58 protein-coding genes, 4 tRNA genes and 3 rRNA genes (2 of these 65 only partly in view) are annotated in these 57,371 nt (G+C 44.9%); 61 read left to right on the forward strand and 4 right to left on the reverse strand.

What is annotated here, in order from left to right; genetic code table 11:
• The 5 genes from ABXS85_RS12420 to serA form a co-directional block, all read left to right on the forward strand.
• Positions 1-2,340: the 3' portion of a hypothetical protein gene (locus ABXS85_RS12420; RefSeq protein WP_353666851.1), read on the forward strand. It extends 306 nt beyond the left edge of the window; only the last 2,340 of its 2,646 coding nucleotides appear in the window; the start codon falls outside the window, past its left edge; the stop codon is at positions 2,338-2,340.
• Positions 2,267-2,959, forward strand: a complete 693-nt coding sequence (gene mtnN / locus ABXS85_RS12425; protein WP_353666852.1) for a 5'-methylthioadenosine/S-adenosylhomocysteine nucleosidase — start codon at positions 2,267-2,269, stop codon at positions 2,957-2,959. The genes ABXS85_RS12420 and mtnN overlap by 74 nt, the downstream gene beginning before the upstream one ends.
• Before the next feature lie 4 nt (positions 2,960-2,963).
• Complete coding sequence (locus ABXS85_RS12430; protein WP_353666853.1) at positions 2,964-3,998, forward strand: hypothetical protein; 1,035 nt, start codon at positions 2,964-2,966, stop codon at positions 3,996-3,998.
• Between the two features lie 97 nt (positions 3,999-4,095).
• Entirely contained in the window at positions 4,096-5,199 is a 1,104-nt protein-coding gene (gene trmA / locus ABXS85_RS12435; RefSeq protein ID WP_353666854.1) for a tRNA (uridine(54)-C5)-methyltransferase TrmA, read from the forward strand.
• A 185-nt stretch (positions 5,200-5,384) separates the two neighbouring features.
• Positions 5,385-6,614: a phosphoglycerate dehydrogenase gene (serA, locus tag ABXS85_RS12440; protein ID WP_353666855.1), complete on the forward strand. Its 1,230-nt coding sequence runs from the start codon at positions 5,385-5,387 to the stop codon at positions 6,612-6,614.
• 88 nt (positions 6,615-6,702) lie between these two features.
• Here the strand turns inward: serA and ABXS85_RS12445 are convergent, their stop codons facing one another.
• Positions 6,703-8,670, reverse strand: coding sequence for a methyl-accepting chemotaxis protein (locus ABXS85_RS12445; protein WP_353666856.1), 1,968 nt, complete (start codon positions 8,668-8,670; stop codon positions 6,703-6,705).
• A 340-nt stretch (positions 8,671-9,010) separates the two neighbouring features.
• On the opposite strand from ABXS85_RS12445, the gene ABXS85_RS12450 reads away from it, so the two are divergent.
• The 7 genes from ABXS85_RS12450 to rrf all read left to right on the forward strand — a co-directional run bounded on the left by ABXS85_RS12450 (position 9,011) and on the right by rrf (position 18,653).
• Positions 9,011-10,123: an extracellular solute-binding protein gene (locus ABXS85_RS12450; protein WP_353666857.1), complete on the forward strand. Its 1,113-nt coding sequence runs from the start codon at positions 9,011-9,013 to the stop codon at positions 10,121-10,123.
• A gap of 80 nt (positions 10,124-10,203) precedes the next feature.
• On the forward strand, positions 10,204-11,289 hold the full coding sequence (locus ABXS85_RS12455; RefSeq protein ID WP_353666858.1) for an ABC transporter ATP-binding protein: 1,086 nt from the start codon (positions 10,204-10,206) through the stop codon (positions 11,287-11,289).
• A complete protein-coding gene (locus tag ABXS85_RS12460; protein WP_353666859.1) occupies positions 11,282-12,169 on the forward strand; it encodes an ABC transporter permease in 888 nt (295 codons plus the stop codon). Before ABXS85_RS12455 ends, ABXS85_RS12460 begins: the two co-directional genes overlap by 8 nt.
• On the forward strand, positions 12,166-12,969 hold the full coding sequence (locus ABXS85_RS12465; protein ID WP_353666860.1) for an ABC transporter permease: 804 nt from the start codon (positions 12,166-12,168) through the stop codon (positions 12,967-12,969). Before ABXS85_RS12460 ends, ABXS85_RS12465 begins: the two co-directional genes overlap by 4 nt.
• A 381-nt stretch (positions 12,970-13,350) precedes the next feature.
• A 16S ribosomal RNA gene (locus tag ABXS85_RS12470) occupies positions 13,351-14,891 on the forward strand.
• Between the two features lie 363 nt (positions 14,892-15,254).
• Positions 15,255-18,333: ribosomal RNA gene (locus tag ABXS85_RS12475) — 23S ribosomal RNA — on the forward strand.
• 205 nt (positions 18,334-18,538) lie between these two features.
• A 5S ribosomal RNA gene (gene rrf, locus ABXS85_RS12480) occupies positions 18,539-18,653 on the forward strand.
• Together the 16S, 23S and 5S rRNA genes form the textbook arrangement of a ribosomal RNA operon.
• A 401-nt stretch (positions 18,654-19,054) precedes the next feature.
• Here the strand turns inward: rrf and ABXS85_RS12485 are convergent.
• Positions 19,055-20,395 carry a GH1 family beta-glucosidase gene (locus tag ABXS85_RS12485; protein ID WP_353666861.1) on the reverse strand — a complete coding sequence of 447 codons (1,341 nt, stop codon included), beginning with the start codon at positions 20,393-20,395 and terminating at the stop codon, positions 19,055-19,057.
• Positions 20,396-20,519: 124 nt separating this feature from the next.
• The gene (locus ABXS85_RS12490; RefSeq protein WP_353666862.1) at positions 20,520-20,954 is read right to left on the reverse strand and encodes a GNAT family N-acetyltransferase; all 435 of its coding nucleotides are present in this window, start codon (positions 20,952-20,954) and stop codon (positions 20,520-20,522) included.
• Positions 20,955-21,044: 90 nt separating this feature from the next.
• On the opposite strand from ABXS85_RS12490, the gene ABXS85_RS12495 reads away from it, so the two are divergent.
• The 49 genes from ABXS85_RS12495 (at position 21,045) to rplQ (ending at position 56,329) form a co-directional block, all read left to right on the forward strand.
• Positions 21,045-22,220, forward strand: coding sequence for an alpha/beta fold hydrolase (locus tag ABXS85_RS12495; protein WP_353666863.1), 1,176 nt, complete (start codon positions 21,045-21,047; stop codon positions 22,218-22,220).
• A 62-nt stretch (positions 22,221-22,282) separates the two neighbouring features.
• A complete protein-coding gene (locus ABXS85_RS12500; protein WP_353666864.1) occupies positions 22,283-23,161 on the forward strand; it encodes a phytanoyl-CoA dioxygenase family protein in 879 nt (292 codons plus the stop codon).
• 29 nt (positions 23,162-23,190) lie between these two features.
• Positions 23,191-24,144: a biotin--[acetyl-CoA-carboxylase] ligase gene (locus tag ABXS85_RS12505; protein ID WP_353666865.1), complete on the forward strand. Its 954-nt coding sequence runs from the start codon at positions 23,191-23,193 to the stop codon at positions 24,142-24,144.
• The gene (locus tag ABXS85_RS12510) at positions 24,128-24,856 is read left to right on the forward strand and encodes a type III pantothenate kinase (RefSeq protein ID WP_353666866.1); all 729 of its coding nucleotides are present in this window, start codon (positions 24,128-24,130) and stop codon (positions 24,854-24,856) included. The genes ABXS85_RS12505 and ABXS85_RS12510 overlap by 17 nt, the downstream gene beginning before the upstream one ends.
• Positions 24,857-25,564 (forward strand): SPOR domain-containing protein, encoded by a 708-nt coding sequence (locus ABXS85_RS12515; protein WP_353666867.1) that lies wholly within the window; start codon positions 24,857-24,859, stop codon positions 25,562-25,564.
• Between the two features lie 75 nt (positions 25,565-25,639).
• A tRNA-Tyr gene (locus tag ABXS85_RS12520) sits at positions 25,640-25,723 on the forward strand.
• A 3-nt stretch (positions 25,724-25,726) separates the two neighbouring features.
• Positions 25,727-25,801, forward strand: a tRNA-Gly gene (locus tag ABXS85_RS12525).
• A 1-nt stretch (position 25,802) separates the two neighbouring features.
• Positions 25,803-25,878, forward strand: a tRNA-Thr gene (locus ABXS85_RS12530).
• 115 nt (positions 25,879-25,993) lie between these two features.
• Positions 25,994-26,069: transfer RNA gene (locus tag ABXS85_RS12535), tRNA-Trp, on the forward strand.
• A gap of 40 nt (positions 26,070-26,109) precedes the next feature.
• Positions 26,110-26,478 (forward strand): preprotein translocase subunit SecE, encoded by a 369-nt coding sequence (gene secE, locus ABXS85_RS12540; RefSeq protein ID WP_353666868.1) that lies wholly within the window; start codon positions 26,110-26,112, stop codon positions 26,476-26,478.
• A 9-nt stretch (positions 26,479-26,487) separates the two neighbouring features.
• Entirely contained in the window at positions 26,488-27,021 is a 534-nt protein-coding gene (gene nusG, locus ABXS85_RS12545; protein WP_353666869.1) for a transcription termination/antitermination protein NusG, read from the forward strand.
• Between the two features lie 48 nt (positions 27,022-27,069).
• The gene (rplK, locus tag ABXS85_RS12550) at positions 27,070-27,504 is read left to right on the forward strand and encodes a 50S ribosomal protein L11 (RefSeq protein WP_353666870.1); all 435 of its coding nucleotides are present in this window, start codon (positions 27,070-27,072) and stop codon (positions 27,502-27,504) included.
• Positions 27,504-28,199, forward strand: a complete 696-nt coding sequence (rplA, locus tag ABXS85_RS12555; protein ID WP_353666871.1) for a 50S ribosomal protein L1 — start codon at positions 27,504-27,506, stop codon at positions 28,197-28,199. The genes rplK and rplA overlap by 1 nt, the downstream gene beginning before the upstream one ends.
• Positions 28,200-28,423: 224 nt before the next feature.
• Positions 28,424-28,924: a 50S ribosomal protein L10 gene (gene rplJ / locus ABXS85_RS12560; protein ID WP_353666872.1), complete on the forward strand. Its 501-nt coding sequence runs from the start codon at positions 28,424-28,426 to the stop codon at positions 28,922-28,924.
• A gap of 82 nt (positions 28,925-29,006) precedes the next feature.
• Positions 29,007-29,378 (forward strand): 50S ribosomal protein L7/L12, encoded by a 372-nt coding sequence (gene rplL / locus ABXS85_RS12565; protein WP_353666873.1) that lies wholly within the window; start codon positions 29,007-29,009, stop codon positions 29,376-29,378.
• A gap of 195 nt (positions 29,379-29,573) precedes the next feature.
• Entirely contained in the window at positions 29,574-33,674 is a 4,101-nt protein-coding gene (gene rpoB, locus ABXS85_RS12570; RefSeq protein WP_353666874.1) for a DNA-directed RNA polymerase subunit beta, read from the forward strand.
• Between the two features lie 65 nt (positions 33,675-33,739).
• Positions 33,740-37,942 carry a DNA-directed RNA polymerase subunit beta' gene (gene rpoC / locus ABXS85_RS12575; RefSeq protein ID WP_353666875.1) on the forward strand — a complete coding sequence of 1,401 codons (4,203 nt, stop codon included), beginning with the start codon at positions 33,740-33,742 and terminating at the stop codon, positions 37,940-37,942.
• A 136-nt stretch (positions 37,943-38,078) separates the two neighbouring features.
• Positions 38,079-38,450, forward strand: a complete 372-nt coding sequence (gene rpsL, locus ABXS85_RS12580) for a 30S ribosomal protein S12 (RefSeq protein ID WP_013659444.1) — start codon at positions 38,079-38,081, stop codon at positions 38,448-38,450.
• 93 nt (positions 38,451-38,543) lie between these two features.
• Positions 38,544-39,017: a 30S ribosomal protein S7 gene (gene rpsG, locus ABXS85_RS12585; protein ID WP_353666876.1), complete on the forward strand. Its 474-nt coding sequence runs from the start codon at positions 38,544-38,546 to the stop codon at positions 39,015-39,017.
• 21 nt (positions 39,018-39,038) lie between these two features.
• Entirely contained in the window at positions 39,039-41,132 is a 2,094-nt protein-coding gene (fusA, locus tag ABXS85_RS12590) for an elongation factor G (protein WP_353666877.1), read from the forward strand.
• 35 nt (positions 41,133-41,167) lie between these two features.
• Complete coding sequence (tuf, locus tag ABXS85_RS12595; RefSeq protein WP_353666878.1) at positions 41,168-42,391, forward strand: elongation factor Tu; 1,224 nt, start codon at positions 41,168-41,170, stop codon at positions 42,389-42,391.
• A 208-nt stretch (positions 42,392-42,599) separates the two neighbouring features.
• A complete protein-coding gene (gene rpsJ, locus ABXS85_RS12600; protein WP_012071937.1) occupies positions 42,600-42,911 on the forward strand; it encodes a 30S ribosomal protein S10 in 312 nt (103 codons plus the stop codon).
• A 127-nt stretch (positions 42,912-43,038) separates the two neighbouring features.
• On the forward strand, positions 43,039-43,677 hold the full coding sequence (rplC, locus tag ABXS85_RS12605) for a 50S ribosomal protein L3 (protein WP_353666879.1): 639 nt from the start codon (positions 43,039-43,041) through the stop codon (positions 43,675-43,677).
• 12 nt (positions 43,678-43,689) lie between these two features.
• Positions 43,690-44,295, forward strand: coding sequence for a 50S ribosomal protein L4 (gene rplD / locus ABXS85_RS12610; protein ID WP_353666880.1), 606 nt, complete (start codon positions 43,690-43,692; stop codon positions 44,293-44,295).
• Positions 44,292-44,588, forward strand: coding sequence for a 50S ribosomal protein L23 (gene rplW / locus ABXS85_RS12615; protein WP_353666881.1), 297 nt, complete (start codon positions 44,292-44,294; stop codon positions 44,586-44,588). Before rplD ends, rplW begins: the two co-directional genes overlap by 4 nt.
• Positions 44,589-44,602: 14 nt before the next feature.
• Positions 44,603-45,427: a 50S ribosomal protein L2 gene (gene rplB, locus ABXS85_RS12620; RefSeq protein WP_353666882.1), complete on the forward strand. Its 825-nt coding sequence runs from the start codon at positions 44,603-44,605 to the stop codon at positions 45,425-45,427.
• 15 nt (positions 45,428-45,442) lie between these two features.
• Positions 45,443-45,718 carry a 30S ribosomal protein S19 gene (rpsS, locus tag ABXS85_RS12625; RefSeq protein ID WP_012071932.1) on the forward strand — a complete coding sequence of 92 codons (276 nt, stop codon included), beginning with the start codon at positions 45,443-45,445 and terminating at the stop codon, positions 45,716-45,718.
• Positions 45,719-45,732: 14 nt separating this feature from the next.
• The gene (gene rplV / locus ABXS85_RS12630; protein ID WP_353666883.1) at positions 45,733-46,065 is read left to right on the forward strand and encodes a 50S ribosomal protein L22; all 333 of its coding nucleotides are present in this window, start codon (positions 45,733-45,735) and stop codon (positions 46,063-46,065) included.
• A 14-nt stretch (positions 46,066-46,079) separates the two neighbouring features.
• Positions 46,080-46,760, forward strand: a complete 681-nt coding sequence (rpsC, locus tag ABXS85_RS12635; protein WP_353666884.1) for a 30S ribosomal protein S3 — start codon at positions 46,080-46,082, stop codon at positions 46,758-46,760.
• Positions 46,761-46,770: 10 nt separating this feature from the next.
• On the forward strand, positions 46,771-47,184 hold the full coding sequence (gene rplP, locus ABXS85_RS12640) for a 50S ribosomal protein L16 (protein WP_013797835.1): 414 nt from the start codon (positions 46,771-46,773) through the stop codon (positions 47,182-47,184).
• A complete protein-coding gene (rpmC, locus tag ABXS85_RS12645) occupies positions 47,185-47,376 on the forward strand; it encodes a 50S ribosomal protein L29 (protein ID WP_110577370.1) in 192 nt (63 codons plus the stop codon).
• Position 47,377: 1 nt separating this feature from the next.
• Positions 47,378-47,638 carry a 30S ribosomal protein S17 gene (gene rpsQ, locus ABXS85_RS12650; RefSeq protein ID WP_013797833.1) on the forward strand — a complete coding sequence of 87 codons (261 nt, stop codon included), beginning with the start codon at positions 47,378-47,380 and terminating at the stop codon, positions 47,636-47,638.
• A 51-nt stretch (positions 47,639-47,689) separates the two neighbouring features.
• Positions 47,690-48,058, forward strand: coding sequence for a 50S ribosomal protein L14 (gene rplN / locus ABXS85_RS12655; protein WP_113875592.1), 369 nt, complete (start codon positions 47,690-47,692; stop codon positions 48,056-48,058).
• A gap of 16 nt (positions 48,059-48,074) precedes the next feature.
• A complete protein-coding gene (rplX, locus tag ABXS85_RS12660) occupies positions 48,075-48,392 on the forward strand; it encodes a 50S ribosomal protein L24 (RefSeq protein ID WP_353666885.1) in 318 nt (105 codons plus the stop codon).
• Positions 48,393-48,409: 17 nt separating this feature from the next.
• Entirely contained in the window at positions 48,410-48,949 is a 540-nt protein-coding gene (gene rplE, locus ABXS85_RS12665; protein WP_353666886.1) for a 50S ribosomal protein L5, read from the forward strand.
• A gap of 12 nt (positions 48,950-48,961) precedes the next feature.
• Entirely contained in the window at positions 48,962-49,267 is a 306-nt protein-coding gene (gene rpsN, locus ABXS85_RS12670; protein ID WP_353666887.1) for a 30S ribosomal protein S14, read from the forward strand.
• Positions 49,268-49,397: 130 nt separating this feature from the next.
• Entirely contained in the window at positions 49,398-49,790 is a 393-nt protein-coding gene (gene rpsH, locus ABXS85_RS12675) for a 30S ribosomal protein S8 (protein ID WP_353666888.1), read from the forward strand.
• Between the two features lie 8 nt (positions 49,791-49,798).
• Entirely contained in the window at positions 49,799-50,332 is a 534-nt protein-coding gene (gene rplF, locus ABXS85_RS12680; protein ID WP_353666889.1) for a 50S ribosomal protein L6, read from the forward strand.
• Between the two features lie 10 nt (positions 50,333-50,342).
• The gene (gene rplR, locus ABXS85_RS12685; protein WP_353666890.1) at positions 50,343-50,693 is read left to right on the forward strand and encodes a 50S ribosomal protein L18; all 351 of its coding nucleotides are present in this window, start codon (positions 50,343-50,345) and stop codon (positions 50,691-50,693) included.
• 10 nt (positions 50,694-50,703) lie between these two features.
• Positions 50,704-51,204: a 30S ribosomal protein S5 gene (gene rpsE / locus ABXS85_RS12690; protein WP_353666891.1), complete on the forward strand. Its 501-nt coding sequence runs from the start codon at positions 50,704-50,706 to the stop codon at positions 51,202-51,204.
• A gap of 6 nt (positions 51,205-51,210) precedes the next feature.
• Positions 51,211-51,396 (forward strand): 50S ribosomal protein L30, encoded by a 186-nt coding sequence (gene rpmD, locus ABXS85_RS12695; RefSeq protein ID WP_067020101.1) that lies wholly within the window; start codon positions 51,211-51,213, stop codon positions 51,394-51,396.
• Position 51,397: 1 nt separating this feature from the next.
• Positions 51,398-51,832 (forward strand): 50S ribosomal protein L15, encoded by a 435-nt coding sequence (rplO, locus tag ABXS85_RS12700; RefSeq protein ID WP_353666892.1) that lies wholly within the window; start codon positions 51,398-51,400, stop codon positions 51,830-51,832.
• Complete coding sequence (gene secY, locus ABXS85_RS12705; RefSeq protein ID WP_353666893.1) at positions 51,833-53,164, forward strand: preprotein translocase subunit SecY; 1,332 nt, start codon at positions 51,833-51,835, stop codon at positions 53,162-53,164.
• Positions 53,165-53,183: 19 nt separating this feature from the next.
• Complete coding sequence (rpmJ, locus tag ABXS85_RS12710; RefSeq protein ID WP_012071915.1) at positions 53,184-53,297, forward strand: 50S ribosomal protein L36; 114 nt, start codon at positions 53,184-53,186, stop codon at positions 53,295-53,297.
• A gap of 121 nt (positions 53,298-53,418) precedes the next feature.
• Complete coding sequence (gene rpsM / locus ABXS85_RS12715; protein ID WP_353666894.1) at positions 53,419-53,775, forward strand: 30S ribosomal protein S13; 357 nt, start codon at positions 53,419-53,421, stop codon at positions 53,773-53,775.
• A gap of 66 nt (positions 53,776-53,841) precedes the next feature.
• The gene (rpsK, locus tag ABXS85_RS12720) at positions 53,842-54,234 is read left to right on the forward strand and encodes a 30S ribosomal protein S11 (RefSeq protein ID WP_009836290.1); all 393 of its coding nucleotides are present in this window, start codon (positions 53,842-53,844) and stop codon (positions 54,232-54,234) included.
• Positions 54,235-54,250: 16 nt separating this feature from the next.
• Positions 54,251-54,871, forward strand: a complete 621-nt coding sequence (gene rpsD, locus ABXS85_RS12725) for a 30S ribosomal protein S4 (protein WP_353666895.1) — start codon at positions 54,251-54,253, stop codon at positions 54,869-54,871.
• Positions 54,872-54,904: 33 nt separating this feature from the next.
• Complete coding sequence (rpoA, locus tag ABXS85_RS12730; RefSeq protein ID WP_353666896.1) at positions 54,905-55,909, forward strand: DNA-directed RNA polymerase subunit alpha; 1,005 nt, start codon at positions 54,905-54,907, stop codon at positions 55,907-55,909.
• A gap of 42 nt (positions 55,910-55,951) precedes the next feature.
• The gene (gene rplQ / locus ABXS85_RS12735) at positions 55,952-56,329 is read left to right on the forward strand and encodes a 50S ribosomal protein L17 (RefSeq protein WP_353666897.1); all 378 of its coding nucleotides are present in this window, start codon (positions 55,952-55,954) and stop codon (positions 56,327-56,329) included.
• A gap of 636 nt (positions 56,330-56,965) precedes the next feature.
• Here the strand turns inward: rplQ and ABXS85_RS12740 are convergent.
• On the reverse strand, positions 56,966-57,371 hold the 3' portion of the coding sequence (locus tag ABXS85_RS12740) for a DUF2145 domain-containing protein (RefSeq protein ID WP_353666898.1). Its footprint extends 401 nt past the window's final position; only the last 406 of its 807 coding nucleotides appear in the window; the start codon falls outside the window, past its right edge; it ends in the stop codon at positions 56,966-56,968.

A 57,371-nucleotide genomic window follows, 5' to 3' on the forward strand; every position in this document is an offset into this window, starting at 1 on the left:
GTTTGGAAAGATAATCGTATTGCGATGGATCCAAGAGCTCGTCTTTTTACACAAGTTAGCTTTACTCCGTTATTAGAAAAGGCATTGTTAAATCGTTGGACGGCAGTGTTTACTGAAGATGATGAGGTACTACTGCAGTATAAAAAGAAAATTGTCTCCGCTACTGGAGAGAGTCTGGGTTTTTTATACGGTTATATTTCGCTAAATGATAATCTCACCCTCGGCAATGAATTACTGACCAGTGTCGAAGTGACCGGGGTTCGTTTGTACGATGTTACTGATTGGCGTGTTTTACTTGATGAAAAAACGTCGAATGATGGAGAGCAAGTCTTTGCGACTTTGACCTACAGTTTTCCGTTGGCGACCGCTGTGCAAGGCGATTTTCTTTTAGAGGTGGAGCAAAGAGAAGCATCCGGTAGAAAAATATTTGTTTTAGTTTGGCCGCTCTTGGGCTTCATTATAGTGTGTTTGGTCGCATTTAACTGGTTAGTTAACTTTTATATAAATAAGTTGATATTCGTTTCTTTGGAACAAACCGTATATCGTAAGAAAGAGGCAAAGACACATTTTAAAGAGTTACAACCCATTGAAGAGCAAAGTAAACAATATCGCGCAGCAATCAAAGCCAAAGGTGATCAGTTTGATTTGCTCGCAGAATCCGTACATAGCGCCATTATCTTTTGTAATGAAGTGGCCGAGCTGCAAGTGCTTAACAAAGAAGCAAAAGAAATTTTCCCTGAGGCAGAGCGTGCTCGTACCTTGTTTGATTTTCTTCCCATTGCTTACCACCAGAGCATCCAAGAGGCGCTGAAAGGTGCAGTGGGGCGCAGCTTTGAAATGACGATAGACAGGTTGGGGCGTATCTATCAGTGGCGTGCTTTTTCTTATCATAATGAATATGGCTACCGTGGTATTTTGCTGGTGGGTAGGAACATCACCAAAGAAACCAGTTTGATGTGGCAGCTGGATCAATTACAGCCTTTATCCAGTGCGGTTGAAAAGCAGGTGGATACTCAGACTTTACAGGGTGAATTGGCGTATTTGACGCAATTACCAACCTATATTAAGACGGCACAATTTCAGGGCTGGCTGAGTTTGACTTTGTCCGTGTTGGACGATATTCGCACATTAGATGACGAAGTAGAATACTGCATATTTGGAGATTTATTGACGCAAGAAAGTGCTTCAGTAATGAAAGCCATGAGCGTGGAAGGTAATCGGGCTTTGTTGGAAGTGCCGTTAAGTGTTGCCAGCGGCACATTGCCTGTTGATAGAAACATTCGAGCTTTGGTGCGTTTAATCTTTATGATGGTTTTGTCTAATGATTTGGCAGAACGACGTTTGACCATGCAGGCTAAGGCAAATGAGTTGGAAATTGTTGCTATGCACGACATGGCTAACCGCAGCTTGTTTATGTGGATGGTAAAGGCTCTGGCGAGTAATTTAGGTGCGCAATATAAGATACTGCGCAATAACGCTTTGCAGTTTAATTTGCCTGTGGCTTGGTACGAGCAGAGTGATGTTTCGGTTGCGCAAGAGACTCTTTCACAAGAGCGCATTACACAAGATAAGCTGGTGGCTTGGGTGGCCAATGATTATCAAAATCCAGAGTTGATCAGTGATGCGTTACAAAGATTGGGGTGTAAAGTGAAGAAATTTGTATCGGCCGATAGTTTCTTTACAGAATCCAGTACCATAGTGAAGTACGATGCGATTTTCATTGGGTGTGATCAGGATACATCGGGCCAGAAGAAAATGACCCAGACTCTGCAAGTAAAACATGATAGGCAGGCCTTGCCTATTGTTTGGGTAAATAGTGTGTTCAGTGAGGTCAAACCATCGGAAGTCTTCCAGTTACAAGGTTGTCCATTCGATTATAGTTTGTATCAAATTTTATTACGGGCTTTAGAGCGTGATGGTGTGATGCCGCTTTACCAACCAAATACAGAGAGTTCTTGGCTCATGGTGGGCGGTAGTCGAGTGACGAAAGCTATTTGGTATAATGAATTAGAGCGACAACATATCGCTACTCAGTGGTTGACAGATCTTAGTAGTTACGACCTAGTGTTGCCATACCACCCAGAGGCTGTCATTGTGCTGTTAACTCCTCAGTCTAACGATTTATTGACTGAGCTGATTACCGCATTTCCAAAGGTAAGTATTTTTACCATTCAAGATTGGCAACACAGACCAGACAATGTGGCTTTGGTTAGATTACAATCTCCCCATTCAGACGAACAGATAAATCATTTTATTAGGAGTATTCATGAGCGTAATCGGGCTAATTGGCGCAATGGACGAGGAAGTGGCAGTCATCAAGCAGTGGATGGCGAATCTTAAAGAGCAAAATATTGCCGGTTGTGATTTTTACACAGGCCAATTTGAAGGTAAGCAAGTGGTATTGCTTAAGTCTGGTATTGGTAAGGTTAATGCAGCGCTTTCTACCACCTTACTTTTGTCTCAGTTTAAACCCGATTATGTAATTAACATTGGTTCTGCTGGTGGCTATGATGCTGAGCAAAAGGTAGGGGATGTGGTTATTTCTGACCGTGTTATTCATCATGATGTGGATGTTACCGCATTTGGTTATGTTATGGGGCAAGTGCCCAGTATGCCAGAAGCTTATTTGGCGGATGTGGCCTTGGTAGAAAAAGCCAAACGAGCCCTTGAAAAAGCGACGACAGCGGGCGCTAAAGTGGGTTTGATTGGTACAGGTGATAGTTTCATGAGCGATCCTGTTCGTGTTGCATTAGTGCGTGAAACTTTTCCTGACCTGGTGGCGGTTGAAATGGAAGCGGCTGCGGTTGCACAGGTTTGTTATAAATTCGGAACCCCTTTTGTTGTGGTGCGTGCTTTGTCTGACATTGCAGGCAAAGAGTCCCCCCAAAGCTTTGAAGAATACTTAAAAGTCGCTGCTGAAAACTCGTCCTTGATGATTCAGCAAATGTTGCGAGACTGATAGTTTGACATTACGTCTAGCGAAGCATTTTTGTATCGTTACTATGACTGGTTTAGTAAGTGTGTCGGATGCATATTCTCAACAGCAGCCAGCCGAATTAGTGAATCAAGAGGCGGATGTTAGTCAAGAAGCTATGCTTAACTCACACCCAGCGGTGACCGCTGCTACAGATGAGGAAGAGCGTCCTTGGTGGCAAACCACTCATACCAGTTTTTCGAGAACGATAGGGCGTTGGTCTAACAGTACGGACGCCTTCTTGTCGGGATACGACAGTGATGGTCAGTCTGATAGCTTTGTGCATATGCGCTTTGGTCCTGTTTTTAAGGAAGGTGATAGTACCGGTTTCTTTGATTTCAAAGCGCGTATGAAACTACCTAACACCGAGAAGCGTTTGCGGGTAGAGCTCAGTTCTAATGCCGATTCATTGGCACCAGAAAGTGAGCGCGGAGAGGCCTCTGAACAAGACTCGGTATTAACGTCGGCATTGCAAACCAGCTTTTCTGCTGCCATACAATTTGTTCGTGATGATTTAGGTTCTGATTTTGATATGGGGGTACTGGTGGATTTTCCGTTAGACCCCTTTATGCGTTTGCGTTTCAATCAAGGATACAGTCATGAAGGCTGGAGTTGGTATCAAAAGCAAGAAGCCTTTGCTTATTACTCTAAAGGGGTGGGGGCTCGTTACGGTATAGGGGCAACGATTTATCCCAGTGAGCAATATCATTATGGTGCGGACTTCAGTGTGGTGTGGCTGGATCAAGAAGGTGAATTCTTTGGTCGGGAAAACCTGTTTGCCTACCAAGTGTTGGACGACAAAAACAACCTGAGTTATCAGCTTAGTTTCCTACAATCTGGTGAGCACAGTTTGGAATCTGACAGTGTGCTATATTTTGTGCAATACGAAAGACGATTTTACCGAGATTGGCTTAGTGCTCAGATAAAACCCCAAGTGACCCATGAAGCTGAGGAAGATTATAAAGGTGCTTGGTCATTGACCTTGTCTATGGTTATTTTACTGGGACCTCAATATTTGAACTGAGGCTTATTAGATTTGTCAGTAATAAGTTCGTATAATGCCGCGCCATTATTGCTGATGTGATTTGCCAGCTACGTATTGCTATCTTAGAGAGCCTGTCATGAGACCTGATCAAATTCAACCTGAACACTATTCTATACAGCTTGCTAATAAACGAGAGAGCTTAAGCGAATTGATGGCAGGGTTGCCATTGCCGCCTTTAGAGGTCTTTGAAAGTGCGCCGAGTCATTATCGTATGCGTGCGGAATTTCGTATTTGGCACGATGGCGATGATTTATTTTATGCCATGTTTGACTCAGCGGATCCAAGAACGCCGATTCGAACAGACCAATTTCTTGCAGCATCGTCCCTGATCAATAAGTTGATGCCTGAATTGTTGGATGCGATTCGTGATATCACCGTACTGCGTCACAAACTCTTTCAGGTGGATTTTTTAACCACGACGACAGGTGAAGCTTTAATCAGCCTCTTATACCACAAGCCAATTGACGATGAATGGAATACTGCTGCTCGTGAGTTAAACAAAGCCTTTCCAAATTGTCATTTTATCGGTAGAAGTCGTAAACGTAAGCAAGTGCTTACTCGTGATTTTGTTATGGAAACCTTGACTGTAAATGGTCAGAAGTTTCATTACCAACAAGTGGAAAACAGCTTTACTCAACCTAACGCAGGCATCAATGAAAAAATGCTTGAGTGGGCAATGGATGTGACGCACAGTACGAGTGGCGATTTGTTAGAAATGTATTGTGGTAATGGTAATTTCTCGATACCACTAGCGCGTCAATTTGAGCGTGTGGTAGCGACGGAAATTTCAAAGGTGTCTGTCAATTCAGCACAACTCAACATCGCCATCAATGGTATGCAAAACGTGCAAGTGGTCAAAATGGCCAGTGAAGATGTGTCAGCCGCGTTGAATGGTGATGCTGACTTGCCTAAAAGCTTGCTGCAAGCTGGTATGAATACCTTGTCGCCAGAAGTCGTGCTAGTAGATCCACCAAGAGCGGGACTGGATGATGCGACCATTGAATTGATTCGTAAAGTGGATTCTATTCTTTACATTTCCTGTAATCCAGAGACATTGAAAACTAACTTGGAGTCTTTGCTTACCACCCATGAAGTGGTGCGATACGCCATGTTTGATCAATTTCCTTATACACATCATGTGGAAACGGGTGTTTATTTAAAACGCAAAGCCTCTGTCTAACAAGTGAGTAGACTTGATGGTATCTTCTTGAAGTGTCAGGTGAGTATCTGGTACCTACTATTCATGAGTTTTGTTCTTATCATAATGAATCACATTCTAGTATTCTGAATACGACAAAGAATGTTCTGTGTTACCATATGGCCTTAATTTTTCCCCCACCCTAAAACAGAGAAATTGAACGAGCCATGAGCAACACTTCATTAGACAAAGCGAAGATTAAAATTTTGTTACTAGAAGGTGTCCATCAGTCTGCATTGGATGCACTAAACGATGCGGGTTACACCAATATTGAATACCACAAAACAGCCTTAGCTGAAGAAGAATTGATCGAGAAAATCTCGGAAGCACACTTCATTGGCATTCGCTCTCGTACACAATTGACTGAGAAAGTATTGAGTCATGCTAACAAATTGGCAGCGATTGGTTGCTTCTGCATCGGTACTAATCAAGTTGATCTAGAAGCGGCCAGTGCGAAAGGTGTCGTGGTTTTTAATGCGCCTTATTCTAATACGCGAAGTGTGGCTGAGCTGGTACTTGGTCAACTGATTTTATTATTGCGAGGTATTCCTGCGAAGAACGCAGCGTGTCATCGTGGTGGTTGGATTAAATCGGCTGTAGGTTCATATGAAACTCGTGGTAAGCGTTTGGGTATCATAGGTTACGGTAGTATAGGTACACAACTAAGCGTACTGGCTGAATCTTTGGGTATGGAAGTGTGTTTCTATGACATTGTTACCAAATTGCCTTTGGGTAATGCCCGCCAAATCAAAAGTTTGAAAGAGTTGTTGGCCACCAGCGACATTATTAGTTTGCATGTACCAGAAACCGCTTCGACTAAGATGATGATTGGTGCACAAGAGGTATCTTATATGAAGAAGGGTTCTATCTTCATTAATGCCTCTCGTGGCACAGTTGCGGATTTGGATGCTTTGGCAGAAGCGATCAAAGCTGGAGATCTTGCGGGTGCAGCAGTGGATGTGTTTCCTGTTGAGCCGAAAGGTAACGACGAAGAATTCAAGTCGCCATTGCGTGGTCTAGATAATGTGATTCTAACGCCGCATATTGGTGGTAGTACGATGGAAGCGCAAGAGAATATCGGTGTGGAAGTGGCAGAGAAACTGATTAAATTCTCTGATGTGGGCACCACAATTGCAGCCGTCAACTTCCCTGAGGTTGCTTTGCCTGCACAAGCTGATGATCATCGTATTCTGCATATTCATGAAAACCGTCCTGGCGTGTTATCTAAGATCAACGCTATCTTTTCTGAAAACGGTATCAATATTACAGGTCAGTATCTACGAACTACTGAGAAGTTAGGTTACATGGTTATGGATGTGGATTCTGAAACAGGTGAATTGGCATTGGAAAAAGTGAAGCAGGTTGAAGGCACCATCAAAGCGCGCGTATTGTTCTAAGCTTTTGTTTCTCTTGTTGATATAAAAAAATCCAGCTGCGGCTGGATTTTTTATATTTAATACTTTTTTATGGATGTTTCAGCAAACATCAGTGAATACCCAATGTGGTGGTAATATCCTGAATCTTCTGTTTGATATTGTCCGTCACGCGAGACATAAAGGCTTCTGATTCATTGGCTTGCTCGCGAATGTTGCTAACGGCGTTATTTAAATTGCTCATGCCTGCTTTTTGCTCTGCTGCATAACCTGTGGCTTTGTTGGCTAAATGAGTCGATTGCTGAGATTTTTCCAAGACATCTTGTGCGGACTGTCCTAAAGCTTGTGTCAGGCTGATTTGCTCGGTGGAAGACTTTTCGATTAATTGTAGATTGCTTTTTAGCTTGCCTGTCGCCTTGGTAAGTGAGGCAAAAATTTGTGTTATTTCTTCTAGAGACTGTTGAGTTCGATTCGATAAGCTTCTTACTTCTGATGCCACAACGGCGAACCCTCTTCCATGTTCCCCCGCTCTAGCCGCCTCTATTGCTGCATTCAGTGCCAATAAATTGGTTTGTTCCGATATGTCCTTGATTCCACCAACAATGGTTGAAGCATTTAAAACCGAGTTTTCAAGATTCTTCAGAGCATGCTGACTACTATTAAGGCGGTCGACGGTGATTTCATTGGCTTTGGCAAGAGAGGCAGCTTGGTCGACACTGTGTGTCATAGCTGTGTTGGTTTCTTGTGCATAATTTGCCACTTCTTGTGCACGAACTTCGGCTTTGTTGGCCAAGACTTCTACTTGGTTTGACATACCCAGTGTATTGTCCAATTCTTGTTTGGAATTGACGCTGATTTCGTGTACTTGCGCAAAAGCATTGAGCATTTCATTTAGCGAGATAGAAATATTGCTTAGCTCTGTATCCCGTTGTTGTTTCTGTACGCTGACTTGTTCTAAATAGCGATTGAGATAATGTGCCACATCCGACAATTCGTTTTTGGCTTTACCGACTTTAAGGGTCTGAACATTTTGATGTTCAACCAATTCTTTTACAGCTTTGTAAAGATCTTTGGCACTGTTTACCACGACTTTATTGGTGAATAAATGTACCGAAATGGTGGTAATGATCATAAGTAAGACAAAAAGAGAAAAGGCAATTAGGGTTTGTAGCTGAGTATTTTGGGCACTTTGTTGAATGCTGCTAGTGCCTGCTTTTAATGTGCTTTCAAGTTGCTCAATTAGGCCGCGGATTTTTGTTTGTGCCGCGGTCGCTTGTTGTATGCCAGCCAAACTAGAACGAACATCTTTTAAATAACGGTTTGACCATGTGTTGAGTTCACTTTTGACCTCTTCTAATGGATCTGTCGCCTCATCACTTTCTTCGGATGCCCAGCCCATCAAAGCCGATAAATCGTCTTCGTCATCCGTTGTTTGACTGTTTTTTAAATCCAAAATAGGTAAAGCATTAAATTCAGCAATGTGATCTTTAAAACGCTCAAGGGCTTGTTGCAAACGCTGTAAATTGTCTTCTGTGGTATTAGCAAGGTATTCGTCTTTGGCGCGTCTGACATGAGCTAAATCGGCATATAAATAAGCCTGGCTGGATAAGTAGGGCGCCGCTTGAGTTAAGTCATTAGTTTCAAGATACTCAGCAATTTTATCCGCCAATGCATCCAATGATAGTAAGGTTTGCAGCTCATTATTTTCGATTAAAGCAAAAGGGCTGCCTGCTAATTTGCCCGCAGCTCTTACGTCTGATTCCAAGCTGTTCAAAATTTCAGCCAATGGTGCCTGAATAGGTTCTTTGATTTGGGCAGGTAGGGTGTTCAAGGTTGGGGTAATTTGCGTTTGAATAAATTCTTGAGCAGATTGCAATTTTGATGCTTCACCTGAAGACAGGTAACTTTCAATTTGTTGTTTTAAATCAATAGCAGAATATTCCCATACTTGTGCGTATGAATTGCTTTCTGAAAATGCACTGCGAAACTTCATTAAGCTCCATAGTAATAAGGCAATCAGCATGACAGCAATAATTAGGTAACTTATTGTCGTGGTACGCGTGACGTTAGATATTTTCAATTAGTAGCCCATTTTACAAAATATTAGGTAGGACGGTCAGACTAAATTTATTTTGTTACCGTTTTGTGACTACAAGGAAGGTGATTCGCATGAGATGTTTTCTGGGGGACCTGAAATCAATAAATTGACAGCGACACAAAAATGATTGTATACGACAAAAAGCATATCAATATTGCTATTTTTTATTGCTATTTTTCACAATAACTTACATGGTCACTGAATCGTCACGATAACAAGTTAGGTTATCAGTATTATTAAACACTCGTTTAATAAGTATTGAACTTTTGTGTTATTTCCGTTTTGATAATATGACAACAACTAATGAAAAAGGAGCTCGAGCATGACCCTTTCACGTCGTCAGTTTGTAAAAGGTGCCTCTATTGCAGGTGCTGTTGCGGCTACGCCATTCTCAATCAATCGCGCTATTGCAGCCAATAAAGAACTACGTATCTATGCGTGGGCTGGCTATATTACGGATGAAATGTTAGCGGACTTCAAAGCCAAAACAGGCATTAATGCTACCTTTACACCATACGGTACTAATGATGAATTAATGAATTCATTGCGAGCGACAGATGGCACTGGTTTTGACATCATTATGCCGACTGTTGACCGTGTACCAGGGTATGTTGATTATAACCTAATCCAGCCTCTAGATGTGAAACGTGTCAATTGGAGCGGCTGTCTTGACAGTGCTCTAGAAGGCTCTGACGTAGGTGGTATTGTGAATGGTAAACGTTACTTTGCACCATCGGACTGGGGCACAGAAGCCATTACCTATAACACACAATATGCAGATGTTGACCCAAACAACCTAAGTTACGGTGACCTATGGAAGCCTGAAAATGCTGGTGGTGTGACGGTACGTGGCCATTCTGCTTTAGTTGGTATTGGCTTGTGGTTAGAAAAAGCTGGTAAGTTACCTTACCCACTTCTAGAGTCCTACAAAAACGAAAAAGCCATGCGTGCTAACTTCGATGTCATTCTAAAAGTGGCGGTTGAAAATAAAGCGTCGATTGCTCAGTTCTGGTCTACAGAAAACGAAGCGCAAGGTGCTTTCCGTGCCAATGGTGCGGTGATTGGTCAAACTTGGGATAGTACCGCTTTCAAACTCAAGTCTGAAGGTGAACCAGTGGCTTACGGTGCGCCAAAAGAAGGTGCGTTGGCTTGGATGGAAGGCTTCGTTATTCCTAAAAATGCTAACAATGTGGATTCGGTTTACGAATTCATCAACTGGTATTACACACCAGAAGCGGGTGCTATGTTTGTGAAAGCAACAGGCTATAATTCGACTTCAAAAGGTGCGGCAGACTTGCTGCCTGAAGCAACTAAGCAGTTCTTCAAAGATTCTTACACCCAGCAAGATCTTGCTAACCTATGGTGGTGGCCTATCCAAGAGCCTTGGTATGTGGCCCTGCGTAACGAATATCAAGACCGTTACCTATCTGCCTAAGTGATTTGCTAAAGCCCCTCGGGAGAGATTTGTCTTCCGAGGGGCTTTTTTACATTAATGATTAATATTTGAGAGAACCAATGGATAGTAGTGTTCATTTAGACAATGTCGTAATGCAATTTGGTGATTTTACAGCCATTCAAAAGTCTGATTTAAAGATTGAGTCAGGGGAGTTCTTTAGTTTTTTAGGCCCTTCTGGTTGTGGTAAGACCACTATTTTGAACATGATTAGCGGCTTTCTAGACCCTACACAAGGCTGTGTCAAGATTGGTGGGCAAGATATGGCTGGTGTACCTGCAAACAAGCGCCCAACCTCGATGATTTTTCAAAACCTCGCGCTCTTTCCATTGATGACGGTGGCTGAAAACATAGAGTTTGGGCTGGAGGTCCGCGGTGTTTCGAAAAGTGAGCGTAAGAAAACCTCTGATCGTTTGTTGGAATTGGTTGCGTTGGAAGGTAGTGGCCACAAAAAAGTTTCTGAATTGTCAGGGGGGCAGAAGCAGCGTATTGCGATCGCACGTGCTCTGGCTGTTGAGCCACAGGTCTTATTATTAGATGAACCGCTTTCCGCTCTTGATCTTAAACTGCGTCAGCACATGCGCACAGAGCTAAAAGAGATCCAGCGTAAAACGGGCATTACCTTCATTTACATTACCCATGACCAAGGTGAAGCGCTGACTATGTCAGACCGTGTTGCCGTTATGTCGGCGGGCCGTATTCAGCAGGTGGCTGATCCTATTACCCTGTACCGTGACCCGAAAACCGCTTTTGTTGCTTCCTTTGTCGGTGAAAATAATGCGATTAAGGGTGAAGTTGAGCAAATTAATAATGGTGTTGCTGACATTCGCTGTGATGAATTGGGTGTTTTAAAAGGTCGTGTTCAGTCTTCTGTGTCAGTTGGTGATGAAGCTACTTTATTCATCCGACCTGAGCATTTTCGTTTACAAGCAGAAGGCGGTATGCAGAGTATTGAGGTTGAAATTGAAGAAGTTAACTTTGAAGGGGCTTATTTAACGTTAAGTACCTTGTCTAAAACCTCTCAACAGCAAAGTCTGAATATTCAATTAGGGGCGCATCAATATGATGATTCCTTAACCAAAGGTGCGGCATTGACCTTGTCTTATCAGATTGAGGATGCATTGGTGATTGGGGGTGGCGATGTTTAATCAACTCACCGCGCGTTTCGGTAGTGGGCTAGCGGTTGGTATCATTGGAATGATTGCCATTTGGTTGATTGCGCTTGTGATACTGCCGCAATTGTTGATGGTGGATTATTCGTTCCGTCCTAATTTGCTACCAGCAGAAGTGGGTGGGCCGAAAGATGTTTACTCATTGGTAAACTATGAGACCTTGTTTAGTAATCAAATCCACTTGAAAATCTTTTTTAAGACAATTTGGTCTAGTGTTTTAGTGACAGTACTAACTTTAATGGTTAGTTACCCTATTGCCTATTACCTAGCAAAAGTGGCGACACCACAAAAAGCTGCTTTGTGCCTTTTATTACTGGTGATTCCATTTTGGATCAACGAAATTCTAAGAACCTTCTCTTGGTACATTATTTTGGCTTATCGTGGGCCATTAAATGCATTGTTGCTTGGTTTAGGGTTGATTGATCGTCCTATTCGCTTCTTATCGGGTGATGGTGGTGTATTGATTGGTATGGTGTACGCCTACATTCTTTTCATGATCTTTCCTATCTACAACGCTATTGAGAGTTTAGACACCAATCAAATTAAAGCGGCGCGAAATTTGGGAGCAGGTTGGATTCGTACTCATTGGCGAGTCATTATTCCCCATGCCAAGCCAGGGATTGCGACGGGTTGTATCATGACTTTCATGCTGGCGGCTGGAAGTTACGCGGTACCTGCATTACTAGGTTCACCTGGTAGTCGTTGGTTTACACAGATTATTTACAACTGGTTCTTTGAAGGTGGTAACTGGAATCAAGGTGCTGCTTATGCCTTCTTATTGTTGATTATCTGTATTGGCTTTATTGCCTTGGTAATGCGTGTGTTTAAAGTGGGCCTAGGAGACATTGCACGATGAGTTCAGAAAGCATTATGCGATTTGGTGTTCGCTTTTATATCGGAGTATTTTTCTTATACCTATTTACACCACTTATTATCATGGGGTTGGCTACTTTTAATGACAGCCGTTTTCCAACGGTTTCACCATGGCGTGGAGCAACACTTAAGTGGTTTGAGGCCTTGGCGCAAGACGGTGCCATGTGGCAGGCATTGTGGACCAGTATCATAGTGGCTGCAGGCGTCTTGGTAGTGGCCGTGCCAATTGGGATTTGCTGTGCCTTGTTCTTATCGACCGTGCAAGGTAAAGGAAAAACCTTTCTTTATTCACTGATGATGTCACCACTTTTAACACCTGGTGTTATTGTGGGTATTTCTACGCTGATCTTCTGGAAAGGGTTATCCGTGAGTGGCGGTGTCTTTTTGACCGTGATTGCACAAACTACCTTTATTGCAGCGTACGTCATGTTGATGGTGTTAGCGCGACTACAGCGTTTTGATCGCACGCTGGAAAATGCTGCGTTGAGTTTAGGGGCAACACAATGGCAAGCGTTTCGTCGCATTCTTTTGCCTTACCTTAAGCCTGCGATCTTTTCGGCTGCTGCCATTGCCTTCTTGCAATCCTTCGAAAACTATAACACGACCTTGTTTGTGAAAGGTTATGACACAACCTTGACCGTTTATATTGCATCTAAAGTGCGTACTGGTCTAACCCCTGCGGTGAACGCTTTAGGTTTAGTGATGATTACCATCACCATTTTGCTGGCGGTGGTTTACGAATGGAAACGTCGTAAAGAAGCGGCTAACGTTAGTGAGTCCTGATCACTAGGAAATTGGTGTTAAGCCGTTAAAAAGACCTGTTATTGACGGATAACAGGTCTTTTTGTTTATTCTTTGTACAGAACGAAAAAACGTAACCAAAACCTCGAAAAAAACGAAAAAATGGCTTGCTAAAAATCTGTATATCCTTAATATACGCCTCCGCTGACACGGGGTGCTCTTCAGAACAACGAAACATCCAATATTAAGTCAGACGCTCTTTAAAATAGATAATCAGATAATTTGTGTGGGCGCTCGCTGGGGCTTCGAAAACTTGAAGTCTTACGAGAGTCAAACACGTCAATTCGCTTTATTAAGTAATTGTTAGTGTTTCGATGTTTGAGTAAGCAAACTTTTGCTTTCGAGCAATTAGTTAAAAGATTTTAACTGAAGAGTTTGATCATGGCTCAGATTGAACGCTGGCGGCAGGCTTAACACATGCAAGTCGAGCGGTAACGGGAGAAGCTTGCTTCTTGCCGACGAGCGGCGGACGGGTGAGTAACGCGTAGGAATCTGCCTAGTAGAGGGGGACAACATGTGGAAACGCATGCTAATACCGCATACGCCCTTAGGGGGAAAGGAGGGGACTCTTTTGAGCCTTCCGCTATTAGATGAGCCTGCGTGAGATTAGCTAGTTGGTGGGGTAAAGGCCTACCAAGGCGACGATCTCTAACTGGTCTGAGAGGATGACCAGTCACACTGGGACTGAGACACGGCCCAGACTCCTACGGGAGGCAGCAGTGGGGAATATTGGACAATGGGCGCAAGCCTGATCCAGCCATGCCGCGTGTGTGAAGAAGGCCTTAGGGTTGTAAAGCACTTTCAGGAGTGAGGAAGGGTGCTTGGTTAATACCCAAGTATTTTGACGTTAGCTCCAGAAGAAGCACCGGCTAACTCTGTGCCAGCAGCCGCGGTAATACAGAGGGTGCGAGCGTTAATCGGAATTACTGGGCGTAAAGCGCGCGTAGGTGGTTTGTTAAGTCTGATGTGAAATCCCAGGGCTCAACCTTGGAATGGCACCGGATACTGGCAGGCTAGAGTACGGTAGAGGGGTGTGGAATTTCCTGTGTAGCGGTGAAATGCGTAGATATAGGAAGGAACATCAGTGGCGAAGGCGACACCCTGGACTGATACTGACACTGAGGTGCGAAAGCGTGGGGAGCAAACAGGATTAGATACCCTGGTAGTCCACGCCGTAAACGATGTCTACTAGCCGTTGGGTTGTAATGACTTAGTGGCGCAGCTAACGCAATAAGTAGACCGCCTGGGGAGTACGGCCGCAAGGTTAAAACTCAAATGAATTGACGGGGGCCCGCACAAGCGGTGGAGCATGTGGTTTAATTCGAAGCAACGCGAAGAACCTTACCTACTCTTGACATCCAGAGAACTTAGCAGAGATGCTTTGGTGCCTTCGGGAGCTCTGAGACAGGTGCTGCATGGCTGTCGTCAGCTCGTGTTGTGAAATGTTGGGTTAAGTCCCGTAACGAGCGCAACCCTTATCCTTACTTGCTAGCGGGTGATGCCGAGAACTTTAAGGAGACTGCCGGTGACAAACCGGAGGAAGGTGGGGACGACGTCAAGTCATCATGGCCCTTACGAGTAGGGCTACACACGTGCTACAATGGCGTATACAAAGGGTTGCGAACTAGCGATAGTAAGCGAATCCCATAAAGTGCGTCGTAGTCCGGATTGGAGTCTGCAACTCGACTCCATGAAGTCGGAATCGCTAGTAATCGTGGATCAGAATGCCACGGTGAATACGTTCCCGGGCCTTGTACACACCGCCCGTCACACCATGGGAGTTGATTGCTCCAGAAGTAGCTAGCTTAACCTTAGGGATGGCGGTTACCACGGAGTGGTCAATGACTGGGGTGAAGTCGTAACAAGGTAGCCCTAGGGGAACCTGGGGCTGGATCACCTCCTTAAACGATGAAAGTTCTGGTGAGCGTTCACACAAATTATCTGATGGCCATGAGTTCTCATGGTTACTTATCTTAAAGCGAATTAGACAGAGTTCTAAGCAAGAGGTTTGATGGAATCATCAAGCATCTGACTTAGTGCTTTGCACTAAACTTGCTCTTTAACAATTTAATTTTTGAAATAGACGATAATCAAGCGTCAAACCGGTGGATTGCGTTGTGCTTAATCTTACTTCCTTCTGATTAAGAATGACGACAATCTAAGATCGTAAATCCAATGCTGAGACAAAAGCGGCGTTGGTATGTAGTTCAGAGTAGTGACGGACTAAGTATCACTTAGAATGTTAAAAAAACTATTTTGGGTTATATGGTCAAGTGACTAAGCGTGCACGGTGGATGCCTTGGCAGTCAGAGGCGATGAAGGACGTGGTAATCTGCGAAAAGGTTCGGGGAGTGGATAAACACGCTGTGATCCGAACATGTCCGAATGGGGAAACCCACCCGCTTGCGGGTATCGTATGGTGAATCCATAGCCATACGAGGCGAACCCGGGGAACTGAAACATCTAAGTACCCGGAGGAAAAGAAATCAACCGAGATTCCCTGAGTAGCGGCGAGCGAAAGGGGATTAGCCCTTAAGTTTAATTGGTGTTAGTAGAAGGCTCTGGAAAGAGCGGCCGTAGAGAGTGATAGCCTCGTATACGAAAACGCCTTTTGAATGAAAACGAGTAGGACGGGACACGTGTTATCCTGTCTGAACATGGGGGGACCATCCTCCAAGGCTAAATACTCCTGACTGACCGATAGTGAACCAGTACCGTGAGGGAAAGGCGAAAAGAACCCCAGTGAGGGGAGTGAAATAGACCCTGAAACCGTGTACGTACAAGCAGTGGGAGCGGTGTCAACTCAAGCTTCTTGATGGTTGCCTTAGCGAAGCAAGGCCAACCGCAAAAAATCAAGCAGGGAGTTTGAGTGACACCGTGACTGCGTACCTTTTGTATAATGGGTCAACGACTTATTTTCAGTAGCAAGGTTAAGCATGTAGTGGAGCCGTAGGGAAACCGAGTCTTAATAGGGCGTATAGTTGCTGGGAATAGACCCGAAACCGGGCGATCTATCCATGAGCAGGTTGAAGGTTGGGTAACACTAACTGGAGGACCGAACCCACGTACGTTGAAAAGTCCGGGGATGACTTGTGGATAGGAGTGAAAGGCTAATCAAGCTCGGAGATAGCTGGTTCTCCTCGAAAGCTATTTAGGTAGCGCCTCGTGTATTGCCATTGGGGGTAGAGCACTGTTTGGGCTAGGGGGTCATCCCGACTTACCAACCCCATGCAAACTCCGAATACCAATGAGTATGAGCACGGGAGACACACGGCGGGTGCTAACGTCCGTCGTGGAAAGGGAAACAACCCAGACCGTCAGCTAAGGTCCCCAAGTTACAGTTAAGTGGGAAACGATGTGGGAAGGCTTAGACAGCTAGGAGGTTGGCTTAGAAGCAGCCACCCTTTAAAGAAAGCGTAATAGCTCACTAGTCGAGTCGGCCTGCGCGGAAGATATAACGGGGCTCAAACTGTACACCGAAGCTACGGATGAAAACGCATCACTTAATGCTATTTAGCGAGACGCTTGCGAACGTGCGAAGCACGAGAGCAAAGCGGTTCCTCTCATTAGAGGGAGGGTAAGCGAGACAGAAGAAGTGGTATTAAGGATGCGTTTTCATGGTAGAGGAGCGTTCTGTAGGCCGTTGAAGGGGAAGCTGTAAGGCACCCTGGAGGTATCAGAAGTGCGAATGTTGACATGAGTAACGATAAAGGGAGTGAAAACCTCCCTCGCCGGAAGACCAAGGTTTCCTGTCCCATGTTAATCAGGGCAGGGTGAGTCGGCCCCTAAGGCGAGGCTGAAAAGCGTAGTCGATGGGAAACAGGTTAATATTCCTGTACTTATGCATATTGCGATGGAGAGACGGAGAAGGCTAGGCCAGCGCGGCGATGGTTGTCCGCGTTTAAGGTTGTAGGCTGGTGACTTAGGAAAATCCGGGTCGCCCTCTTTTAGAGAAGGCTGAGAATTGATGACGAGTCCTCTTTTGGACGAAGTGGTTGATGCCCTGCTTCCAGGAAAAACTTCTAAGCGTCAGATATGTGTGAACCGTACCCCAAACCGACACAGGTGGTCAGGTAGAGAATACCAAGGCGCTTGAGAGAACTCGGGTGAAGGAACTAGGCAAAATGGTACCGTAACTTCGGGAGAAGGTACGCCGACCGGTGTGAAGGACTTGCTCCGTAAGCACTGGTCGGTCGAAGATACCAGGTGGCTGCGACTGTTTATTAAAAACACAGCACTCTGCAAACACGAAAGTGGACGTATAGGGTGTGACGCCTGCCCGGTGCTTGAAGGTTAATTGATGGGGTTAGCTTAGGCGAAGCTCTTGATCGAAGCCCAAGTAAACGGCGGCCGTAACTATAACGGTCCTAAGGTAGCGAAATTCCTTGTCGGGTAAGTTCCGACCTGCACGAATGGCGTAACGATGGCCACACTGTCTCCACCCGAGACTCAGTGAAATTGAAATCGCAGTGAAGATGCTGTGTATCCGCGGCTAGACGGAAAGACCCCGTGAACCTTTACTATAGCTTCACAGTGAACTTTGAACCTACTTGTGTAGGATAGGTGGGAGGCTTTGAAACTAAGACGCCAGTTTTAGTGGAGCCGATCTTGAAATACCACCCTGGTATGTTTGAGGTTCTAACTCAGGTCCCTTATCGGGATCGAGGACACTGTGTGGTGGGTAGTTTGACTGGGGCGGTCTCCTCCCAAAGAGTAACGGAGGAGCACGAAGGTGTGCTCAGCATGGTCGGAAATCATGCATAGAGTGTAAAGGCAAAAGCACGCTTAACTGCGAGACAGACACGTCGAGCAGGTACGAAAGTAGGTCTTAGTGATCCGGTGGTTCTGTATGGAAGGGCCATCGCTCAACGGATAAAAGGTACTCCGGGGATAACAGGCTGATACCGCCCAAGAGTTCACATCGACGGCGGTGTTTGGCACCTCGATGTCGGCTCATCACATCCTGGGGCTGAAGCCGGTCCCAAGGGTATGGCTGTTCGCCATTTAAAGTGGTACGCGAGCTGGGTTTAGAACGTCGTGAGACAGTTCGGTCCCTATCTGCCGTGGACGTTTGAGATTTGAGAGGAGCTGCTCCTAGTACGAGAGGACCGGAGTGGACGAACCTCTGGTGTTCCGGTTGTCACGCCAGTGGCATTGCCGGGTAGCTACGTTCGGACGGGATAACCGCTGAAAGCATCTAAGCGGGAAGCCTCCCTCAAGATAAGATCTCACTGGGACTTGAGTCCCCTAAAGAGCCGTTCGAGACTAGGACGTTGATAGGTTGGGTGTGTAAGCGTTGTGAGGCGTTGAGCTAACCAATACTAATTGCTCGTGAGGCTTGACCATATAACACCAAAGTGGTTTTACAGAACTCTGAAGAAAACAGAGTGAACTAGAAAGAATTTACGATAGTACTGAAATGGTTCCAGACAATTTTCAGTATTTCCTCCATCCTTGGAGGTTCCGGTTTGATACTTGATTATCGCTGTTTCAAAAGTTGATTGTTAAAGATAGCAAGTAAACGAATTTGTGCTGAGCACATCCGAGTTTTCTTGATAATCATAGAGGCGTTGAACCACCTGATCCCATCCCGAACTCAGAAGTGAAAAGCGCCATCGCCGATGGTAGTGTGGGAGATCCCATGTGAGAGTAGGTCGTTATCAAGATCTTAATTAAGAAGCCCTGATCGGAAACGGTCGGGGCTTTTTTACGTCTGTAAGATTTTTTATGTCTATAAGAAAGTTAAACCTTCCTTGTTCACATAATCCGATCCAAGCGCGACGCCTTGCGTCACTGACGTCGTCAGCGACTCATGCTGTATTGGATCTGAACGAAGGGTATTGTTGAACCACCTAATCCCATCCCGAACTCAGAAGTGGCTCTTTATACGCCGTAGGCGCTCCCCATGCCGATGGTAGTCCTACAAGGGGATAAGCATGTGAGACTAGGTTGTCATAAGTATTCGGTTTAATTAAAAGAGTCAGAGTCCCTCAATCTGTTTATTAAGTTGGACGCTCTTCTGCTTTGACTAAAAAGAACATTGCTAAGTTTAGATACCTTTCAAAAACTATTTACGACTTTCTAATAAGGCTTTGTAGGCGTGCCCACTCCGCTTAATAGTGCGCTTCTGGGTTTTGTAGTCGACGTAGCAAAGACCGAAGCGTTTGCTATAGCCCTCTGCCCATTCAAAGTTATCCATTAGGCTCCAGGCAAAATAGCCTCGAATGTCCACACCAGCTTCAATGGCGTCATTGACGGCGTTAATGTGACCATCGAGATAGCGAACTCGTTGGTCATCATTTACTTCACCATTGATTAGTTCATCTGCGCAAGCAGCACCATTCTCGGTTATAAACATAGGTGGTAAATTATATTGCTTGTTTAGGTTGATCAGTAACTCACTAAAGGCATGAGGCGCAATTTCCCAGCCGATGTCTGTGTATTCCACTTGCTGTTGATTTTTAACATCTTTGAATAAGGTCTTTTCATCGTATTCATTGTGATTACAGGTGTAGAAATTCATTCCTATAAAATCAATGGGTTGCGAAATAATCTCCATATCGCCAGGCAGTACGGTAGGCAGATATTCTGGCAAGAGTTTTTCTAAAAGTTTGGGGTATTGTCCATTGAGTAATGGCTCAATAAAAAATTGGTTATCTAATGTTTCTCGTACTAGTGCTGCAAACTGATCTTCACTTTTGGCGGATGCTGCGTAGGTACGATTCATATTCAATACGATGCCGACCTGACTCTGAGGGCTGTTTTGTTGGATAACAGGTAGAGCTAACCCGTGTGCTAATAGTATGTGATGAGCTGCTTGTCGGCCATATTTTGGAGAAGCCAAGCCAGGGGCGTGAATACCATATTCATAACCAAGAATGGCAGAACAGAATGGCTCATTAAAAGTGCTCCAAGCATCCACCCATTTGCCAAGTTCTAGAGTGGCAAGGTTCACATAATCGACAAAACGATAAGCAGTATCACGATTGACCCAGCCACCATTGTCTTCAAGGTGTTGAGGTAAATCCCAGTGGTAAAGTGTTACGAAGGTTTTGATGCCTTTGATTTTCAGCGATTTGAGTAGTTCACGATAAAAATGAATGCCTTTTTCGTTAGGGCGACCTTGTTTGTCCATTATTCTTGGCCAAGCAATAGATAAACGATAAGCATCAACCCCAAGGTTGCTGATGAGTTCGATGTCTTCTTTCCATAAATAGTAGTGGTCACAAGCTAATGAACCGTCATCACCATTAAGTACTTTACCTGGAGTGGCGCAAAAAGTATCCCAGATGGAGGGTAGACGACCATCAGTAGTATTTGCCCCTTCAATTTGAAAAGCGGCAGTAGCAACACCAAAGGTAAAATCTTTAGTCAGCATTTTAGATTGTTTAGGTAAGCTAATGGTCATGTATACCTCAAGTTCTTATCTTATGATCGAGTCGTTTTAGTGTGCGACAAAGGTAATAGAGGGTATGGAAACAGGTCAATATTGGTTAATGGTATTTAGAGATTTAAGATTATTTAAGCATATTTTAAGGGGCAATATAATGCATAGATATGATTTTTCGCCCTTGTGATTGATAGCTTCTGAATCGTTTTTCTAATTCGTAGGGAAGTTGCTCTGGAAGGATTGGCTGAAAGTGGTTTGATATATAAAAATCAGTTAAATGATTGAGGGCGAAGCAGTAACAGGCTTTTTGGTTTAAGATAGCTTGTAGATTATTAATAAGGTGATGTCCTAGACCTTGGTTGCGGTAGTTCGGGTGAGTCACCATAGCGGTTAAAAGCTGGCAATCATTAAATTGCTTCAGACGTACGGCAGCTAGGATTATGTCTTTTTGCTTAATTGCCCAAATTGGATCGGCTTTGTTGGGTCTTCCGCTTGGGTAATAAGCTTGATAAAACTTTTTTACCAATGGAAACCAGAGTGCTGGCACTAATTCGGCGTTGGGAAAAGGACAAGTCATATTAAATGCTGTCTGTTTTTGGAGGATATGAGGATAGCAGTATAACATACTGTATTTTGGTTTCATGAAGATAAACTTGAGGGATAGAAAATGTGGCGAAAATGGCTTGTGTTTGGATTGCTTGCTTGGCTTTGGCCAATCTCAGTAAATGCCGCACATTCATTATTAGAGTATGGCCATGGAGAATCATTTGATGATTTTGTGGCACGCAGTAAGGTGTATTTAAAGCAACATAAGGTATGGGTAAACGAACAGCAGCAAGCGCGAGAATTATCAGCTGTGCTGCCGTTTGAATTGAAACCAGATTCAAGGCAATGTGAGGGACAGCCAAAAATTGGTTTGTTGCTATCGCATGGATTATCCGATTCGCCATTTTCAATGCGTGATCCTGCGCTTGCATTGCAGCAAGCCTGTTATCAAGTACGCGTTATTTTGTTGCCGGGTCATGGCACGCAATCTGCTGATTTATTGGAAACACCTAGGCAGGCATGGCGTGACAGCTTTCGTCATGCAGCTGAGGTTTTTGAACAAGAGGTAGATGTAATGTACGTCGGTGGCTTCTCCACCGGTGGTGCGTTGGCGCTAGAGTACGCTTGGACACATCCAGATAAGATTTCTGGTGTAGTTTTATTTTCGCCTTTACTAAAAGTAAATAGTGCCATTGATTGGTTGTCACCTTTATTAGCCACTGTTAAAGATTGGCTAGATAATTATCCTAGTGATGACTTTGCTAAGTACGCTTCAATTCCTCTTCCTGCTATTGCTGAAGCATATAAGTTGGCAAAGGAAGTACGTAACAAGGTGATGAAAAAACCACGAGATATTCCCGTCTTTATTGCGATGTCTGAACAAGACCAAACGGTTGATTCTAAAGTGACACTGGAAGTCTTTAATAAAGCCATGATCAGCTCTAAAAGTCAGATGGTGATGTACAGTATTGATAAAGTCAGTGGTACTTCGGATCGTCTAAAAATTTACAATAGTCGTTGGCCTGAGCAGCGTATTTTAGGTATGTCACATATGGCAGTTCATGGTAATCCACAAAACCCTTATTATGGTTCGGAGGGTGAATATCGAATTTGTGGTTGGTATTTTGATGATCCGGAGGTATACGAACAATGCCGTTCTGATAAGGCAAACTGGTTTGGTGAAAAGTCGGATGAACTGAGTGGCAAAAGTGCTCATGCAGCTCGATTATCATGGAATCCAGATTTTGCTTCTTTAATGAAAGAAGTGTCGTTTTTTATGCAAGCGAATGCTAATTAGTACTATGGTGTATGTTGGTTTGGTTGTTTGTTGGTTGTTTGTTGGTTGTCGAGGTGGAAAATATGTTAGTCAAATTGCCTTCAGTGGTATTAACGGAGCAACAGGTTGCGCAGTATCACAAGGATGGGTATTTGATAATAGAGTCATTGGTTCCTGAACAAGTATGTGACGCCCTCAAAGAAAGAATGACGACCTTGATGTCAGGGTTTGATGCGAGAGCGTATCGCTCTATTTTTACTACTAATGAACAATCACGCCACACGGATCAATATTTTATAGATTCAGCGAGTAACATCTCATTTTTTTTTGAGGAAGAGGCGTTCGATGAGCAGGGTGATTTAAAGCAAACTCTGGAACTCTCTATTAATAAGGTAGGTCATAGTTTACATACTCAGGATGCTCTATTCCGTGCTTTTTCTTTATCTAATGTCTGGGGCTCTATGCTGAAACAATTGGGCATGCAAGAACCACGAGCCGCGCAATCCATGTATATTTTTAAGCAACCAGGCATTGGTGGTGAAGTGAATTGTCACCAGGATAGTACTTTCTTATATACAGATCCAATGAGTGTGATTGGATTGTGGTTCGCGATAGAAGACGCGACTTTGGACAATGGTTGCCTCTGGGGAGTGCCAAAAGGTCATAATGTTGGCTTACTTAAACGCTTTGAGCGTATAGCGCCTCAAGCCATTAAAACCAAAATGGTGGTAATGAAAGAGTATCAATGGCAAGACAGTGAATTGGTGGCGTTGCCTGTTCCTAAGGGGTCGCTGGTTTTATTAAATGGTGAGTTTCCGCATTTAAGTTATGCGAATCGTTCTGAGCAATCTCGCCATGCTTATGCAGTGCATGCTGTTGATCAAAAATGTGATTATCCTGAAGTAAATTGGTTGCAGCCGAATGTTGGAAATGTCTTTCCAGCTTTTCAGGCAAATACCTAAATATAATAATGATGGTAGAGGCATGATGAATGCGAGCAGTACTGGCTTTACTGAGTGACAATCAGTTTCACTCAGGAGAGGAGTTGGGAGAAGCGCTAGGCGTTACTCGCGCTGCGGTCTGGAAAAAGTTAAAAAAACTTGAAGCGATTGGCGTTCGGGTGCATTCGGTGAAGGGGCGTGGCTATCGTTTACCGACGCCGTTGGAGCTGTTGTCAGAATCTTCTCTTAGAGAATTTGGCGTGCCTGATGAGATGGCCATTAAATTGGATTTTGAGACTGAATCTACTAATGGCGATGCTAAGCACTATATTGCACAAGGTGGTCAATTGCCTGCGTTATTTTCTGTAGAGAGACAAACCAATGGTCGTGGTCGTCGTGGTCGCCAATGGGTGTCTGGGGTAGCAAAGAATTTAACTTTCTCCTTCGTGTGGCGTTTTGAAAACGGTCCAAGTGTAGTGGAAGGATTGAGTTTGGCGGCAGGCGTTGCGGTTGCTCGTGTGTTAAAAAAGGTGGGCATTCCCAACCCTGGTTTGAAGTGGCCAAATGATGCGCAAATCGATGGACAGAAGATTTGTGGCATATTACTCGAAATGGTGGCGGATCAGGACGTGTGCGATGTCATTATCGGTATTGGTCTGAATGTAGAGATGGAAGAAGGCGTAATGATGAACGTCGATCAACCGTGGACGGATTTGGTATCACGTTTGGCGTCGCGTCCGAGTCGTAATTATCTTTTAGCGGAATTGACGAAAGAGCTGATTGGGGTGTGTGAGCGGTTTGAAGACGGCAATGGTATGAAGCATTTTCAATCCCATTGGCAAGCTTACGATGTATTGTTCAATCAACCTATTCGGGTGCTCTCCGCTTCTCAGCAGCGTCAAGGGATTGCCAAGGGAATCGACGAGAAAGGTGCTTTGTTACTGGAAGAGAATGGTGAAATGGTAACCTTGCACGGGGGAGAAGTGAGTGTCCGACGAGTCTGAAGTATTAATAGTCGATGCGGGTAATACCAGTATAAAATACACGGCCTTTCGTGGTGAGCAAGTATTGTGGGTTGAGCGTGGTGAAGTGCCACCAATAAAGACCGAATTTACGCCGCAGCGCATCTATTTTGCTAGTGTGCGATCTCAGGAGCAAAGTGCGTTATTGCATGCTGATATAAAGGCAGCGCTACCAAACGCTGAATGGCTAAGTTTGACCAGTACTGCCCAGGCGTGTGGGGTGATCAATGCTTATTTTGAGCCGGAAAGGTTGGGGATTGATCGATGGTTGAGTGTGGTAGCGGCTTATCACTTGGGTGGTAACAAGATTGTGTTAGATGCTGGTACTGCGATAAAGTTGGATTTTGTTAATCAGCAGGGCGAGCATTTGGGTGGTTATATTACACCTGGTTTAAAAATGATGGAATCTTCACTATTAGCAAATACGGCACGTATTCGTTATTTACCGGATGAAGTGAAATTGGCCGATACCTTACCAAATTCCACTGCCAGAGCTGTGGTTGAGGGTGTGCATGAAATGGCATTGGCTTTTATTGAGCGAGTTAAGGCTCAACATCCGACGTTTCAATGGGTGGCAACCGGTGGAGACGCTAAAGCCTTGCTTGAATCATTAGACATAACAATGGATTATCAACCGCATTTGGTCGCCATGGGGGCTAAGCGTGTTGGTGATGAGTTATTAAAGAGGCAGTAAATGAAGTGGCTTTTTCTTCTGGTGGTATTGTTAAACGCTGCTTTTTTGAGTTGGCATAACCTGGCAAAGGATTCTGCTGTGCAAAATAAAGAAAATATTTATGGCCCGCCTGTTAGTGAGAAAATTCATCTGCTATCTGAAGATGCTGCGGTGAGTGAGCAAGATTATAATGCTGGTGTGGTATCGAATGATGAACTGGTGGAGGCTTTAAATAGAGTTGTAGAGAAGCAGTCCGCCACGCCACAAGAAAATTTATTGTGTCCGCGTATTGTGGCGGATAATCAATCATCTCGTGCAAGTGTAAAGGCCGAGCTGCAGAAAGTAGGCTGGGCATTTGATGAAAAAGAGGTGACGGGCAAGCGCCCTAAGTTCTGGCTTTATATTTCGGCTCCCGAAACACAGCAGCAAGCGGCAGCAATAGTTAAGGATTTAGCGAGTAAAAAAATAGACAGTTTTGTTATTACGCGTGCGGAGATGAAGAATCGAATTTCACTTGGATTGTATTCGGCACAAGATAGGGCGGAGCAAGCAAAACAACGGATTGAGAAGAGTTCTGGTTATCCTGTCGACATCTATGAGCACCTAAGAACAGTTCCCCTATTTGAATTAGATATAAAAGATCCTGTCAAGGTGGTTGACTGGGATGCTTTTGTGGTGCGCTTTGATCTTAGCAAGATGATGATAAAAATAGAAAAAAATCCTTGTTAGTGCTTGCAATTAGTAAAGTGATTCATATAATGGCTCCCACCTTTTGGGGTGTTGCATTGCAACATTTGAGTTAGTGGAGGGGTTCCCGAGTGGCCAAAGGGAGCAGATTGTAAATCTGCCACGAAAGTTTCGGTGGTTCGAATCCACCTCCCTCCACCATTTGCGGGTATGGTATAGTGGCTATTACCTCAGCCTTCCAAGCTGAAGAGGCGGGTTCGATTCCCGCTACCCGCTCCAAGCTCATGTAGCTCAGTTGGTAGAGCACACCCTTGGTAAGGGTGAGGTCGGCAGTTCAAGTCTGCTCATGAGCTCCAGTTTTTCTAAGCAAAAGACAGGTGGTTTAACCGCCTTTTTTATTGTCTGTTTTTTGGGCAGATACCCTTGCTAATCTAAGCATGTTTCGGTATCATCCTCCGCCCATACGAATGTAGGCCAATAGTTCAATTGGTAGAGCACCGGTTTCCAAAACCGGCTGTTGGGGGTTCGAGTCCCTCTTGGCCTGCCATTTATCGTATCCTATTTCTTTGTTAGGGATCACCTAAAGTATGAGTTCGAGTGCTGAAGCTCAAGCGTCTCGCGGAGACGTGTTAAAATGGGCGATTGTTGTTTTATTGGTTGCGGTTGGTGTGGTTGGTAATAATTATTACGCAACTGAATCATTGTTGTATCGCTTAATTGCTATTTTGGTATTGGCTGTTGTGGCTGGTTTTGTTGCGCTGCAGACTGCAAAAGGTAAGGCTTTTTTTACTTTGGCAAAAGAAGCGAAGACTGAAATACGTAGAGTAGTGTGGCCAACTAGACAGGAAACAGTGCAAACAACCCTTATAGTGTTGGCGGTAGTTGTTTTTATGTCTCTCGTGCTGTGGGGAGTGGACTCACTCCTTAGTTGGATTGTGTCCTCGGTAATTAGTTAGGAGCTACTCGTGACCAAACGATGGTATGTAGTACAAGCGTACTCAGGGTACGAAAAGCACGTAATGCGTTCGCTTATTGAGCGAGTGCAGGTTATGGGGCAAGAAGAGAATTTTGGTGACATCTTGGTGCCAACCGAAGAAGTGGTTGAAATCCGTGATGGTAAGAAGCGCAAGAGTGAGCGTAAGTTCTATCCAGGCTATGTATTGGTACAAATGGATATGAATGATGACTCTTGGCATTTGGTGAAAGGTACGTCTCGTGTGCTTGGTTTTATCGGTGGTACAGCGGATAAACCATCACCAATCACCGATCGTGAAGCGAATGCAATTTTGCAGCGAGTTAACGATGGTGCTGATAAGCCTCGTCCGAAAACCTTGTTTGAAGTGGGTGAAGTGGTTCGTGTTAACGAAGGTCCATTCGCTGACTTTAATGGTGTTGTCGAAGAGGTGGATTATGATAAAAGTCGAATCAAGGTGGCGGTGCTTATTTTTGGGCGCTCTACACCAGTTGATTTGGAATTTAGTCAGGTTGAAAAAGCCTGATTTTTTAAACGGGTAGCCTTCGGGCGGTGACCCATCTGGAGTTATAAAATGGCTAAAAAAGTCGAAGCTTATATCAAGCTACAAGTTAAAGCGGGTCAAGCGAACCCAAGTCCACCAGTTGGTCCAGCTTTGGGTCAGCATGGTGTGAATATCATGGAGTTCTGTAAGGCATTTAATGCGAAAACGCAAAATGTTGAACCTGGTCTTCCAACGCCTGTAATCATTACTGTTTACAACGACCGTAGTTTCACTTTCGAAACAAAATCTACGCCTGCTGCTGTACTTCTTAAGAAGGCTGCTGGTATCAAGAGTGGTTCTCCACGTCCTAACACTCAAAAAGTGGGTACGGTTACTCGTGCGCAACTTGAAGAGATCGTTAATGCTAAGCAGGCTGATTTGACTGCTTCAGACATGGATGCGGCTGTTCGTACTATTGCTGGTAGTGCACGCGCTATGGGTTTGGAAGTTGAGGGTGTGAACTAATGGCTAAGTTAACTAAACGCGCTCGCTTGATCGCAGAAAAAGTAGACGCAACTAAGTTGTACTCTGTTGAAGAAGCAGTTGCTCTTTTGTCTGAATTGTCTACTGTTAAATTTAAAGAGTCTGTTGATGTTTCTATCAATCTAGGTGTTGATCCACGTAAATCTGACCAGGTTGTTCGTGGTTCTACTGTACTGCCACACGGTGCTGGTAAAGACGTACGTGTAGCTGTATTTGCTCAAGGCGCAAACGCTGAAGCTGCAAAAGAAGCTGGTGCTGACGTTGTAGGTTTTGAAGACTTGGCTGAGCAAGTTAAAGGCGGTGCTCTAGATTTTGATGTGGTTATTGCTTCTCCAGACGCTATGCGCATCGTTGGTCAACTAGGTCAGGTGTTGGGTCCTCGTGGTCTTATGCCTAACCCGAAAGTTGGCACTGTAACGCCAGATGTTGCGACTGCTGTTAAAAACGCAAAAGCAGGTCAAGCACGTTACCGTACAGATAAGAATGGTATTGTTCATACAGGAGTCGGCTCTATTGAGTTTACTGCTGAATCGATCAAAGGCAACCTAGAAGCTCTACTGGCTGACATTCGTCGTGCTAAGCCAGCTTCTGCAAAAGGTGTGTACATGAAAAAAGTGACCTTGTCTTCTACAATGGGGCCAGGTCTACAAATTGATTTAGGTGCGCTAAGCTTCTAAATCATGCGCTTTGGGGTCTGTCTTAGTAGCTTGGCTACCTGACAGGCCGTCAAAGACCGCAGGAACCTAATGGGTTTAATCAAATGTTGGAAAATATTTGTCCTGCGCAGATGGTGTGGCCCGATTCAGATGTACTGGATCTAACTCACCAGCAAGTACTCCGAGTGATCGGAGAGTTGGTAAAAATAGGGGAATACGTTCCCTGCTAATCCAGGAGAAAACCAGTGGCATTAGGTCTAGAAGACAAAAAAGCCATTGTCGCCGAAGTTAGTGAAGTAGCTAAAACTGCGTTGTCTGCAGTCGTTGCTGATTCTCGCGGTGTTACCGTGAGCAGCATGACAGCACTTCGTAAAGAAGCGCGTGAAGCAGGTGTATTCGTACGTGTAGTGCGTAACACTTTGGCTCGCCGTGCAGTTGAAGGTACTGACTTCGAGTGCTTAACTGAGAGCTTTGTTGGTCCAACTTTGATTGCTTTCTCAAACGAACACCCAGGTGCGGCGGCTCGTTTGTTGAAAACTTTCGCAAAAGAAAACGACGAGTTTGAAGTTAAAGCGTTGGCGTTCAACGGTGAGTTGATCCCAGCAGGCGACATTGATCGTTTGGCATCTTTGCCAACATACGAAGAAGCGATTGCGAAACTGATGAGTGTTATGCAGGGCGCAACCAGCAAGTTTGTACGTACTCTTGCAGCAGTACGCGATCAAAAAGAGCAAGAAGCGGCTTAATACGGCAATTCGTATCCCTTCTTGATAAATATTTTGTTTTGTCACCCTTGGGTGACGCTAAAGAATGCTAGGAATCTGAGTCATGGCTCTAAGTAAAGAAGATATCATCAATGCAGTAGCAGAAATGTCTGTAATGGACGTTGTTGAACTAATTTCTGCAATGGAAGAAAAATTCGGTGTAACCGCAGCGGCTGCTGTTGCTGCTGGCCCAGCTGCTGAAGCTGGTGGTGCTGCTGAAGCACAAACTGAATTCGACGTTGTTCTTACTGCTGCAGGCGATAAGAAAGTTAACGTAATCAAAGCTGTTCGTGCAGCAACTGGTCTTGGCTTGAAAGAAGCTAAAGCAATGGTTGACGGCGCTCCAGCAACTGTTAAAGAAGGCGCTTCTAAAGAAGACGCTGATGCACTTAAAGCGGCTCTTGAAGAAGCTGGTGCATCTGTCGAAATCAAGTAATGCTACTTGTATTTCCCGATTTCGACCGCTAGTCGAAATGGCTGGTGACATATTTATGTCACCGGCCTTTTTGGGTTTCAGAAACTCAAATAAAATCTACAGAATTTTTTTAAATGGGAGGGAGATAATCCTCCCATCAATGGTAAGGCCTGATTTGGGCCTTTTGCGTCAATGTGCACAAGCTGGGGAATGCTGATGGCTTACTCATACACTGAGAAAAAACGTATCCGTAAGGATTTCGGTAAACTGCCGCCCGTTTTGGATGTGCCATACTTGCTGGCAATTCAGCTTGAATCCTATCGCAATTTTCTGCAAGAAGGTAAAGCAATTGCAGAGCGTGGGGAATTAGGTCTGCATGGGGCCTTTAAATCTGTCTTTCCAATGGTCAGCTTTTCCGGCAACGCGGCGCTAGAATACGTCGATTACCGTTTAGGCAAGCCAGTATTTGATGTTAAAGAGTGTCAGTTGCGTGGTGTAACCTACGCGGCACCTTTGCGCGTTCGTGTGCGACTCATCATTTATGATAAAGAGTCGTCTAACAAGGCCATCAAAGACATCCGCGAGCAAGAAGTCTACATGGGCGAAATTCCGCTTATGACAGACAATGGTACTTTTGTTATCAATGGGACTGAGCGTGTAATTGTCTCTCAATTGCACCGTTCACCTGGTGTGTTCTTCGACCACGATCGTGGTAAGACTCACTCTTCAGGTAAATTATTACACTCAGCTCGCGTAATTCCTTACCGTGGTTCATGGTTGGATTTCGAGTTTGATCCAAAAGATTGTGTGTTTGTTCGTATTGACCGTCGTCGTAAGTTACCAGCAACTATCTTGCTGCGTGCTTTGGGTTATGACACCGAACAAATACTTGAGACTTTCTTTGAAACAACACGCTTCTTCTTGAAGCGAGATGGCTTCGAAATGGAGCTGATTGCTAACCGTTTACGTGGTGATACTGCGTTGTTTGATATTGCTGATGTGAACGGTGAAGTGATTGTTGAAGAAGGTCGTCGTATTACTGCTAAGCATATTCGTATTATGGAAAAAGCTGGTCTTGAACGTCTTGCTGTGCCATTAGAATATATGCTTGGTAAAGTGACCGCGAAAAATCTGGCTCACCCAGCAACGGGTGAATTGATTGCAGAAGCCAACACTGAGCTGTCTGTTGATCTTCTAGAGGCCTTGGTTTCTTCCGGTATCACAGAAGTGGAAACCCTGTATACAAATGATTTGGACAATGGTCCATTCATTTCAGACACATTGCGCATTGATCCGACCAGCAATCAGTTAGAGGCGTTGGTTGAGATCTATCGTATGATGCGTCCAGGTGAACCGCCAACCAAAGAATCTGCTGAAGGTTTATTCCAAGGCTTGTTCTTCTCTGAAGATCGTTATGACTTGTCTTCTGTTGGTCGTATGAAGTTCAACCGTCGTTTAGGTCGCGATGAGGACACAGGTTCTGGCGTTCTTGATAACGAAGACATTGTTTCAGTTCTAAAAACCTTGCTGGATATTCGTAACGGTAATGGCATGGTGGATGACATTGACCACCTTGGTAACCGTCGCGTTCGTTCTGTTGGTGAAATGGCTGAAAACCAATTCCGTGTTGGTTTGGTACGTGTTGAGCGTGCAGTGAAAGAACGTCTTTCTATGGCAGAGGCGGATGGTCTAATGCCTCAGGATTTGTTGAATGCTAAGCCGGTTGCGGCGGCAATCAAAGAATTCTTCGGTTCTAGCCAATTGTCACAGTTTATGGACCAAAACAACCCGTTGTCAGAAGTAACGCACAAGCGCCGTGTTTCTGCATTGGGACCTGGTGGTTTGACTCGAGAGCGTGCTGGCTTTGAGGTACGTGACGTACACGCTACACACTACGGTCGTGTTTGCCCAATCGAAACACCAGAAGGTCCAAATATCGGTCTGATCAACTCTTTGTCAACCTATGCTCGCACTAACAGCTATGGTTTCTTGGAGACGCCTTACCGTAAGGTAGTTGATGGCAAGATTACTGATGAGACGGTTTATGTTTCAGCGATTGATGAAGCGAAGTACGTAGTTGCCCAAGCTTCTGCAAACGTGGATCAAGAAGGTCGTTTGGTTGATGACTTGGTACAAGTTCGTCACATGCACGAAACCACTTTGATTCCAAAAGAAAAAGTAAACTTGATGGACGTATCACCACGTCAGGTTGTATCTGTTGCGGCGTCTTTGATTCCGTTCCTTGAGCATGATGATGCAAACCGTGCCTTGATGGGATCGAACATGCAACGTCAAGCAGTGCCAACACTTAAGGCTGATAAGCCTGTGGTTGGTACGGGTATGGAGAAAAACGTCGCGAAAGACTCAGGCGTTTGTATCGTTGCTCGTCGTGGTGGTGAAATTGAATCCGTTGATGCTAGCCGTATCGTCGTTCGTGTTAACTCAGAAGAAACAATTGCTGGTGAAGCGGGTGTAGATATCTACAACCTAACAAAATACGTTCGTTCTAACCAAAATACCTGCATTAATCAGCGTACTTTGGTAATGAAAGGTGAGAAGGTTGCTGCCGGTGACATCATGGCTGACGGCCCTTCTGTTGATATGGGTGATTTGGCGCTTGGTCAGAACATGCGTATTGCTTTCATGCCTTGGAATGGCTTTAACTTCGAGGACTCTATCCTAGTATCTGAGCGTGTTGTAGAAGAAGATCGTTTCACTTCTATCCACATTCAGGAGCTCACTTGTGTGGCTCGTGATACTAAACTTGGGCCTGAGGAAATCACAGCTGATATTCCAAACGTTGGTGAAGGTGCGCTATCTAAGCTGGATTCTTCCGGTATCGTTTACATCGGTGCTGAAGTAGAGCCGGGTGATATTCTTGTTGGTAAAGTGACGCCAAAAGGTGAAACTCAGCTGACGCCTGAAGAGAAGTTATTGCGTGCTATCTTTGGTGAAAAAGCATCGGATGTTAAAGACACGTCTCAGCGTGTTAAAACAGGTACTCGTGGTACTGTAATTGATGTCCAAGTCTTCACTCGTGATGGTATCGAGAAAGATGAGCGTGCGAAATCCATTGAGAAATCTCAGTTGGATCAAGTGCGTAAAGACTTGAACGAAGAATTCCGTATCGTAGAAAAAGCGACCTTTGAGCGTTTGGCTGAAGCCCTAGTGGGGCAACAAGCAGAAGGTGGTCCGGGCTTGGCGCGTAATGCGGTCATTACTGAGGACTTCTTAGCGAACTTAGATCACTCTGAGTGGTTTAAAATTCGCGTAGCAAACGAAGAAGCTAGTGAGCAGCTTGAAAAAGCGCAAGCGGCTTTGATTGAACGTCGTAAAGAGCTAGATGCAAAATTCGAAGATAAAAAACGTAAGCTTCAAACAGGTGACGATTTGGCACCTGGCGTTCTTAAGATCGTTAAGGTTTACGTGGCGATTAAGCGTCGCATTCAGCCAGGTGATAAAATGGCCGGCCGTCATGGTAACAAGGGTGTAATCTCTAAAATCATGCCGGTAGAAGACATGCCATACGATGAGAACGGTGATCCAGTAGACATCGTCTTGAACCCGCTCGGTGTTCCTTCTCGTATGAACGTAGGTCAGGTTTTGGAAACTCACTTGGGTGCTGCGTCTAAAGGCTTAGGTCGTAAGATCAACGAGATGCTAGCAGTAGAACGTGAAAAAGCGGAAGCTGTTAAAGAACTGCGTGGCTTCTTGAATGAGATCTACAACGGTTACGAAAGTGACTTGCGTTGTGCGCGTACGGAAGATCTGGACAGCTTCAGCGACGAAGAAATCTTAACCTTGGCATCTAACCTTACTGGTGGTGTGCCAATGGCGTCAGGTGCTTTCGATGGTGCGAAAGAAGCTGAGATCAAGCGAATGTTGCGTCTTGCAGGTCTGAACGAAAGTGGTCAGGTGACTTTGTACAACGGTCGTACTGGTGATGCCTTTGAGCGTCCAGTAACGGTTGGTTACATGTACATGCTGAAATTGAACCACTTGGTTGATGACAAGATGCACGCGCGTTCTACTGGTTCATACAGCTTGGTTACTCAGCAGCCGCTGGGTGGTAAAGCGCAATTCGGTGGTCAGCGTTTCGGTGAAATGGAGGTATGGGCACTTGAAGCATACGGTGCTGCTTATACTCTACAAGAAATGTTGACGGTTAAGTCGGATGATGTGAATGGTCGTACTAAGATGTATAAAAACATCGTTGACGGCGATCATCGTATGGAACCGGGCATGCCTGAGTCTTTCAACGTGTTGGTCAAAGAGATTCGCTCTCTTGGTATCGACATCGAGTTGGAAAACGAATAAGCACGAATCACATTTGACCTGCTGGGGAAGACACTTCCCCAGCCTTATGAGTGGGGCGAATATCCATGAAAGACTTATTAGGTCTTCTAAAATCACAAGGACAATCTGACGAGTTTGATGCGATCCGCATTGGCTTGGCATCACCAGATATGATTCGTTCATGGTCTTACGGTGAAGTTAAAAAGCCTGAGACCATCAACTACCGTACGTTCAAGCCTGAGCGTGACGGTTTGTTCTGTGCCAAAATCTTTGGTCCTATCAAGGACTACGAATGCTTGTGTGGCAAATACAAGCGTTTGAAACACCGTGGTGTTATTTGTGAGAAGTGTGGCGTTGAAGTGGCTCTGTCTAAAGTGCGTCGTGAGCGCATGGGGCATATTGAGCTTGCTTCGCCAGTGGCTCACATCTGGTTCTTGAAATCTTTGCCATCTCGTATCGGTCTTATCATGGATATGACCTTGCGTGATATTGAGCGTGTTCTTTACTTCGAATCTTTCATCGTGATCGATCCAGGTATGACGACGCTTGAAAAAGGCCAATTGCTAAACGACGAACAGTACTTCGAAGCACTGGAAGAGTTTGGTGACGAGTTTGATGCCCGTATGGGTGCGGAAGCGGTTCAAATGCTACTACGCGATTTGGACATGCCAGAAGAAATCAACAGAATGCGTGAAGAGCTAAACAGCACGAATTCTGAAACTCGTATCAAGAAGCTGTCTAAGCGTCTGAAATTGGTTGAAGCTTTCTATCATTCTGGTAACAACCCAGAGTGGATGGTGCTTGATGTATTGCCAGTTTTACCACCAGATCTACGCCCATTGGTGCCGCTAGAAGGTGGTCGTTTTGCGACATCTGATTTGAACGATTTGTACCGTCGAGTAATCAACCGTAACAACCGTTTGAAGCGTCTACTAGAGCTATCGGCTCCAGACATCATAGTACGTAACGAAAAACGTATGTTGCAAGAGTCTGTTGATGCTTTGCTTGATAACGGTCGTCGCGGTCGTGCTATCACGGGTTCGAACAAGCGTCCATTGAAATCTTTGGCAGACATGATCAAAGGTAAGCAAGGTCGTTTCCGTCAGAACCTTCTTGGTAAGCGTGTAGACTACTCTGGCCGTTCTGTAATCACAGTAGGTCCATCTTTGCGTCTACATCAGTGTGGTCTTCCTAAGAAGATGGCATTGGAACTATTTAAACCATTTATCTTCTCTAAGCTTGAGTTGCGCGGTATGGCGACAACCATCAAAGCGGCTAAGAAAATGGTAGAGCGTGAAACACCTGAGGTGTGGGATATTCTTGATGAAGTGATCCGCGAACACCCCGTAATGCTTAACCGTGCACCAACACTTCACCGTTTGGGTATCCAAGCGTTTGAACCTATGTTGATTGAAGGTAAAGCGATCCAATTGCACCCGTTAGTTTGTGCGGCGTACAACGCTGACTTTGACGGTGACCAAATGGCGGTTCACGTTCCTTTGACAATCGAAGCTCAGCTTGAAGCGCGTGCTTTGATGATGTCAACGAACAACATCCTATCACCAGCAAACGGTGAGCCGATTATCGTGCCTTCTCAGGACGTGGTATTAGGCTTGTACTACATGACGCGTGAGAAAATCAATGCCAAAGGTGAAGGCATGGCGTTCTCTGACATCAAGGAAGTACACCGTGCATACGGCGCAAAACAAGTTGATTTGCATGCCAAAGTGAAAGTCCGTATTAACCAAGTTGATACGACGCTAGAAGGTGAAAAAGTTGCTTCTACTTTCATTGCAGATACCACAGTTGGTCGTGCATTGTTGTTTGATATCGTACCAGATGGTCTTCCATTCTCTGTGGTTAACCAACCAATGAAGAAGAAGGCGATCTCTAACCTGATCAATGAGTGTTACCGTAAAGTGGGCTTGAAAGAGAGCTGTATCTTTGCTGACCAATTGATGTACACAGGTTTTGCGTACGCAACTGCATCAGGTTCTTCGGTTGGTGTTGACGACTTCGTAATTCCGCCAGAAAAAGCAGAAATCATTGCTAAAGCGGAAGAAGAAGTTAAAGAAATCGAATATCAGTACGCTGATGGTTTGGTAACTCAGGGCGAGAAATACAACAAGGTAATTGACTTGTGGTCTCGTACTAACGAAGCCGTTACTGAAGCCATGATGAACAACTTGGCAAAAGAAACCACAGTAAACAAAGAGGGTGAAGAGGTTGAGCAACAATCCTTCAACTCGGTTTACATGATGGCCGACTCTGGTGCCCGTGGTAGTGTGGCTCAGATGCGTCAGTTGGGTGGTATGCGTGGTTTGATGGCGAAACCAGATGGTTCCATCATCGAAACGCCGATCACTGCGAACTTCCGTGAAGGTCTATCGGTACTTCAGTACTTTACCTCCACTCACGGTGCTCGTAAGGGTCTTGCCGATACCGCTTTGAAAACAGCGAACTCCGGTTACTTGACGCGTCGTCTAGTAGACGTTGCGCAAGACTTGGTAATCACAGAAACAGACTGTGGCGCGACCAATGGTATCGTGGTAAATGCCATGATCGAAGGTGGTGACGTAGTTGTTCCACTAGGTCAGCGTGTGTTGGGTCGTGTGGTAGCACAAGACGTAAACGACGCCAAAGGTAACCTAGTATTGCCAGCAGGTACCTTGATCGATGAGCACGATGTGCGCACGATTGAAGCGGCTGGTGTAGACGAAATGTTAATCCGTTCTGTTATCACTTGTGAAACACGCCACGGTGTGTGTGCTAAGTGTTACGGTCGTGATTTGGCCCGTGGTCATGAAGTGAATATCGGTGAAGCGATTGGTGTTGTTGCAGCGCAGTCTATCGGTGAGCCTGGTACTCAGTTGACCATGCGTACTTTCCATATCGGTGGTGCGGCTTCTCGAGCGTCTGCAGTAGACAGTGTTCAAGTGAAGAGTGCCGGTACAGTACGTTTCCACAAAATGAAGAGTATCGAGCGTGATACGGGTCATTTGGTAGTGGCATCTCGTTCTTCTGAATTGGCAATTGCTGATGAAGCAGGTCGTGAGAAAGAGCGTTACAAACTTCCTTACGGTGCGGTATTGAGCGTGCGTGAAGGGGACACAGTAGAAGCTGGCCAAGTGGTTGCTAACTGGGATCCACACACTCACCCAATCGTATCTGAGATGGAAGGTCGCCTAGAATTCAGCGGTATGGAGGAGAATGTAACTATTCGCCGTCAATCCGATGAGATGACTGGTTTGACTACCATCGAAGTATTGGAAATGAAAGATCGCCCATCTGCAGGTAAAGACTTGCGTCCAATGATCTCGGTTGTTGATGCAGATGGTAATCCAGTGCATATCCCTGGTACAGACTCTCCAGTACAGTACATGTTGCCTGAGAAAGCGCTACTGAGCTTGGATCATGGTGCAACAGTTAAGTCTGGTGAAGTATTGGCGCGTATTCCACAAGAATCGCAAGGTAACAAGGATATCACCGGTGGTCTGCCACGAGTGGCTGACCTATTTGAAGCACGTCGTCCTAAAGACCCTGCTGTTATGGCAGAAGCGACAGGTGTGGTGAGCTTCGGTAAAGAAACTAAGGGTAAGATTCGTTTGGTTATTACACCACAAGATGGCAGTGACCCAATCGAGACTTTGATCCCGAAATGGCGTCAAATTAACATCTTCGACGGTGAAGAAGTGGCGAAAGGTGAAATCATTGCCGATGGTCCTCTAAGCCCTCACGATATTTTGCGTCTTCAAGGTGTGGAAGCGTTGGCTGACTACATCACGAACGAAGTACAAGAAGTATATCGCTTACAAGGTGTAGTAATTAACGATAAACACATCGAGGTTATCGTTCGTCAAATGCTACGTAAAGTCGAAGTGGGTGAGTCTGGTGATACAGATCTGATCCAAGGTGACCAAGTTGAGTTGACTCAACTGTTGGATGCAAACGAAAAAGCGGAAGCAGAAGGTAAATTCCCTGCTAAGTTTGAGCGTGTGCTTCTAGGTATTACCAAAGCTTCTTTGGCAACTGAGTCCTTCATCTCTGCTGCGTCTTTCCAAGAGACAACTCGTGTCTTGACCGAAGGTGCGGTGACAGGTAAGAAAGACCACTTGCGTGGCTTGAAAGAAAACGTTGTAGTAGGTCGTCTGATCCCTGCGGGAACAGGTTTGGCTTACCACAATGAGCGTAAGAAGAAGAAAGATTCTGCGCAATTAGCAAGTGAAACTGGTCCTACAGTAAGTGCATCTGATGTTGAAGAAGCATTAAGTGCCGCACTAAAAGACTAATTTTTTGCTTTAAATCGAAAGGGAGGTGATTTTTTAGTCGCCTCCCTATTGACTGTTTTATAGGCGCAAATTAAACTTGCGCCTCCTTAATTTTGGCGATTTCCGCCATAAGAATTGGATTTTTGGAGCTTGTCTAATGGCAACCGTTAACCAGTTGGTTCGTAAACCACGTAAACGTAAAGTGGCAAAGAGTGACGTTCCTGCGTTACAAGCTTGTCCGCAACGCCGCGGTGTCTGCACTCGCGTATATACAACTACGCCTAAAAAGCCTAACTCAGCTTTGCGTAAAGTATGTCGTGTTCGCTTGACTAACGGCTTCGAAGTAACTTCCTACATCGGTGGTGAAGGTCACAACCTGCAAGAACACAGCGTAGTGCTGATTCGTGGCGGTCGTGTAAAAGACCTTCCAGGTGTTCGTTATCACACAGTTCGTGGTAGCTTGGATACTTCTGGCGTACAAAATCGTAAGCAAGGCCGTTCTAAATACGGTACTAAACGTCCTAAGTAAGTATTACTTAGTCATCGTTTAGACACAAATTTTTAATAAAGTAAGGCCGAGCAGTATTGTATTGTCTCGGGCTAACCTGAAGAGGATATAGAAATGCCTAGAAGACGCGTCGTCGCTAAGCGTGAAGTACTTCCAGATCCTAAGCATGGAAGTCAATTGCTAGCTAAGTTCATTAACCACGTAATGGTTAGTGGTAAAAAATCTGTCGCTGAGCACATCGTATACAGTGCCCTAGACACTGTAGCAGAACGCGCTAAAACAGAAGAGCCAATGGCTATCTTCGAAAAAGCGCTAGAAGCTATCCAGCCAATGGTTGAGGTTAAGTCTCGCCGTGTTGGTGGTGCTACCTACCAAGTACCTGTAGAAGTTCGTCCAGCTCGTCGCGCAGCTTTGTCTATGCGTTGGTTAGTTGAGTCTTCTCGTAAGCGTGGTGAAAAGTCAATGGCTCTTCGTCTTGCTGGCGAGATCCTTGATGCAGCTGAGAACAAAGGTTCTGCAGTTAAGAAACGTGAAGACGTTCACCGTATGGCTGAAGCCAACAAAGCGTTCTCTCACTACCGTTTCTAATCGTCCGGAGAAGTATACCCAGTGGCACGTAAAACCCCTATCAACCGCTACCGTAATATCGGTATCTGTGCGCACGTTGATGCAGGTAAAACGACGACGACTGAACGCGTTCTTTTCTATACGGGTCTATCTCATAAAATTGGTGAGGTGCACGATGGTGCGGCTACCATGGATTGGATGGAGCAAGAACAAGAACGCGGTATTACTATCACTTCTGCTGCAACAACTTGCTTTTGGAGTGGAATGAGTCAACAGTTTGATCAGCACCGTATCAATATTATTGATACGCCAGGGCACGTAGATTTCACAATTGAAGTGGAGCGTTCATTGCGTGTGTTGGATGGTGCGGTCGTTGTGCTTTGTGGTTCTTCTGGCGTTCAGCCTCAAACTGAAACAGTCTGGCGTCAAGCGAATAAATATGAAGTGCCGCGTATGGTGTTCGTCAACAAGATGGACCGTACCGGTGCCAATTATTTTTCGGTTGTTGAGCAGTTGAAAGCTCGTTTGGGTGCAAATGCTGTTCCAATTCAAATCAACATTGGTGCTGAAGAAGATTTCAAAGGTGTTGTTGATTTGGTGTTGATGAAAGCCATTATGTGGAACGAAGAAGATCAGGGTATGACTTACCGTTTGGAAGATATTCCAGCTGATCTTGAAGATGTTGCCGCAGAATGGCGTGAGCAAATGCTCGAGGCTGCAGCAGAAGCAAATGAAGAATTGATGGATAAGTATCTTGAAGAAGGTGATTTGTCTGTTGAGGATATAAAGGCAGGTCTACGCGCGCGCACTCTTAATAATGAGGTTGTGCTGGTTACTTGTGGTTCTGCTTTTAAAAATAAAGGTGTTCAAGCTGTACTTGATGCCGTTATTGAATACATGCCTTCACCGCTTGAAGTAAAAGCGATTGAAGGAACGTTGGAAGATGGTGAAACCGTCGTTACCCGTACTGCGGATGACGAAGCGCCTTTTTCTGCGTTGGCATTTAAAATTGCTACTGACCCATTTGTTGGGACACTGACATTTATTCGTGTGTACTCAGGTACCCTTAAATCGGGTGATGCGGTTTATAACTCTGTTAAGCAGAAGCGTGAGCGCATTGGTCGTATGGTGCAGATGCATGCCAATAATCGTGAAGAGATCAAAGAAGTATTGGCAGGCGATATTGCTGCCGCCGTTGGTATGAAATACGTCACTACCGGTGACACTCTTTGTGATATGAGCGATGTTGTTGTCCTTGAGCGAATGGAGTTTCCAGAGCCAGTTATTTCTGTTGCCGTTGAGCCTAAGTCTCAAGCGGATCAAGAGAAAATGTCTGTTGCTTTGGGTAAGTTGGCGCAAGAAGACCCTTCTTTCCGTGTGGAAACGCATGAAGAAACAGGGCAAACCATTATTTCCGGAATGGGCGAGCTTCACTTAGATATTCTTGTGGATCGAATGAAACGCGAGTTTAAAGTAGAGGCTAATATCGGTAAGCCACAAGTGTCTTACCGTGAAAAAATTCGCAAAGAGGTGGAAGTTAACCACAAATTTGTGCGTCAGTCTGGTGGTCGTGGTCAATACGGTCACGTCGTAATGAAATTGATTCCGTCTGATGAGGATGGACTTGAGTTCGTTAACGAGATTGTTGGTGGTGTTATTCCGAAAGAATACATCCCTGCAGTAGAAAAGGGTGTTTCAGAGCAAATGAAGAACGGTGTTATCGCTGGCTACCCATTGTTGGGTTTGAAAGTGGTATTGTTCGATGGATCTTTCCATGATGTTGACTCTAACGAAATGGCCTTTAAAATTGCAGCTTCTCAAGGTTTGAGAAAAGGAGCGGTTGATGCTGATCCTTGTGTTCTTGAGCCTGTGATGAAAGTGGAAGTTGTAACTCCTGAAGAATACATGGGTGATGTGATGGGTGACCTGAACCGTCGTCGTGGTATTGTTCAGGGGATGGACGATTCCCCGTCAGGGAAGATTATTCGTGCTGAAGTTCCTCTCGGGGAAATGTTCGGATATGCAACTGACGTGCGTAGCTTGTCGCAAGGTCGTGCAAGTTATGCAATGGAGTTTGAGAAATACGCTGAAGCACCAGCTAGTGTGGCAGACGCGATCATCAAAAATGAAGATTAATCATCATACTTACTAATACTTAAGGTGTTTGTATCATGGCAAAAGAAAAGTTCGAACGTAGTAAACCACACGTTAACGTTGGTACTATCGGTCACGTTGACCACGGTAAAACTACTCTAACAGCAGCACTAACTCGCGTATGTGCAGAAGTATTCGGCGGTGAAGCCGTTGCTTTCGAAGGTATCGATAACGCTCCTGAAGAGCGTGAGCGTGGTATCACTATCTCAACTTCTCACGTTGAGTACGATTCTCCAACTCGTCACTACGCACACGTAGACTGCCCAGGGCACGCTGACTATGTTAAAAACATGATCACTGGTGCGGCTCAAATGGACGGCGCTATCCTAGTATGTGGTGCGACTGACGGCCCAATGCCTCAGACTCGTGAGCACATTCTTCTTTCTCGTCAGGTAGGTGTACCATACATCGTTGTTTTCCTAAACAAAGCTGACCTTCTTGCTGAAGACTGTGGCGGTGCGGATTCTGAAGAATACGCTGAAATGCTAGAGTTGGTAGAAATGGAACTACGTGACCTTCTATCTGAGTACGACTTCCCAGGTGATGATACTCCAATCATTCCAGGTTCTGCTTTGATGGCATTGAACGGTGAAGACGATAACGAAATGGGTACAACTGCTGTTAAGACTCTAGTTGAAACTCTAGACTCTTACATCCCAGAGCCAGAGCGTGCAATCGACGGTGCATTCATCATGCCTATCGAGGACGTATTCTCTATCCAAGGTCGTGGTACAGTAGTAACAGGTCGTGTAGAGCGCGGTATTATCAAGGTTCAAGAAGAAGTTGAAATCGTTGGTATCGTTGAAACGACTAAGACAACTTGTACTGGTGTTGAGATGTTCCGTAAACTTCTTGACGAAGGTCGTGCTGGTGAGAACTGTGGTATCCTTCTTCGTGGTACTAAGCGTGAAGACGTTCAACGTGGTCAAGTTTTGGCTCAACCAGGTTCTATCACTCCTCACACTGAGTTCGAAGCTGAAGTATACGTACTAAGCAAAGATGAAGGTGGTCGTCACACTCCTTTCTTCAAAGGCTACCGTCCACAGTTCTACTTCCGTACAACTGACGTAACTGGTGCTTGTTCTCTACCTGATGGTGTAGAAATGGTTATGCCTGGTGACAACATCCAAATGACTGTTGAACTAATTCACCCAATCGCGATGGACGAAGGTCTTCGTTTTGCGATCCGTGAAGGTGGTCGTACAGTAGGTGCTGGTGTTGTAGCTAAAATCCTAAAGTAATAAATAGTTAATAATCTTAATTATTTAACTTTTTAAAAAGGCTGTCTGATTATAGGCAGCCTTTTTATTTTATGGTTTATTTGTTGACTTTGAAATTGGTTACTTGACAACCAGTTTATGAGTGGCTAATATTCGCCGTCCTTAAAAAAGGATTGTGGTTTAATAAATGTACAGTTAAGCCATTACAACATTGTATTTGGAGTTGGAAATGCAAAGCCAAAAAATCCGTATTCGTTTAAAAGCTTTCGATCACCGCTTGATTGATGCTTCAACACAAGAAATTGTGGATACAGCGAAACGTACAGGTGCGCAAGTGCGTGGACCGATTCCACTTCCTACTCGCAAAGAGCGTTACACAGTATTGATTTCTCCACACGTAAACAAAGATGCGCGTGATCAGTATGAAATCCGTACACACAAACGTGTTCTAGACATCGTTGAGCCAACAGAAAAAACTGTTGATGCTCTAATGAAACTAGACCTTGCGGCAGGCGTGGAAGTACAAATTTCTTTGGGTTAATAATCCAAAGTTTGGGGTGCGAGAACCGGCTGGTTATCAGTCGGCTTATGCACATTAGTGGAATGATCTGGAATGGTCAGCCGTAGCGGGTGATAGCCCCATACACAACTGGCAAATGAGGTAAAAAATGGCTATTCAATTAGTCGGACGTAAAGCCGGAATGACACGTGTCTTCAACGAAGATGGTGTATCCGTGCCAGTAACCGTCATCGAGGTTGAACCGAACCGCGTTACTCAGGTGAAAACAGCAGAAACAGATGGCTATCAAGCTGTTCAAGTTACTGTAGGTGCTCGCCGTTCTAACCGTGTAAATAAAGCTGCTGCAGGTCACTTTGCAAAAGCGAACGTTGAAGCGGGTCGTGGTTTGTGGGAGTTCCGCCTGTCGGGTGATGAAAAAGAAATCAATGTTGGCGATGAGCTAACGGTTGCTGATTTCGAATCTATCCAATTGGTTGATGTTACTGGTCAATCAAAGGGTAAAGGGTTTCAAGGTGCCGTTAAGCGTCACAATTTCCGTACGCAAGACGCTACACACGGTAACTCATTGTCTCACCGTGCTCCTGGTTCCATTGGTCAATGTCAAACACCTGGCCGTGTTTGGAAAGGCAAAAAAATGGCTGGCCACATGGGTGCTGCTCAAGTAACAACGCAATCTCTAGAAGTGGTTCGTGTTGATGCTGAACGTAACCTTATCCTTGTTAAAGGTGCGGTTCCTGGTGCAGTAAACGGTGATGTTATTCTTCAATCAGCTGTTAAAGCTCGCTAAGAGGGGTAGACAATGAACTTGAATCTTACAGGTGCTGAGGGAACGGTTGAAGTTTCTGATGTAGCCTTTGCTCGTGAATATAACGAAGCGCTTGTTCACCAAGTAGTAACATCTTACTTGGCTGGTGCTCGTCAAGGTTCTCGCGCTCAGAAAACACGCTCTGAAGTAGCAGGTGGCGGTCGCAAACCTTGGAAACAAAAAGGTTCTGGTCGTGCACGCGCAGGTACTATCCGTAGCCCTCTATGGCGCTCAGGTGGTGTGACTTTCGCTGCTAAGCCGCAAGACCACTCGCAGAAAGTGAACAAGAAGATGTATCGTGCAGCAATGCGAACCATCTGGTCTGAACTAGTACGTCAAGACCGTCTTGTTGTCGTTGAAGAGCTGAAATTGGAAGCGCCAAAAACTAAGCTTTTCACAGCAAAAATGGCAGAATTGAATGTTGAAAACGTTTTAGTTGTCTCACATGAGTTAGATGACAATCTGTTTTTAGCAGCTCGTAATATCCCGAACGTGGATGTACGTGATGCAGCGTCTATTGATCCTGTTAGCTTGATTGCATACGACAAAGTGTTGGTGACAGTTGGTGCTCTGAAACAAGTTGAGGAGGCACTAGCATGATCGGCGAACGTATTTATAAAGTTCTGTTGGGTCCACACATCTCTGAGAAAGCGACTATCGTTGCCGAAGGTAATGGTCAGTACGTTTTTCGTGTAGCTGGTGATGCAACAAAACCTGAAATCAAACAAGCTATCGAAGCACTTTTCGAAGTCAAAGTAGAATCTGTACGCACGTTGAACCAAAAAGGTAAAACTAAGCGCACAATTCGTGGTCTAGGCAAGCGTAGCGACGTGAAAAAAGCGTACGTACGTTTGGTTGAAGGCCAAGAAATTGATTTCATGGTTGCTGAATAAGGGGAGATAGGTCAATGGCTGTTGTAAAAAGTAAGCCAACGTCTGCAGGCCGTCGTCACGTTGTTAAAGTTACTAACAGTGACTTGCACAAAGGCGCACCTTACGCACCTTTGCTAGACAAGAAAAGCAAGTCAGGTGGTCGTAACAATAACGGACGCATCACTACGCGTCACGTAGGTGGTGGTCACAAGCAGCATTACCGTATGGTTGATTTCCGTCGTAATAAAGATGGTATCCCAGCGGTAGTTGAGCGTTTGGAATATGATCCAAACCGTTCTGCAAACATTGCATTGATTAAATATGCTGATGGTGAGCGTCGTTACATTATCGCTTCCAAAGGTATGACGGCAGGCAATGTTGTCTTTAGTGGTGCCGATGCGCCGATCAAAGCTGGTAATACTTTGCCTCTGCAAAATATTCCAGTAGGTAGTACTGTTCACTGTGTTGAGCTTAAGCCAGGCAAGGGTGCGCAAATTGCACGTTCTGCAGGTGCCTCAGCTCAATTGGTGGCTCGTGAAGGTCGTTACGTTACGCTTCGCCTACGTTCTGGTGAAATGCGTAAAGTATTGACTGAATGTCGTGCTACTTTGGGTGAAGTATCAAACTCTGAGCATAGCTTGCGAGTTCTTGGTAAAGCTGGTGCTACGCGTTGGCGTGGTGTTCGTCCTACCGTTCGCGGTGCGGCGATGAACCCTGTAGATCACCCACATGGTGGTGGTGAAGGTCGTAGTAAAGGTGGTCGTCACCCTGTTACACCTTGGGGTATCCCAACTAAAGGCTACAAAACGCGCAGTAACAAGCGTACTGATAAACTTATTGTACGTCGTCGTACTAAGTAATAAGAGGAAACGACTGTGCCACGTTCACTAAAAAAAGGTCCTTTTATCGACCTTCATTTGTTGAAAAAGGTAGAGGCTGCGGTAGAGAAAAACGATCGTCGTCCAATTAAAACTTGGTCGCGCCGTTCTACTATCTTCCCTGATTTTGTAGGGTTGACTATCGCTGTCCATAATGGTCGCCAACATGTTCCAGTTCTCGTAACTGAAGACATGGTCGGTCATAAATTGGGTGAGTTCGCTCCGACCCGTACATATCGCGGTCATGCTGCGGACAAGAAAGCCAAACGGTAAAAAGGGGTATTAACATGAGTGAAGTAAGCGCTTCATTAAAGGGTGCTCGCCTCTCAGCGCAGAAGGCCCGTTTGGTTGTAGATCAAATCCGTGGCAAATCTGTTAGCGAAGCACTGAACATCTTATCGTTCAGTCCTAAAAAGGCGGCAGCAATTGTCAAGAAAGTACTTGAGTCTGCTATTGCGAATGCAGAGCATAACGAAGGTGCTGATATCGATGACTTGCGTGTATCTACGGCGTACGTTGATGAGGCTATGACTCTCAAACGTATTATGCCACGTGCCAAAGGCCGTGCTGACCGTATTTTAAAGCGCGGTTGCCATATTACAGTTAAAGTCGCTGACTAATTAGGAGAAACCCAATGGGTCAGAAGGTTCATCCAACTGGTATACGCCTAGGGATAGTTAAAGATCATACTTCTACTTGGTATGCGAATAATCAAAACTACTCTAAGCTGCTTTTAAATGATCTTCAGGTACGTGAGTATTTGGAGAAAAAATTGGTTCAGGCATCTGTTTCTCGTATTGAGATTCAGCGTCCTGCTCAAACAGCTCGTATTACGATTCACACAGCTCGTCCGGGCATTGTGATTGGTAAGAAAGGTGAAGATGTTGAGAAACTTCGTAACGCTGTATCAGAAATGATGGGTGTGCCAGTTCATATCAACATCGAAGAAATTCGTAAGCCTGAAATGGATGCGAAATTGGTAGCGCAAAACATCGCTAGCCAACTTGAGCGTCGTGTTATGTTCCGCCGTGCAATGAAGCGTGCAGTACAAAACGCTATGCGTGCAGGCGCGAAAGGCATCAAGGTTCAGGTGAGTGGTCGTTTAGGCGGTGCAGAAATTGCACGTGCTGAGTGGTACCGTGAAGGTCGCGTACCTCTTCACACTCTACGCGCAGACATTGACTACGCTACTTATGAAGCAAGCACTACATACGGCATTATTGGCGTTAAAGTGTGGATCTTCAAAGGCGAAATCTTGGGCGGTATTGAGCAAGTGCGTGCTGATAAAGGCGCACAAAAGAAGAAGTCTAAGTAGGGGGTAAGTCATGTTACAGCCGAAACGTACTAAGTTCCGTAAGATGCAGAAAGGCCGTAACCGTGGTCTAGCACTTCGCGGTAACCAAGTTAGCTTTGGTGAATTCGGATTGAAATCGACCGAGCGTGGTCGTATTACTGCTCGCCAAATTGAAGCGGCGCGTCGTGCAATGACTCGTCACATTAAGCGTGGTGGTAAGATTTGGATTCGTGTATTCCCTGATAAGCCTATTACTCAGAAGCCTCTTGAGGTTCGTCAGGGTAAAGGTAAGGGTAGCGTAGAATACTGGGTTGCTCAAATTCAACCTGGCAAGATGCTTTATGAAGTTGAGGGTGTTTCAGAGCAATTGGCTCGTGAAGCATTTGCATTGGCTGCGGCTAAGCTTCCTCTGTCCACAACTTTCGTAACGCGTACGGTGATGTAGATGAAAGCAAAAGAACTGCAAGAAAAGTCTGTAGCTGAGCTACAAGCGACCTTGATTGAACTACTACGTGAGCAATTTACTCTGCGTATGCAGAAAGCCACTGGTCAGTTAGCGCAAACTCATTTGCTCTCGCAAGTTCGCCGCAATATCGCACGTGTTAAAACCGTGCTAAATGATAAGGCAGGTAACTAAGATGGCAGAAACAAAAGCGCGTACAGCTACTGGTAAAGTAGTAAGCGATAAGATGGATAAAACCATCACAGTACTGGTTGAGCGTACAGAAAAACACCCTCTATACGGTAAGTTCGTACGTCGTTCAACAAAATTACACGCTCACGATGAAAACAATGAGTGTCAGATCGGTGATACCGTTAAGGTCGTAGAAACACGTCCTTACTCTAAGTCTAAGACTTGGAATCTGGTTCAAGTTGTTGAGAAAGCAGCAGCTGTATAAGCTGCTCCTTCCTTCGTGAGACTTGTTATCTAATTTGATTGGAGAGCAGTAATGATTCAAACGGAATCGATGCTTGATGTAGCAGATAACAGCGGCGCTAAGCGTGTTCAGTGTATTAAAGTACTGGGTGGCTCACATCGTCGTTATGCTGCTATCGGTGACATTATTAAGGTCACAGTGAAAGAAGCGATCCCTCGCGGTCGTGTTAAGAAAGGGCAGGTTCTAAACGCTGTTGTCGTTAGAACTAAGAAAGGTGTTCGTCGTCCTGATGGTTCTGTAATCCGTTTTGATGTAAACTCTGCGGTTTTACTGAATGCTTCTGGACAGCCTATTGGTACTCGTATCTTTGGCCCTGTAACACGTGAGTTGCGTACTGAGCAATTCATGAAAATTGTTTCTCTTGCACCTGAAGTGCTGTAAGAGGGAGGGGACATTTATGCGTAAGATCAAACGTGACGACGAAGTAATCGTGATTACCGGTAAAGACAAAGGTAAGCGCGGTACAGTTGTTAAGGTAGTAGACGAGAATCGTGTTCTTGTTTCTGGCGTAAATATGGTCAAGAAACATGAGAAGCCAAACCCAATGAAGGGTACGACTGGCGGTATCGTTGAAAAAGAAGCACCTATCCAGGTTTCTAACGTAGCCATTTTTAACAGTGCTACTGGTAAAGCGGATCGCGTCGGCTTTAAATTGAATGAAGACGGTACTAAGGTACGTATCTTTAAATCAAACAGTGAAGCGATCGACGCCTAAGAGCGGGAATTATAGCCATGGCGAGACTTAAGCAAGTTTATAAAGATCAAGTTGTAGCAAAACTGACAGAAGAGTTTAGCTACAAGAACGTGATGGAAGTGCCTAAAATCACTAAAATCACATTAAATATGGGTGTTGGTGAAGCTATCGCAGACAAGAAACTTCTTGAGCATGCGGTAAATGATCTACAAGCACTTAGCGGCCAAAAAGTTGTAGTAACTAAGGCACGTAAATCAGTAGCAGGCTTTAAAATCCGTGACGGTTACCCGATCGGTTGTAAAGTAACACTACGTGGTGAGCGTATGTGGGATTTCTTCGACCGTTTGGTTGATGTCGCTATCCCACGTATCCGTGACTTCCGTGGACTTAACCCTAAGTCTTTCGATGGTCGTGGTAACTACAGCATGGGTGTGAAAGAGCAGATCATCTTCCCTGAAATCGATTACGATAAAGTGGATCGTGTACGTGGTCTTGATATCACTATCACAACATCTGCTCGTAACGACGAAGAAGGTCGTGCTTTGTTAGCCGCCTTTAATTTCCCTTTCAAGAAATAAGAGGTAGGAATCATGGCAAAAGTTTCAATGGTTCAACGCGAAGCAAAACGCACCAAATTAGTAGCAAAGTACGCTGAAAAGCGTGCTGCTCTAAAGGCGATCATTAGCGACGTTAATGCATCGGACGATGAAAAGTGGGAAGCAACGCTTAAGTTGCAACAACTTCCTCGCGATTCATCTTCTTCTCGCCAGCGTAATCGTTGCCAAGTGACAGGTCGACCACACGGTGTATACCGTCGTTTCGGTTTGTCTCGCATCAAGTTGCGTGAAGCAGCTATGCGTGGTGACGTACCAGGCTTGAAGAAAGCTAGTTGGTAAGCAAGTAGAGCGCGATCATAATACATAGCAGCGAGTGGGGTGTCTAAAAGCTGGACATTCCGCTCGCTGCTGTGTACTATGCGCGAGCTCTATTTGCTGCACAATGGTTTTTTTATTTAGGAGCTCTTAAATGAGTATGCAAGATACCCTTGCGGATATGTTTACTCGTATCCGTAATGCACAGATGGCTTCAAAAACATCTGTGAGCATGCCTTCGTCAAAAATGAAGGCATCGATTGCTGCAGTTCTGCGTGAAGAAGGTTACGTTGGTGACTTCTCTGTAGATGAGGCAGTTAAGCCAACACTTACTATCGAGTTGAAATACTACGAAGGTAAGCCTGTTATTGAACAAATCAAACGCGCTTCCCGTCCAAGCTTGCGTCAATACAAAGCATCTGGCGACCTACCTAAAGTAGAAGCTGGTCTTGGTGTTGCTATCATCTCTACTTCTAAAGGTGTGATGACAGATCGTGCAGCTCGTGCTGCTGGTATCGGCGGCGAAGTAATCTGCACAGTATTCTAGGAGTTAGTATGTCTCGAGTTGCTAATAGCCCAGTGACGCTTCCTAGTGGTGTAGATTTAACTCTAAATGGCCAAAACCTTGTTGTTAAAGGTGGCAAAGGTTCTCTAGAGTTTAACGTTCACGCAAGCGTACAAGTATCTAAAGAAGATAACGTTATCACTTTCGCTGCACGCGATGGTGCTAAACAAAGCCGTGCCCTAGCTGGTACTACTCGTGCATTGGTTAACAACATGGTTGTTGGTGTAAGCCAAGGTTTCGAGAAAAAATTGATTCTTCAAGGTGTTGGTTATCGTGCTGCCCTAAAGGGTAAAGTACTTAACCTTTCTTTGGGTTTTTCTCACCCAGTAGATTATGAACTACCTGAAGGCGTAACAGCTGAATGTACTTCTCAAACAGAAATCGTGATCAAAGGTATTGATAAGCAAGCCGTTGGTCAGGTTGCTGCAGAAGTTCGCGGTTTCCGTCCGCCTGAGCCTTACAAAGGTAAAGGTGTTCGCTATGCTGACGAAATTATTCGTCGTAAAGAAGCTAAGAAGAAGTAGGTAGGCATTCATGAACACTAAAAAACAATCTCGAATTCGTCGTGCACGTCGTGCGCGTTTGCATATTCGTGAGTTAGGTGCGAATCGTCTTACTGTACATCGCACACCACGCCATATGTATGCTCAAGTAATTTCTCCATGTGGTAGCAAAGTGCTAGCGAGCGCTTCTACAGTGGAAGAAGCTCTACGTGCTACAGCGACGGGTAACAAAGAAGCTGCTAAACAAGTAGGTACTTTGATTGCTACTCGCGCTAAAGAAGCAGGCGTCACTTCGGTCGCTTTCGATCGTTCTGGCTTCAAATACCATGGTCGCGTTCAAGCTCTTGCTGATGCTGCGCGTGAAGCCGGTCTAGAGTTCTAAGGGGTAGCAAATGGCAGTTAATGAACAACAAACTAGCGACCTCCAAGAGAAGCTAGTTCAAGTAAACCGCGTTGCCAAAGTTGTTAAGGGTGGTCGTATCTTCTCTTTCACAGCTTTGACAGTCGTTGGTGACGGTAATGGTAAGGTAGGCTTCGGTCGTGGTAAAGCACGTGAAGTTCCTCAAGCTATTCAGAAAGCAATGGAGCAGGCTCGCCGCAACATGGTTTCTGTTAAGTTAAATGGCGATACTCTTCAGTATCCTGTGAAAGCAACGCATGGTTCTTCTAATGTTTACATGCAACCTGCTTCTCAAGGTACAGGTATCATCGCCGGTGGTGCAATGCGTGCGGTTCTTGAAATCGCTGGTGTGCACAACGTATTGGCGAAATGTTACGGTTCTACAAACCCAGTAAACGTAGTTCGCGCTACGATCAAAGGTTTGCAGGACATGAAAGCGCCTGAGCAAATCGCGGCAAAACGCGGTAAGTCTGTCGATCAAATTTTGGGGTAATGTGTCATGGCGAACAAAACCATCACAGTTCAACTAACCCGTAGCCCGATCGGTCGTCTTCCAAAGCACCGTGAAACTATTAAAGGCTTGGGTTTGCGTAAAGTTGGTCAGACTCGTGAGTTGGAAGATACTCCAGCAGTACGCGGTATGGTCAATAAAGTTTATTACATGGTTAAAGTGGTAGGAGAGTAACATGTTCTTAAATACTATTCGCCCTGGCGAAGGTAGCAAGCATGCTCCTAAACGTGTAGGTCGCGGCATTGGTAGCGGCTTGGGCAAAACGGGTGGACGTGGCCACAAAGGTCTTAAGTCTCGCTCCGGTGGCTCAGTAAAACCTGGTTTTGAAGGCGGTCAAATGCCTTTGCAGAAGCGTCTGCCAAAATTTGGTTTCACTTCGCGTCAGGCTAAGTATGTTGCTGAGGTTCGTCTAAACGAGCTTGCTGCTGTAAATGCTGAAGTTGTAGATTTGGCTGCTCTGAAAAGCGCCGACATTCTAGGTCATCAGATTAAAACTGCTCGTGTAATCTTGTCTGGTTCTATCGACAAAGCGGTTACTGTTCGCGGTCTTAAAGTGACTAAAGGTGCTCGTGCCGCTATTGAAGCAGCTGGCGGAAAAGTCGAGGAATAAATGGCAAAGCGTGGCTCACTACCTGCCGGAATGCAAAGCGGATTAAGCGAGCTTTGGGCTCGTATTCGTTTTGTTTTCTTGGCAATTATTGTATATCGAATTGGTGCACACATTCCGGTTCCTGGTATTAACCCAGATAGATTGTCAGCACTGTTTGATCAAAATGAAGGCACAATACTGAGTTTATTTAACGTATTCTCAGGTGGCGCTCTTGAGCGTATGAGTATATTTGCGCTTGGGATTCTGCCTTATATTTCTGCCTCAATCATTATGCAGTTATTGACGGTCGTGAGTCCGCAGCTAGAGCAACTTAAGAAAGAGGGTGAGGCGGGTCGACGTAAGATTACCCAATACACTCGTTACGGTACGGTTTTACTGGCATTGGTTCAGTCTGCTTCTATGGCAGTGGGTCTTGCCAGCCAAGGTATTTCTTTTGACACAGGTCTGCAGTTTTATGCTGTAGCGGTTGTGACATTGGTTGCTGGTACTGTTTTCTTAATGTGGCTAGGTGAACAAGTGACTGAGAAAGGCATTGGTAATGGTATTTCCATTCTAATCTTTGCTGGTATCGTTGCAGGTTTGCCTTCTGCTCTAGGCCGCTCATTTGAGTCGGCTCGCCAAGGCGATATTAATATATTGGCTTTGTTATTGATTGGTATTTTGGCTATTGCGACGGTCGCTTTCGTTGTTTTCATCGAGCGTGGTCAGCGTCGTATTACGGTTAATTATGCTAAGCGTCAACAAGGCAAAAAAGTGTTTGCTGCACAAAAGAGTCATTTGCCTCTCAAAGTAAATATGGCAGGTGTAATTCCGCCAATTTTTGCATCTAGTATTCTATTGTTCCCTGCATCGATCGGCCAATGGTTCGGTCAAGGTGAAGGTATGGAATGGTTGCAAAATATTTCTTTGGCTCTGGCTCCTGGGCAACCGCTCTATGTGCTGTTGTTTGCGATTGCAATTGTGTTCTTTTGCTTTTTCTATACAGCCCTAGTGTTCAACCCTAAAGATGTGGCAGATAACTTGAAAAAATCCGGTGCTTTTTTACCGGGTATTCGTCCAGGCGATCATACTGCTCGATATATTGATGGAGTAATGACGCGTTTGACATTGTTTGGTGCTTTGTACATCACATTGGTGTCACTGATGCCTCAGTTCTTTGTTGTTGCGTGGAACGTTCCGTTCTACTTTGGCGGCACCTCTATGTTGATCGTAGTGGTGGTTGTTATGGACTTTATGTCGCAAGTACAAAGTCACTTGATGAGTCAGCAATACGAGTCATTAATGAAGAAGTCTAATCTGACTGGTTATGGTCCAAATGGCCTAATGCGTTAAGCATAGGTTGGAGTTGAACATGAAAGTACGTGCATCTGTAAAGAAAATCTGTCGTAACTGCAAAATCGTTCGTCGTAACGGTTCAGTTCGAGTGATTTGTGTTGAGCCTCGCCACAAACAGCGTCAAGGCTAACAGCGAGTCATCTCGACGATGGGAAAGGGTGGTTGATTTATTCTACGAATGTAGGCATAATCAGCCGCCCTCATAAAAGTAAAGTGATGAATTATTCATCAATAACAACGGAGTAAAGTGAATGGCTCGTATAGCCGGTGTCAATATTCCTGACAATAAACATGCGGTCATTTCTCTGACTTACATCTTCGGAATCGGTCGCACTCGTTCACGCGCTATTTGTGCTGCTACAGGTGTTGCTGAAACTGCGAAAATTGGTTCTTTGAGCGATGACGTTCTTGACCAATTACGTGGCGAAGTTGCGAAGTATACTGTAGAGGGTGACTTACGCCGTGAAGTCAGTATGTCTATCAAACGTTTGATGGACCTAGGTTGTAATCGCGGTATTCGTCACCGCCGCAGCCTACCTGTTCGTGGTCAACGTACCAAAACGAACGCTCGTACACGAAAAGGCCCTCGTAAGCCTATTCGTAAGTAATTTAAACGCGTTTCGCTCTAGCTGAAAAATTCGCTAGAGCTGAGCATTAATTTAGGAAAGTGCAATATGGCTAAGCCAGCTACGCGCAATACCAAGAAGAAAGTCAAAAAGACGGTTGTCGACGGTGTTGCTCATGTACACGCGTCTTTTAACAACACGATCGTGACTATCACCGATCGCCAAGGTAATGCTTTGTCTTGGGCGACTGCCGGTGGTTCTGGTTTTCGCGGTTCTCGTAAAAGTACACCATTTGCTGCGCAGGTTGCAGCAGAACGTGCCGGTGCTGTCGCACAAGAATTCGGCCTTAAAAACGTAGACGTAATGATCAAGGGCCCTGGTCCTGGTCGTGAGTCCGCAGTTCGTGCATTGAATGCATTGGGCTTGCGTATCAACAACATCACAGATGTGACGCCAATTCCACACAATGGTTGCCGTCCACCTAAGAAACGTCGCGTTTAATTGAGGAGACAGACATATGGCTCGTTATATAGGTCCAACTTGTAAGTTGTCTCGTCGTGAAGGTACCGACTTGCAATTGAAGAGCGGTTCACGCGCTCTTGAGTCTAAATGTAAAGCAGAAACCGTTCCTGGTGTACATGGTGCACGTCGCGGACGTCTTTCTGATTACGGCTTGCAATTACGTGAGAAGCAAAAAGTTCGTCGTATGTACGGCGTGCTAGAAAAACAATTCCGTAACTACTACAAATCTGCAGCACGTCTAAAAGGCGCAACTGGCGAAAACCTTTTGCAACTTTTGGAATCTCGTTTGGATAACGTGGTTTATCGCGCAGGTTTCGGTTCTACACGTGCGGAAGCTCGTCAGCTAGTTGGCCACAAAGGCATTCTAGTTAACGGTCAAACGGTTAACATTCCATCTTACCAAGTTAAAGCAGGTGATGTTGTGTCTATCCGTGAAAAAGCTAAGAAGCAATTGCGTGTACAAAGCGCACTAGAGCTATCTAAAAATCGTGCACCGATCCACTGGATCGAAGTTGATGCAACTAAATTGGAAGCAACTTTCAAAGCTGCTCCAGAACGTGCCGATTTATCAGCTGAAATTAATGAGAACCTAATTGTCGAACTTTACTCTAAGTAAGTCGGTGATTGGGATTAAGATATAGGTGGATCTATGCAGCGTTCAGTGAGCGAATTGTTAACCCCACGAAACATTGAAGTTCAGGAATTAGGCAACACGCGCGCTAAAGTTACGCTACAACCGCTAGAACGTGGTTTTGGTCATACTTTGGGTAATGCGCTACGTCGCATTCTTTTATCTTCGATGCCAGGTTGTGCGATTGTTGAAGTCGAAATCGACGGTGTATTACACGAATACAGCGCAATCGAAGGGGTTAAAGAAGATGTAATTGAAATTCTTCTTAACCTGAAAGGAGTTGCGATCGCTCTACACGGGCAAGATGAAGCAACTCTTACTCTAAGTAAAAAAGGTCCTGGTGTCGTAACGGCTGGTGATATCCAGTTGGTTGCTGACGCAGAGATCGCTAACCCAGACCATGTTATTGCGCACTTGGATGATACTGCAGAGTTAACTATGCAGATAAAAGTCGCTCGTGGTCGCGGTTATGAGCCTGCTGATGCTCGTGTTGCTGGCGACGATGAGACTCGTCCAATTGGTCGCTTGCAACTGGATGCCTCATTCAGCCCTGTTCGTCGTGTTGCTTACAGTGTCGATAATGCTCGTGTAGAGCAACGTACAGACTTGGATAAATTGGTGCTAGACATCGAATCCAACGGTACGATCGATCCTGAAGAAGCTATCCGTCGTGCAGCGACCATTCTTCAACAACAAATCGCTGTATTTGTTGCCCTAGAAAGCGAAAGCGAAGCGCCTGTTGAAGAAGAAGAGGATGAGATTGATCCAATATTGCTACGCCCGGTTGATGATCTTGAATTGACCGTTCGCAGTGCTAACTGTTTGAAAGCAGAGAACATTTATTACATCGGTGATTTGATTCAACGTACTGAGGTTGAGCTTCTTAAGACGCCTAACCTAGGTAAGAAGTCGTTAACTGAAATCAAAGATGTTTTAGCACAGCGTGGTTTGTCTTTGGGAATGCGTCTAGAAAACTGGCCACCAGCTAGTTTGAAAGACGATAGCAAAGTTCTAGCTCGCTAGGTCATTGTTCCCTGACCACCGTAGTTTGGTAAGGAATGTATAATGCGTCATCGTAAGAGTGGACGTCACTTAAACCGTACTAGCTCGCATCGCAAAGCGATGTTCAAAAATATGGCTGCTTCTTTGTTTGAGCACGAAGTTATTAAAACAACTTTGCCAAAAGCAAAAGAATTGCGCCGTGTTGCAGAGCCTTTGATCACATTGGCGAAAGTTGATTCCGTAGCGAATCGTCGCCTTGCCTTTGCTCGTACTCGTAGCAAAGATGCAGTAGGTAAATTGTTCTCAGAACTTGGTCCTCGTTACCAAGCTCGTCCTGGCGGTTATGTTCGCATTCTAAAATGTGGCTTCCGTGCAGGTGACAACGCACCTATGGCTTACGTGGAATTGGTTGATCGACCAGAAGCGGAAGCCGCTGAGTAACATCAGTTTGTAATAAAAAAACCGGACTCTCGAGTCCGGTTTTTTTGTGCCTTACTAAAGCCTCTTTTCGTTCATTATCTTCTCTTATTTATCTTTACTTAGTTTGTACGATCTTTTATCCACAATATCGGTTTAATACCTTAAAATCTCAAATTGTTTAAAAGCCTGTTTATAAGCGTAAACTTATTAACCTTTCACTTAGCAAGTGTCTTAGGCTAAGTTGCGTGTGGATAATTTGCTTGTTAGTTTTAATCTGTTGAATTCAAGTGACAAGTGTTGATACTGAACTTGTTAGTCAGTCATTGAATATAGGGATGGTATGAATGAGTGATTTAGAAAGAATGCTTACTTTCTGACGTTATGTGCATAAATTTTTCTCCAATTTCACATCAACCCCAAAATAGAGACGAGTTTGATCGTGAATTTTTCGATTCAATTTCAGAGCGTTCAAATCATTACAATAGAAATAACTAGTTTTATAGAACGGAACCCCATCAGACAAATATCCTATAAATGTTTAATAATTAGATTCAGTTAATAAGACATTCTAATTTATCAATAATCGGTGTTTGGGTTGACGTTATAAAAAAGGGGAACGCTCGTTCCCCTTAAAGCTGAGAGTTTTGTATTTTTATTTCAAAGCGGCATAACACTGCGGTCTTCGTGGAAGCTAACACCTTGTTTTACCATTTTGAATTTATTCAAATATCGGTAAATTGAGGAGAAAGTGGTTGTCTGAACATTGCCAGAATGATCTCTCAAGGCAACATCTTTTACGAACATGGATCCCAGCGTCAGTTTTAGCGGGCTTACATCAAGTGTTTGAGGGTCAAAATACGCTTTAGCGTTTGCTTTTAGTTGTTCTCGATCAGTTGTTTGATAAATGGCTGCGTTTAATAGGTCTAATGTGTATTCGGTGCAATTCTGTAACTCAGTATTAAATGGATTTGCGATGACTGAGTAATTGGGGTTATGTAATTTTTTATTGTCTCCATTTACGTATAACTTGATCAATCGCGTTTGCATTTTTTCACTAGGAATG

Source organism: Marinomonas sp. THO17, assembly GCF_040436405.1.
In the GTDB taxonomy this organism is placed as follows: Bacteria; Pseudomonadota; Gammaproteobacteria; order Pseudomonadales; family Marinomonadaceae; genus Marinomonas.

Excerpts from the sequence above, each read along its gene's own strand:
- mtnN (WP_353666852.1), top strand. The coding sequence starts at position 2,267 with ATGAGCGTAATCGGGCTAATTGGCGCAATGGACGAGGAAGTGGCAGTC.
- trmA (WP_353666854.1), top strand. The coding sequence starts at position 4,096 with ATGAGACCTGATCAAATTCAACCTGAACACTATTCTATACAGCTTGCT.
- serA (WP_353666855.1), top strand. The coding sequence starts at position 5,385 with ATGAGCAACACTTCATTAGACAAAGCGAAGATTAAAATTTTGTTACTA.
- ABXS85_RS12450 (WP_353666857.1), top strand. The coding sequence starts at position 9,011 with ATGACCCTTTCACGTCGTCAGTTTGTAAAAGGTGCCTCTATTGCAGGT.
- ABXS85_RS12455 (WP_353666858.1), top strand. The coding sequence starts at position 10,204 with ATGGATAGTAGTGTTCATTTAGACAATGTCGTAATGCAATTTGGTGAT.
- ABXS85_RS12460 (WP_353666859.1), top strand. The coding sequence starts at position 11,282 with ATGTTTAATCAACTCACCGCGCGTTTCGGTAGTGGGCTAGCGGTTGGT.
- ABXS85_RS12465 (WP_353666860.1), top strand. The coding sequence starts at position 12,166 with ATGAGTTCAGAAAGCATTATGCGATTTGGTGTTCGCTTTTATATCGGA.
- ABXS85_RS12485 (WP_353666861.1), bottom strand. The coding sequence starts at position 20,395 with ATGACCATTAGCTTACCTAAACAATCTAAAATGCTGACTAAAGATTTT.
- ABXS85_RS12490 (WP_353666862.1), bottom strand. The coding sequence starts at position 20,954 with ATGACTTGTCCTTTTCCCAACGCCGAATTAGTGCCAGCACTCTGGTTT.
- ABXS85_RS12495 (WP_353666863.1), top strand. The coding sequence starts at position 21,045 with ATGTGGCGAAAATGGCTTGTGTTTGGATTGCTTGCTTGGCTTTGGCCA.
- ABXS85_RS12500 (WP_353666864.1), top strand. The coding sequence starts at position 22,283 with ATGTTAGTCAAATTGCCTTCAGTGGTATTAACGGAGCAACAGGTTGCG.
- ABXS85_RS12505 (WP_353666865.1), top strand. The coding sequence starts at position 23,191 with ATGCGAGCAGTACTGGCTTTACTGAGTGACAATCAGTTTCACTCAGGA.
- ABXS85_RS12515 (WP_353666867.1), top strand. The coding sequence starts at position 24,857 with ATGAAGTGGCTTTTTCTTCTGGTGGTATTGTTAAACGCTGCTTTTTTG.
- secE (WP_353666868.1), top strand. The coding sequence starts at position 26,110 with ATGAGTTCGAGTGCTGAAGCTCAAGCGTCTCGCGGAGACGTGTTAAAA.
- rplK (WP_353666870.1), top strand. The coding sequence starts at position 27,070 with ATGGCTAAAAAAGTCGAAGCTTATATCAAGCTACAAGTTAAAGCGGGT.
- rplA (WP_353666871.1), top strand. The coding sequence starts at position 27,504 with ATGGCTAAGTTAACTAAACGCGCTCGCTTGATCGCAGAAAAAGTAGAC.
- rplL (WP_353666873.1), top strand. The coding sequence starts at position 29,007 with ATGGCTCTAAGTAAAGAAGATATCATCAATGCAGTAGCAGAAATGTCT.
- rpoB (WP_353666874.1), top strand. The coding sequence starts at position 29,574 with ATGGCTTACTCATACACTGAGAAAAAACGTATCCGTAAGGATTTCGGT.
- rpoC (WP_353666875.1), top strand. The coding sequence starts at position 33,740 with ATGAAAGACTTATTAGGTCTTCTAAAATCACAAGGACAATCTGACGAG.
- rpsL (WP_013659444.1), top strand. The coding sequence starts at position 38,079 with ATGGCAACCGTTAACCAGTTGGTTCGTAAACCACGTAAACGTAAAGTG.
- rpsG (WP_353666876.1), top strand. The coding sequence starts at position 38,544 with ATGCCTAGAAGACGCGTCGTCGCTAAGCGTGAAGTACTTCCAGATCCT.
- tuf (WP_353666878.1), top strand. The coding sequence starts at position 41,168 with ATGGCAAAAGAAAAGTTCGAACGTAGTAAACCACACGTTAACGTTGGT.
- rpsJ (WP_012071937.1), top strand. The coding sequence starts at position 42,600 with ATGCAAAGCCAAAAAATCCGTATTCGTTTAAAAGCTTTCGATCACCGC.
- rplC (WP_353666879.1), top strand. The coding sequence starts at position 43,039 with ATGGCTATTCAATTAGTCGGACGTAAAGCCGGAATGACACGTGTCTTC.
- rplD (WP_353666880.1), top strand. The coding sequence starts at position 43,690 with ATGAACTTGAATCTTACAGGTGCTGAGGGAACGGTTGAAGTTTCTGAT.
- rplW (WP_353666881.1), top strand. The coding sequence starts at position 44,292 with ATGATCGGCGAACGTATTTATAAAGTTCTGTTGGGTCCACACATCTCT.
- rplB (WP_353666882.1), top strand. The coding sequence starts at position 44,603 with ATGGCTGTTGTAAAAAGTAAGCCAACGTCTGCAGGCCGTCGTCACGTT.
- rplV (WP_353666883.1), top strand. The coding sequence starts at position 45,733 with ATGAGTGAAGTAAGCGCTTCATTAAAGGGTGCTCGCCTCTCAGCGCAG.
- rpsC (WP_353666884.1), top strand. The coding sequence starts at position 46,080 with ATGGGTCAGAAGGTTCATCCAACTGGTATACGCCTAGGGATAGTTAAA.
- rplP (WP_013797835.1), top strand. The coding sequence starts at position 46,771 with ATGTTACAGCCGAAACGTACTAAGTTCCGTAAGATGCAGAAAGGCCGT.
- rpmC (WP_110577370.1), top strand. The coding sequence starts at position 47,185 with ATGAAAGCAAAAGAACTGCAAGAAAAGTCTGTAGCTGAGCTACAAGCG.
- rpsQ (WP_013797833.1), top strand. The coding sequence starts at position 47,378 with ATGGCAGAAACAAAAGCGCGTACAGCTACTGGTAAAGTAGTAAGCGAT.
- rplN (WP_113875592.1), top strand. The coding sequence starts at position 47,690 with ATGATTCAAACGGAATCGATGCTTGATGTAGCAGATAACAGCGGCGCT.
- rplX (WP_353666885.1), top strand. The coding sequence starts at position 48,075 with ATGCGTAAGATCAAACGTGACGACGAAGTAATCGTGATTACCGGTAAA.
- rplE (WP_353666886.1), top strand. The coding sequence starts at position 48,410 with ATGGCGAGACTTAAGCAAGTTTATAAAGATCAAGTTGTAGCAAAACTG.
- rpsN (WP_353666887.1), top strand. The coding sequence starts at position 48,962 with ATGGCAAAAGTTTCAATGGTTCAACGCGAAGCAAAACGCACCAAATTA.
- rpsH (WP_353666888.1), top strand. The coding sequence starts at position 49,398 with ATGAGTATGCAAGATACCCTTGCGGATATGTTTACTCGTATCCGTAAT.
- rplF (WP_353666889.1), top strand. The coding sequence starts at position 49,799 with ATGTCTCGAGTTGCTAATAGCCCAGTGACGCTTCCTAGTGGTGTAGAT.
- rplR (WP_353666890.1), top strand. The coding sequence starts at position 50,343 with ATGAACACTAAAAAACAATCTCGAATTCGTCGTGCACGTCGTGCGCGT.
- rpsE (WP_353666891.1), top strand. The coding sequence starts at position 50,704 with ATGGCAGTTAATGAACAACAAACTAGCGACCTCCAAGAGAAGCTAGTT.
- rpmD (WP_067020101.1), top strand. The coding sequence starts at position 51,211 with ATGGCGAACAAAACCATCACAGTTCAACTAACCCGTAGCCCGATCGGT.
- rplO (WP_353666892.1), top strand. The coding sequence starts at position 51,398 with ATGTTCTTAAATACTATTCGCCCTGGCGAAGGTAGCAAGCATGCTCCT.
- secY (WP_353666893.1), top strand. The coding sequence starts at position 51,833 with ATGGCAAAGCGTGGCTCACTACCTGCCGGAATGCAAAGCGGATTAAGC.
- rpmJ (WP_012071915.1), top strand. The coding sequence starts at position 53,184 with ATGAAAGTACGTGCATCTGTAAAGAAAATCTGTCGTAACTGCAAAATC.
- rpsM (WP_353666894.1), top strand. The coding sequence starts at position 53,419 with ATGGCTCGTATAGCCGGTGTCAATATTCCTGACAATAAACATGCGGTC.
- rpsK (WP_009836290.1), top strand. The coding sequence starts at position 53,842 with ATGGCTAAGCCAGCTACGCGCAATACCAAGAAGAAAGTCAAAAAGACG.
- rpsD (WP_353666895.1), top strand. The coding sequence starts at position 54,251 with ATGGCTCGTTATATAGGTCCAACTTGTAAGTTGTCTCGTCGTGAAGGT.
- rpoA (WP_353666896.1), top strand. The coding sequence starts at position 54,905 with ATGCAGCGTTCAGTGAGCGAATTGTTAACCCCACGAAACATTGAAGTT.
- rplQ (WP_353666897.1), top strand. The coding sequence starts at position 55,952 with ATGCGTCATCGTAAGAGTGGACGTCACTTAAACCGTACTAGCTCGCAT.